The sequence below is a fragment of the Roseovarius atlanticus genome (assembly GCF_001441615.1).
GTDB classification, from domain to species: Bacteria; Pseudomonadota; Alphaproteobacteria; order Rhodobacterales; family Rhodobacteraceae; genus Roseovarius; species Roseovarius atlanticus.
Genome location: NZ_LAXJ01000007.1, coordinates 1 through 54,062, shown reverse-complemented (window position 1 = coordinate 54,062; position 54,062 = coordinate 1). Strand labels below are relative to the sequence as shown.

60 protein-coding genes and 1 pseudogene (1 of these 61 running past the window's edge) are annotated in these 54,062 nt (G+C 65.9%); 34 read left to right on the top strand and 27 right to left on the bottom strand.

Annotated elements, in window-relative coordinates; all coding sequences use genetic code 11:
• On the top strand, window positions 1-520 hold the 3' portion of the coding sequence (locus XM53_RS07685) for an alpha/beta fold hydrolase (RefSeq protein WP_057791964.1). Its footprint begins 287 nt before the window's first position; 520 of the gene's 807 nt are visible here — the last part of the coding sequence; its start codon lies beyond the left edge, outside the window; its stop codon occupies window positions 518-520.
• Between the two features lie 97 nt (window positions 521-617).
• A complete protein-coding gene (locus tag XM53_RS07680; protein WP_057791962.1) occupies window positions 618-1,019 on the top strand; it encodes a DUF2177 family protein in 402 nt (133 codons plus the stop codon).
• A gap of 9 nt (window positions 1,020-1,028) precedes the next feature.
• Here the strand turns inward: XM53_RS07680 and XM53_RS07675 are convergent, their stop codons facing one another.
• From XM53_RS07675 to XM53_RS07665, 3 genes are read right to left on the bottom strand one after another with little or no spacing between them, the layout of a single operon-like run.
• A complete protein-coding gene (locus XM53_RS07675; protein WP_057791961.1) occupies window positions 1,029-2,075 on the bottom strand; it encodes a threonine aldolase family protein in 1,047 nt (348 codons plus the stop codon).
• Window positions 2,066-2,554 carry a YcgN family cysteine cluster protein gene (locus XM53_RS07670; protein WP_057791958.1) on the bottom strand — a complete coding sequence of 163 codons (489 nt, stop codon included), beginning with the start codon at window positions 2,552-2,554 and terminating at the stop codon, window positions 2,066-2,068. Before XM53_RS07670 ends, XM53_RS07675 begins: the two co-directional genes overlap by 10 nt.
• The gene (locus XM53_RS07665) at window positions 2,551-3,477 is read right to left on the bottom strand and encodes a bifunctional riboflavin kinase/FAD synthetase (RefSeq protein ID WP_057791956.1); all 927 of its coding nucleotides are present in this window, start codon (window positions 3,475-3,477) and stop codon (window positions 2,551-2,553) included. The genes XM53_RS07670 and XM53_RS07665 overlap by 4 nt, the downstream gene beginning before the upstream one ends.
• Before the next feature lie 124 nt (window positions 3,478-3,601).
• Here XM53_RS07665 and XM53_RS07660 point away from each other — a divergent pair, with 124 nt between their 5' ends.
• Window positions 3,602-4,228 carry a glutathione S-transferase family protein gene (locus XM53_RS07660; RefSeq protein WP_057791954.1) on the top strand — a complete coding sequence of 209 codons (627 nt, stop codon included), beginning with the start codon at window positions 3,602-3,604 and terminating at the stop codon, window positions 4,226-4,228.
• A 33-nt stretch (window positions 4,229-4,261) separates the two neighbouring features.
• Here XM53_RS07660 and XM53_RS07655 read toward each other — a convergent pair whose 3' ends face one another.
• The 5 genes from XM53_RS07655 to XM53_RS07635 all read right to left on the bottom strand — a co-directional run bounded on the left by XM53_RS07655 (window position 4,262) and on the right by XM53_RS07635 (window position 6,746).
• Window positions 4,262-4,444 carry a hypothetical protein gene (locus XM53_RS07655; protein ID WP_057791951.1) on the bottom strand — a complete coding sequence of 61 codons (183 nt, stop codon included), beginning with the start codon at window positions 4,442-4,444 and terminating at the stop codon, window positions 4,262-4,264.
• Window positions 4,445-4,551: 107 nt separating this feature from the next.
• On the bottom strand, window positions 4,552-4,995 hold the full coding sequence (locus XM53_RS07650; protein ID WP_057791949.1) for a MaoC family dehydratase: 444 nt from the start codon (window positions 4,993-4,995) through the stop codon (window positions 4,552-4,554).
• Between the two features lie 114 nt (window positions 4,996-5,109).
• Window positions 5,110-5,985, bottom strand: coding sequence for a TIGR01459 family HAD-type hydrolase (locus tag XM53_RS07645; protein WP_057791947.1), 876 nt, complete (start codon window positions 5,983-5,985; stop codon window positions 5,110-5,112).
• Window positions 5,986-6,099: 114 nt separating this feature from the next.
• Entirely contained in the window at window positions 6,100-6,327 is a 228-nt protein-coding gene (locus XM53_RS07640; RefSeq protein ID WP_057791945.1) for a DUF1150 family protein, read from the bottom strand.
• Between the two features lie 5 nt (window positions 6,328-6,332).
• The gene (locus XM53_RS07635; protein WP_057791943.1) at window positions 6,333-6,746 is read right to left on the bottom strand and encodes an Hsp20 family protein; all 414 of its coding nucleotides are present in this window, start codon (window positions 6,744-6,746) and stop codon (window positions 6,333-6,335) included.
• A gap of 167 nt (window positions 6,747-6,913) precedes the next feature.
• Here XM53_RS07635 and XM53_RS07630 point away from each other — a divergent pair, with 167 nt between their 5' ends.
• The 3 genes from XM53_RS07630 to XM53_RS07620 are packed head-to-tail and all read left to right on the top strand — an operon-like array spanning window position 6,914 to window position 8,739.
• Window positions 6,914-7,138: a YdcH family protein gene (locus tag XM53_RS07630; RefSeq protein WP_057791941.1), complete on the top strand. Its 225-nt coding sequence runs from the start codon at window positions 6,914-6,916 to the stop codon at window positions 7,136-7,138.
• A gap of 46 nt (window positions 7,139-7,184) precedes the next feature.
• Window positions 7,185-7,673, top strand: coding sequence for a 5-(carboxyamino)imidazole ribonucleotide mutase (gene purE, locus XM53_RS07625; protein WP_057791939.1), 489 nt, complete (start codon window positions 7,185-7,187; stop codon window positions 7,671-7,673).
• Window positions 7,666-8,739, top strand: a complete 1,074-nt coding sequence (locus XM53_RS07620) for a 5-(carboxyamino)imidazole ribonucleotide synthase (RefSeq protein ID WP_057791938.1) — start codon at window positions 7,666-7,668, stop codon at window positions 8,737-8,739. Before purE ends, XM53_RS07620 begins: the two co-directional genes overlap by 8 nt.
• Here XM53_RS07620 and XM53_RS07615 read toward each other — a convergent pair.
• The 7 genes from XM53_RS07615 to XM53_RS07585 form a co-directional block, all read right to left on the bottom strand.
• Complete coding sequence (locus tag XM53_RS07615) at window positions 8,736-9,881, bottom strand: alpha-D-ribose 1-methylphosphonate 5-triphosphate diphosphatase (protein ID WP_057791936.1); 1,146 nt, start codon at window positions 9,879-9,881, stop codon at window positions 8,736-8,738. The two genes, XM53_RS07620 and XM53_RS07615, sit on opposite strands and share 4 nt — an antisense overlap.
• Window positions 9,878-10,600 carry an alpha/beta fold hydrolase gene (locus tag XM53_RS07610; RefSeq protein WP_057791935.1) on the bottom strand — a complete coding sequence of 241 codons (723 nt, stop codon included), beginning with the start codon at window positions 10,598-10,600 and terminating at the stop codon, window positions 9,878-9,880. Before XM53_RS07610 ends, XM53_RS07615 begins: the two co-directional genes overlap by 4 nt.
• A gap of 46 nt (window positions 10,601-10,646) precedes the next feature.
• A complete protein-coding gene (locus XM53_RS07605; protein WP_057791933.1) occupies window positions 10,647-11,498 on the bottom strand; it encodes a DMT family transporter in 852 nt (283 codons plus the stop codon).
• A gap of 109 nt (window positions 11,499-11,607) precedes the next feature.
• Entirely contained in the window at window positions 11,608-12,546 is a 939-nt protein-coding gene (locus XM53_RS07600; RefSeq protein ID WP_057791931.1) for a sterol desaturase family protein, read from the bottom strand.
• Window positions 12,543-12,935 carry a hypothetical protein gene (locus XM53_RS07595; RefSeq protein ID WP_057791929.1) on the bottom strand — a complete coding sequence of 131 codons (393 nt, stop codon included), beginning with the start codon at window positions 12,933-12,935 and terminating at the stop codon, window positions 12,543-12,545. The genes XM53_RS07600 and XM53_RS07595 overlap by 4 nt, the downstream gene beginning before the upstream one ends.
• A 58-nt stretch (window positions 12,936-12,993) precedes the next feature.
• Window positions 12,994-14,163: a trans-sulfuration enzyme family protein gene (locus XM53_RS07590; RefSeq protein WP_057791927.1), complete on the bottom strand. Its 1,170-nt coding sequence runs from the start codon at window positions 14,161-14,163 to the stop codon at window positions 12,994-12,996.
• Between the two features lie 62 nt (window positions 14,164-14,225).
• Window positions 14,226-15,131, bottom strand: coding sequence for a DMT family transporter (locus XM53_RS07585; protein WP_057791925.1), 906 nt, complete (start codon window positions 15,129-15,131; stop codon window positions 14,226-14,228).
• Between the two features lie 269 nt (window positions 15,132-15,400).
• Between XM53_RS07585 and XM53_RS07580 the strand changes: the two genes are divergently transcribed.
• The 3 genes from XM53_RS07580 to gndA all read left to right on the top strand — a co-directional run bounded on the left by XM53_RS07580 (window position 15,401) and on the right by gndA (window position 19,185).
• Window positions 15,401-16,588, top strand: a complete 1,188-nt coding sequence (locus XM53_RS07580) for an aspartate aminotransferase family protein (RefSeq protein ID WP_057791923.1) — start codon at window positions 15,401-15,403, stop codon at window positions 16,586-16,588.
• Between the two features lie 11 nt (window positions 16,589-16,599).
• Entirely contained in the window at window positions 16,600-17,526 is a 927-nt protein-coding gene (gene argF / locus XM53_RS07575; protein ID WP_057791921.1) for an ornithine carbamoyltransferase, read from the top strand.
• A gap of 252 nt (window positions 17,527-17,778) precedes the next feature.
• Window positions 17,779-19,185: an NADP-dependent phosphogluconate dehydrogenase gene (gene gndA / locus XM53_RS07570; protein WP_057791919.1), complete on the top strand. Its 1,407-nt coding sequence runs from the start codon at window positions 17,779-17,781 to the stop codon at window positions 19,183-19,185.
• Between the two features lie 84 nt (window positions 19,186-19,269).
• Here the strand turns inward: gndA and XM53_RS07565 are convergent, their stop codons facing one another.
• From XM53_RS07565 to XM53_RS07550, 4 genes are all read right to left on the bottom strand, one after another.
• Window positions 19,270-20,751, bottom strand: a complete 1,482-nt coding sequence (locus XM53_RS07565) for an inorganic phosphate transporter (protein WP_057791917.1) — start codon at window positions 20,749-20,751, stop codon at window positions 19,270-19,272.
• 80 nt (window positions 20,752-20,831) lie between these two features.
• Window positions 20,832-21,293, bottom strand: coding sequence for an NUDIX hydrolase (locus XM53_RS07560; RefSeq protein WP_057791915.1), 462 nt, complete (start codon window positions 21,291-21,293; stop codon window positions 20,832-20,834).
• Window positions 21,294-21,384: 91 nt separating this feature from the next.
• The gene (gene hrpB, locus XM53_RS07555; RefSeq protein WP_057791913.1) at window positions 21,385-23,829 is read right to left on the bottom strand and encodes an ATP-dependent helicase HrpB; all 2,445 of its coding nucleotides are present in this window, start codon (window positions 23,827-23,829) and stop codon (window positions 21,385-21,387) included.
• Window positions 23,830-23,836: 7 nt separating this feature from the next.
• On the bottom strand, window positions 23,837-24,562 hold the full coding sequence (locus XM53_RS07550) for a DUF3108 domain-containing protein (protein WP_057791911.1): 726 nt from the start codon (window positions 24,560-24,562) through the stop codon (window positions 23,837-23,839).
• Between the two features lie 259 nt (window positions 24,563-24,821).
• Here XM53_RS07550 and meaB point away from each other — a divergent pair, with 259 nt between their 5' ends.
• Window positions 24,822-25,808, top strand: coding sequence for a methylmalonyl Co-A mutase-associated GTPase MeaB (gene meaB / locus XM53_RS07545; RefSeq protein WP_057791908.1), 987 nt, complete (start codon window positions 24,822-24,824; stop codon window positions 25,806-25,808).
• Between the two features lie 241 nt (window positions 25,809-26,049).
• On the opposite strand, the gene XM53_RS07540 is transcribed toward meaB, so the two are convergent.
• The gene (locus XM53_RS07540; protein ID WP_160321374.1) at window positions 26,050-27,066 is read right to left on the bottom strand and encodes a TraB/GumN family protein; all 1,017 of its coding nucleotides are present in this window, start codon (window positions 27,064-27,066) and stop codon (window positions 26,050-26,052) included.
• A 220-nt stretch (window positions 27,067-27,286) separates the two neighbouring features.
• Between XM53_RS07540 and groES the strand changes: the two genes are divergently transcribed.
• Complete coding sequence (gene groES / locus XM53_RS07535) at window positions 27,287-27,598, top strand: co-chaperone GroES (RefSeq protein ID WP_057791903.1); 312 nt, start codon at window positions 27,287-27,289, stop codon at window positions 27,596-27,598.
• Between the two features lie 57 nt (window positions 27,599-27,655).
• Window positions 27,656-29,299 (top strand): chaperonin GroEL, encoded by a 1,644-nt coding sequence (groL, locus tag XM53_RS07530; protein WP_057791899.1) that lies wholly within the window; start codon window positions 27,656-27,658, stop codon window positions 29,297-29,299.
• A gap of 122 nt (window positions 29,300-29,421) precedes the next feature.
• Here groL and XM53_RS07525 read toward each other — a convergent pair whose 3' ends face one another.
• The 3 genes from XM53_RS07525 to XM53_RS07515 form a co-directional block, all read right to left on the bottom strand.
• A complete protein-coding gene (locus tag XM53_RS07525) occupies window positions 29,422-30,660 on the bottom strand; it encodes a hypothetical protein (RefSeq protein WP_144435484.1) in 1,239 nt (412 codons plus the stop codon).
• An 87-nt stretch (window positions 30,661-30,747) separates the two neighbouring features.
• On the bottom strand, window positions 30,748-31,365 hold the full coding sequence (locus XM53_RS07520) for a hypothetical protein (protein ID WP_057791894.1): 618 nt from the start codon (window positions 31,363-31,365) through the stop codon (window positions 30,748-30,750).
• A gap of 149 nt (window positions 31,366-31,514) precedes the next feature.
• Entirely contained in the window at window positions 31,515-32,006 is a 492-nt protein-coding gene (locus tag XM53_RS07515; RefSeq protein WP_057791893.1) for a flavin reductase family protein, read from the bottom strand.
• 131 nt (window positions 32,007-32,137) lie between these two features.
• Here XM53_RS07515 and XM53_RS07510 point away from each other — a divergent pair, with 131 nt between their 5' ends.
• Window positions 32,138-33,028, top strand: coding sequence for a glycosyltransferase family 10 domain-containing protein (locus tag XM53_RS07510; protein WP_057791891.1), 891 nt, complete (start codon window positions 32,138-32,140; stop codon window positions 33,026-33,028).
• Here XM53_RS07510 and XM53_RS07505 read toward each other — a convergent pair.
• Window positions 32,971-33,669 (bottom strand): hypothetical protein, encoded by a 699-nt coding sequence (locus XM53_RS07505; protein WP_057791889.1) that lies wholly within the window; start codon window positions 33,667-33,669, stop codon window positions 32,971-32,973. The two genes, XM53_RS07510 and XM53_RS07505, sit on opposite strands and share 58 nt — an antisense overlap.
• 32 nt (window positions 33,670-33,701) lie before the next feature.
• Window positions 33,702-34,766 (bottom strand): annotated as a pseudogene (locus XM53_RS07500) (YeeE/YedE family protein).
• 141 nt (window positions 34,767-34,907) lie between these two features.
• On the opposite strand from XM53_RS07500, the gene XM53_RS07495 reads away from it, so the two are divergent.
• From XM53_RS07495 to XM53_RS07485, 3 genes are all read left to right on the top strand, one after another.
• Complete coding sequence (locus XM53_RS07495) at window positions 34,908-36,140, top strand: MFS transporter (RefSeq protein WP_057791887.1); 1,233 nt, start codon at window positions 34,908-34,910, stop codon at window positions 36,138-36,140.
• Window positions 36,141-36,160: 20 nt separating this feature from the next.
• A complete protein-coding gene (locus XM53_RS07490; RefSeq protein WP_057791885.1) occupies window positions 36,161-37,036 on the top strand; it encodes a 50S ribosomal protein L11 methyltransferase in 876 nt (291 codons plus the stop codon).
• 115 nt (window positions 37,037-37,151) lie between these two features.
• Window positions 37,152-37,505, top strand: coding sequence for a hypothetical protein (locus tag XM53_RS07485; RefSeq protein ID WP_057791883.1), 354 nt, complete (start codon window positions 37,152-37,154; stop codon window positions 37,503-37,505).
• 133 nt (window positions 37,506-37,638) lie between these two features.
• Here the strand turns inward: XM53_RS07485 and XM53_RS07480 are convergent, their stop codons facing one another.
• On the bottom strand, window positions 37,639-37,830 hold the full coding sequence (locus XM53_RS07480; protein WP_057791881.1) for a DUF1127 domain-containing protein: 192 nt from the start codon (window positions 37,828-37,830) through the stop codon (window positions 37,639-37,641).
• A 306-nt stretch (window positions 37,831-38,136) separates the two neighbouring features.
• Between XM53_RS07480 and ruvC the strand changes: the two genes are divergently transcribed.
• The 16 genes from ruvC (at window position 38,137) to XM53_RS07400 (ending at window position 51,858) form a co-directional block, all read left to right on the top strand.
• Window positions 38,137-38,631, top strand: a complete 495-nt coding sequence (gene ruvC / locus XM53_RS07475) for a crossover junction endodeoxyribonuclease RuvC (protein WP_057792401.1) — start codon at window positions 38,137-38,139, stop codon at window positions 38,629-38,631.
• A complete protein-coding gene (ruvA, locus tag XM53_RS07470; protein WP_057791879.1) occupies window positions 38,628-39,296 on the top strand; it encodes a Holliday junction branch migration protein RuvA in 669 nt (222 codons plus the stop codon). Before ruvC ends, ruvA begins: the two co-directional genes overlap by 4 nt.
• A gap of 58 nt (window positions 39,297-39,354) precedes the next feature.
• Window positions 39,355-40,383 carry a Holliday junction branch migration DNA helicase RuvB gene (gene ruvB / locus XM53_RS07465; protein ID WP_057791877.1) on the top strand — a complete coding sequence of 343 codons (1,029 nt, stop codon included), beginning with the start codon at window positions 39,355-39,357 and terminating at the stop codon, window positions 40,381-40,383.
• Between the two features lie 95 nt (window positions 40,384-40,478).
• Window positions 40,479-41,114, top strand: coding sequence for a hypothetical protein (locus XM53_RS07460; protein WP_201455397.1), 636 nt, complete (start codon window positions 40,479-40,481; stop codon window positions 41,112-41,114).
• Between the two features lie 3 nt (window positions 41,115-41,117).
• Entirely contained in the window at window positions 41,118-41,654 is a 537-nt protein-coding gene (gene thpR / locus XM53_RS07455) for an RNA 2',3'-cyclic phosphodiesterase (RefSeq protein WP_057791874.1), read from the top strand.
• A 117-nt stretch (window positions 41,655-41,771) separates the two neighbouring features.
• Complete coding sequence (ybgC, locus tag XM53_RS07450) at window positions 41,772-42,161, top strand: tol-pal system-associated acyl-CoA thioesterase (protein WP_057791873.1); 390 nt, start codon at window positions 41,772-41,774, stop codon at window positions 42,159-42,161.
• Between the two features lie 115 nt (window positions 42,162-42,276).
• Window positions 42,277-42,972, top strand: a complete 696-nt coding sequence (gene tolQ, locus XM53_RS07445; protein WP_057791871.1) for a protein TolQ — start codon at window positions 42,277-42,279, stop codon at window positions 42,970-42,972.
• A gap of 1 nt (window position 42,973) precedes the next feature.
• Window positions 42,974-43,447 (top strand): protein TolR, encoded by a 474-nt coding sequence (tolR, locus tag XM53_RS07440; protein ID WP_057791869.1) that lies wholly within the window; start codon window positions 42,974-42,976, stop codon window positions 43,445-43,447.
• 1 nt (window position 43,448) lies between these two features.
• A complete protein-coding gene (locus tag XM53_RS07435; RefSeq protein WP_328586663.1) occupies window positions 43,449-44,618 on the top strand; it encodes an energy transducer TonB in 1,170 nt (389 codons plus the stop codon).
• Entirely contained in the window at window positions 44,615-44,977 is a 363-nt protein-coding gene (locus XM53_RS07430) for a cell envelope integrity protein TolA (RefSeq protein ID WP_057791867.1), read from the top strand. The genes XM53_RS07435 and XM53_RS07430 overlap by 4 nt, the downstream gene beginning before the upstream one ends.
• A gap of 1 nt (window position 44,978) precedes the next feature.
• Complete coding sequence (tolB, locus tag XM53_RS07425) at window positions 44,979-46,307, top strand: Tol-Pal system beta propeller repeat protein TolB (RefSeq protein WP_057791865.1); 1,329 nt, start codon at window positions 44,979-44,981, stop codon at window positions 46,305-46,307.
• Window positions 46,308-46,390: 83 nt separating this feature from the next.
• Window positions 46,391-46,906 carry a peptidoglycan-associated lipoprotein Pal gene (pal, locus tag XM53_RS07420; RefSeq protein ID WP_057791863.1) on the top strand — a complete coding sequence of 172 codons (516 nt, stop codon included), beginning with the start codon at window positions 46,391-46,393 and terminating at the stop codon, window positions 46,904-46,906.
• Between the two features lie 22 nt (window positions 46,907-46,928).
• Window positions 46,929-47,825: a tol-pal system protein YbgF gene (gene ybgF, locus XM53_RS07415; RefSeq protein ID WP_057791861.1), complete on the top strand. Its 897-nt coding sequence runs from the start codon at window positions 46,929-46,931 to the stop codon at window positions 47,823-47,825.
• Complete coding sequence (gene tilS / locus XM53_RS07410) at window positions 47,816-49,075, top strand: tRNA lysidine(34) synthetase TilS (protein WP_328586662.1); 1,260 nt, start codon at window positions 47,816-47,818, stop codon at window positions 49,073-49,075. Before ybgF ends, tilS begins: the two co-directional genes overlap by 10 nt.
• 78 nt (window positions 49,076-49,153) lie before the next feature.
• Complete coding sequence (gene ftsH / locus XM53_RS07405; protein WP_057791859.1) at window positions 49,154-51,073, top strand: ATP-dependent zinc metalloprotease FtsH; 1,920 nt, start codon at window positions 49,154-49,156, stop codon at window positions 51,071-51,073.
• Window positions 51,074-51,177: 104 nt separating this feature from the next.
• Window positions 51,178-51,858, top strand: coding sequence for a methyltransferase domain-containing protein (locus XM53_RS07400; protein ID WP_057792393.1), 681 nt, complete (start codon window positions 51,178-51,180; stop codon window positions 51,856-51,858).
• Between the two features lie 69 nt (window positions 51,859-51,927).
• On the opposite strand, the gene XM53_RS07395 is transcribed toward XM53_RS07400, so the two are convergent.
• Entirely contained in the window at window positions 51,928-52,848 is a 921-nt protein-coding gene (locus tag XM53_RS07395) for a hypothetical protein (RefSeq protein WP_057791858.1), read from the bottom strand.
• A gap of 161 nt (window positions 52,849-53,009) precedes the next feature.
• On the opposite strand from XM53_RS07395, the gene XM53_RS07390 reads away from it, so the two are divergent.
• Together XM53_RS07390 and XM53_RS07385 are read left to right on the top strand one after the other, a co-directional pair.
• Window positions 53,010-53,618 (top strand): MOSC domain-containing protein, encoded by a 609-nt coding sequence (locus XM53_RS07390; RefSeq protein WP_057791856.1) that lies wholly within the window; start codon window positions 53,010-53,012, stop codon window positions 53,616-53,618.
• Between the two features lie 146 nt (window positions 53,619-53,764).
• Window positions 53,765-54,062: formate--tetrahydrofolate ligase (locus XM53_RS07385; RefSeq protein ID WP_144435483.1), on the top strand; the 298-nt coding region annotated here is incomplete at its 3' end.

The window sequence follows — 54,062 nt, the reverse complement described above, 5'->3', positions numbered from 1 at the left end:
GGCGTTGCGGCTGGCGGTCATGCGGCCCGGGCTGGTGCGGTCGCTGGTGCTGATCGAGCCTGTGTTCTTTGCCGTGGCGCTGGTCGACCATCCGCAGATGCGCGACGGGTTCGCGAAGCAGATGGCCGGGTTCACCGACGGCATGGAAGCCGGTGACGGACATGCGGCGGCGCGGGCGTTCCTGTCAGTCTGGGGCAATGGCGCGGAATGGGAGAGCCTGAGCGCGGCGGAGCGCGACCGGCTGGCGACGCAGATGCCGCTGATCGAGGCGGGACATCCCGCGCTTTACGACGATGTGGGGGGCCTGTTGGCGCCGGGTGTGTTGCAGGCGGTGAGGCAGCCCGCGCTGCTGATCGAGGGCAGCACATCCCCGGACATCATAAGCGCGATCAACGAGGGGCTGGCGGCGCGGTTGCCGCGGGCGGAGCGGGCGGTGATCGCGGGGGCGGGCCATATGGTGCCACTGACCCATGCGCGCCAGGTGAGTGCGGAAATCTTGAGATTCCTGCGCAACGTGTGACGCAGAATCATTGTCCTGACGGTTTTCACGCTAGCTCTTGCCGGGCGGCAGGAACCGGCGCGGTCCGGGCTGCGTTCACCCGTGCAGGAGGCCAACCATGACCATCGCCATTCTCTACGCCGTGACCTTCGCGGTCTTCCTGGGGCTGGATTATCTTGGCCTGAGTTACCTGATCAAGCCGACCTTCGAGAAGGACATCAAGGGGCTGTTGCTGGACAACCCGCGAATGGGCCCGGCGGTCGTGTTCTACGCCTTCTATATCTTCTGCGTGCTGTGGTTCGTCAGCTGGCCCGCGATGCAGCAGGGGCACAGTTTACTTTGGGTGTTCGGCACCGCCGCGCTGATCGGGGCGATGGGGTATGGCACCTATGAGTTTACCAACCTTGCGACGCTGAAAGACTGGACGTGGCGGATGGTGGCCACGGATTTCACCTGGGGGACGCTGCTGACGGGCACGTCCGCGACCATCGGCGTTGCGGTGGCGCGGTGGTGGGCCTGAGGCGGCGCGTCAGCCGTTGGCAAGCGCCAGGAAATCGTCGATCTGGTCGTTGGTGAGGGACCAGTCGCAGACGCAGCGCATCAGGAGCGGCTCGTCCGGGTCCCCATCTTCCAAAGGGCCTTCGTAAAGGCCGTAAATGGCGCCGCCCGCGTGCAGGCGCTGGTGCGTGGCGCGGGGCAGTCGGGCGAAGATCATGTTGGCCTGCGGTTCGGCGAGGAAGGTGCAGCCGGGCAGGGCGCGCAGGCCCGCAACAAGGCGGGCAGCGTTGGCGTTGGCGCGGCGTGCCGAGGTGAGCCAGACGTCGTCTTCGAGATATCCCAGCATTTGCGCGGCCAGGAAGCGGCCCTTGGACACAAGGTGGCCGCCACGCTTGCGGCGGCGTTCCAGTTCCCATGCGTGGCCCGGGTCGAACATCACGACGGCCTCGACATTGAGGCAGCCGTTCTTGGACGCACCGAAGGAGACGGCGTCGATTCCGGCCTCATGGCTCATCTGGGCGGGCGTACAGCCGAGGGCGGCGCAGGCATTGGCGAAGCGAGCGCCGTCGAGATGCACCGGGAGGCCGTGGGCGTGGGCCACGTCGGTGATGCTGCGCAATTCATCCAGCGTGTAAAGCTGGCCCATTTCAGTGACCTGCGTGAGCGCGACGGTGCCCGGCTCGGACGCGTGGACGTCGCGCCGGGGCAGCGCGGCGATGGCGGCGGTAAGGTCGTCGGCCGTCATCTTGTCCTCGTGCCCCGTGAGGGTCAGGCGCGCGCCGCCGGTGTAGAATTCGGGCGCGTGGCATTCGTCGACCAGGATATGGGCGCGCGGCGTGCAGAAGATCGTCTGCCACGGCTGGGTGAGCGTGGCGAGCGCAAGGACGTTGGCCGCCGTGCCGGTGGCAACGAATTCGACCGCGGCGTCCGGGGCGGCGAAGACCTCGCGTACCTTGTCGCGAGCCGCGTCGGTGAGCGCATCGGTGCCGTAGGGCGCGGCGTGGCCGTCATTGGCGCGGGTCAGAGCGTCCATCACTTGGGGCAGGGCGGGGCCGGTGTTGTCGGAGCCTAGTCGCATCCCAACGGTTCCTCTATCAGGTGGTCTTCCCACTCGTCCTCCGAGATCTCGAATTCGGGCAAGGTGGCGTTTTGCACCGAGACGCCGGCGGCGTGCACGCTGTCGGGCGTGCCCGAGATGAGCGGGTGCCAGTCGAAAAGCGGCTTGCCGGTCCAGAGGAGCTTGTAGGCGCAGGTTTCGGGCAGCCAGTAGAGGCTGCCCTCGATATTCTTGGGCGATAGCGAGATGCATTCGGGCACGAACTGATGCCGGATGTCGTAATTGGCGCAGCGGCAGGTGCTGTCGTCGAAGAGGCGGCAGGCGATGCGGGTGAGGGCGACCTCGCCGGTGTCCTCGTCTTCCAGCTTGTTGAGGCAGCATTTGCCGCAGCCGTCGCAGAGCGCTTCCCATTCTTTCTGGGTCATGCGATCGAGCGGCACGGTTTCCCAGTAGCGCGGGCGCAGGCCGGAGCGGTCGATGGGGTCGGAGGTGTCGGTCATATTGCGGCCAGGATCGCGCGGGCGCGGTCGCAGTCGGCGTCCATCTGGGCGATGAAGGCCTCGAGGCTGTCGAAGGTCTCCTCGGGGCGGAGGTATTCGACGAGGGCGACCGAGAGGTCGGCGCCGTAGAGGTCGCCGGAGAAATCGAAGAGGAAGGTTTCGATATTGGGGACCTCGCCTTGGAACATGGGGCGCACGCCGAGGGAGGCGGCGCCGTGGTAGTGGCCCCGGTGCGGGCCGTCGAGCACGTCGACCAGAACGGCATAGACGCCGAAGCGGGGCGGGTGCAGACCCTCGATGGACATGTTGGCGGTGGGATAGCCCAAGTCGCGGCCGCGTTGTTCGCCGCCGATCACAGGGCCGTCGATACGGTGCCAGTGGCCCAGCATGGCGGCGGCGTCGCGGGGGCGGCCCTCGGTCAGGGCGGCGCGGATGGCGGTGGAGGAGACCTGGCCGTCGTCGCCTTCGAGCAGCGTGGCGATGGTGACGTCGAAGCCCATTTCGGCCCCAAAGCGTTGCAGGTCGGCGGCGGTGCCAGCACGACCCTTGCCGAAGCAGAAATCGGCGCCGACGACCACGTGTGTCAGGCCAAGCCCGTCGGCGATGACGTTGCGCGCGAATTCCTGCGGCGTCAGGCTGGCGAGAGCGGCGTTGAAATTCAGCTCATAGAGCCGCTCGACGCCCAGCTTGGCGAGGCGGTTGGCGCGTGCCTCGTGGCCCATCAGGCGGAAAGGCGGCGCGTCAGGGGCGAAATACTCGCGTGGGTGTGGCTCGAATGTCAGCACACCAAGGGGGCCGTCGCCCTTGCGGGCGAGGTCGATCACCGACTGGTGGCCCAGATGCACACCGTCGAAGTTGCCGATGGCGACGGAGGCGCCACGGTCCTGGGGGTCGATGAAGGTGTAATCGCGGATGATGCGCATGGCGCAGGGGTAGCCGGATGCGGTGGGGTGATCAAGAGGCGGTGCCGTGCATTGCACAGTGCCAAGCAACGGAATGCACCCTGATGCGTTGATGCAGCAGCAACTATATGAATGGAGAGAGTGAATGGCCGATAAACCGGTGCTGTATGGTTTCAACGGATCGACCTATGTGCGGACGGCGCGCATGGTCCTGATGGACAACGAGATTGATTACGACCAGGTGCATGTGAACGTGCTGGAAGGCGAACCCAAGCAGCCCGAACACCTGAAGCGGCATCCCTTTGGCAAGGTGCCGGTGATGGATATCGACGACATGCGCCTGCGGGAGTGCGACGCGATCTGCCGGTATATCGATGAAACGGGCAAAGGGCCGAGCCTTCAGCCCGACGACGCCAAAACGCGGGCCAAGATGAACGAGGCGATCAGCGTGTTCACCAGCTATGGATACGATACGCTGATGGGGGCGGCGGGGTATCACCTGTTTCCCGAGCTGATCGGCGGCAAGGATGACGACGCGCTGTCGAAGAACCTTGCGGATTCGCAGACGCTGAACGCGCTGCTGATGGACTGGGCCGATCCGTTCATCTGCGGCAAGCAGGCGACGCTGGCCGATTACATGCTGGCGCCGATGATCTTTTACGTGTCGCTGACGCCGGAGGCCGACCCGATCATCACGGGCAAGCTGGCGCGGTGGTGGGCCGCCGTGCAGGAGATAGAGAGCTTCAAGGCGACCGAGCCCGATCTGGGCTAGGCCGCCTCTCCCCCTTCCACCAGGGGCCGGGCCTCAGGTCTGGCTGGGGCCGCGCCGCTCGGTGACCGCCTGGCGGATAGCGGCCCAGTCGGCGGCTTCGGATTTGCGCCCGGCATCATGGGATTCGCGCATCTTGCGAGCGGCTTCGGCCTCGGCCTTGGGGCCGTGGGCGCTGAGCAAGGCGCGGGCATATTCTGCTGTCTGGATTGCATCCATCGGTTTCGTCCTCCCTATGGTTGTGCACTGACAAAACGCATCATACACGATTCGTGTTCCGGGCGTGTGACGCGTCGCGCTAATTCGCTGAGCGAATTAAGCGCGGATCAGTCGAACTTGCCGGTCGGGGCCAGCACGGTCGCCTCGCCCACCAAGACCTTCTTGCCGTCCACCAAGCAACGGGTTTCCAGCGTCACGCGGCGCTTGGCATAGTCGATGGCGATCACCTCGACCTCGGCCTCGACCATGTCGCCGGGGCGTACGGGGGCGAGGAATTTCAGGGTCTGGCCCATGTAGACGGTACCGTGCCCCGGAAGCTGTTCACCGATCACGGCAGAGATCAGGCCGGCGGTCAGCATCCCGTGGGCGATGCGGCCCTCGAAGATGGTGTCGCGGGCGTAATCGTCGTCCATGTGCACCGGGTTATGGTCGGTCGAAACCTCGGCGAACATGCGAATGTCCTCGTCGGTCACGACCTTGCGCAGCGATCGGGTCATTCCCATTTCGATCTCTTCGATCGTGATCGTTCCGCGCGGCATGTTGTCCAACATCAGACCCTCCATTTCCACCTGCGCCCATATCGGGTGCGCAATAAATAACACCTTACGGTAGGTAAGGTTGCAACTTTATTACTTTGCAGGCGCAGAAAATCAAGGATTATTTTGTCACCGGAGTTTGCCAATGGCGTAGGTGGGTGAGGACATTTCCTTTTGCAGGTAGGCGGTTAGCGCGTCCGGATCGGGCTGGTGCGACGTTTTGGTTTCCTCGGCCGCCAGCCCGCCGGTGATGAAGAGAGAATCGATATCCTCGCCGGTGGCGCCCTGGATATCGGTGGCGATGCCGTCGCCGATGGCGAGGATGCCGTCGCTGGAGATATCCTGGCCCAGGGCCGACAGGCGGCGGCGGGCGAGGTCGTAGATCGGCGGGTGCGGCTTGCCGAAATAGAGACTTTCGCCGCCCATCTCGGTGTAGAGCCGGGCCAGCGCGCCCGCGCACCACTCGCGCACATCGCCGCGATCGACGATGATGTCGGGGTTGGCGCAAAGGAGTTTCAGGCCCTTCTGCTTGGCGTAGAGGAAATCGGGGCGATTCGTGTCCGGGTCGGCCATCGGGTCATTCGGGCCGCAGCAGACGATGCCCTCGGCCTCCTTGAGGTCGACGCGCTCGATCTCGACGGGATCTTCGATCACCTCCAGGGGTTCGAAAAAGCCGGCGTCACGCTCCCACTCGCCCATGAACCAGACCTTGCGGCCTACCATACCGCGATACATGGCGGCGCGGGCGCTGTCGCCAGAGGTGGCGATGGCGTCGTAGCAGGCGGCGGGGACGCCGAAGCTGTCGAGCTGGGATTCGACGCCGGCGCGGGGCTTGGGGGAGTTGGTGACAAGCACCACGGTGCCGCCGTCGGCGCGGTAGGTCATCAGCGCCTCGACCGCGTCCGGGTAGGCGGTGACGCCGTTGTGCACGCACCCCCACAGGTCGACGAAAAGCGCGTCGTAATTTCCGGAAATGTCGGAGAGGGAATTGATGATCTGGGTCACTGGGATAAGGGCCTTTCGCGTCGGGTGAGCGTCGAAAATCCATATGCCAGCGAAGGTGCCGCTTGACCAGCGGGGTTTCGGCCCGGTGACGCGGGCCGAAACCGAAGTGGGGTTCTAGTGGACCGTGACCGGGTCGAGGTCGTTCTGGCGCGCCAGGACGAAGGCCATCTTGCGGTCGGCGACCAGCGCCAAGCGCTCGCCTTCCTCGTTGTGCACGGCGTAGAGCGTTTCCAGCTCGCCCACCTGCTCGCGCACATCGTCGGGCAGGTCATCGGCGTTGACCTGACGGACATAGACGATGGGACGTTCCATCTCTTGTTCGAAGTCGTACTGCGTGTCCATACTGATTACCCCTTGTTTATCTTGATGGTCTGAACCACCGTTTCTGGTGCGGCGCGCGTCAGGTCGACGTGCAGAAGCCCGTTTTCCATGATCGCCTCGCCCACTTCGACGCCGTCGGCCAGCACGAAGCTGCGCTGGAACTGGCGGGCGGCGATGCCGCGATGCAGGTAGACGCGGCCATCCGCGTCGTCGCGCTGGCGTCCGCGGATCACCAGTTGCCGGTCTTCCAGAGTGATCGACAGGTCTCCTTCGGCGAATCCGGCCACGGCCAGCGTGATGCGGTACGAATTCTCGGAGGTCTGTTCGATGTTGAAGGGCGGATAGCCTTCGTTCCCTGACTTGGCGCTGCGTTCCAGCAGGCGTTCCAATTGCTCGAAGCCGAGCATGTAGGGGTGCGATCCCATCGATAGCTTTGTCATGGGCGTGTCCTTATCCAGTCAAGCGACAGTCCGTATGTAAGGCCCCGTTCGCGGCGACCTCTTGAGATGAATATGGGGCCGTGGGGCGGGGCCTGCAAGGGCTATGCCGGCAAGAGGTTTGGCGCTATTGTCGGGAAACGCGGTGGTTTCGAGAGAGTCTTGCCCAAATGAACAAGTTCAACGAGCTGTCGATGAAGTCCGACGAGGTGCTGCGGGTGGAGCTGGAAGAGTTCCGCCGCCAGCACCGCGACCTTGACGAGGCGATCCTGGCGCTGGAGGAAAAGGGCACGAGTGATCCGTTGACCGTGAAACGCTTCAAGCAGCAGAAATTGCGTCTGAAGGATCGGATCTCGTGGATCGAGGATCGGCTGCTGCCGGATATCATTGCGTAGGCAGCGGCGATGGGTATAGTGCGCGCTCCGTAAAGGGGAGCGTGACATGGGCAATCCGCAGATCGGCATCATCATGGGCAGCCAGTCGGACTGGGCCACGATGAAGGAAGCCGCGGTGATTCTGGACGAGTTGGGCGTGGCCTATGAGACGCGCATCGTCTCGGCGCACCGCACGCCGGACCGGCTGTGGGAGTATGGCAAGACCGCTGTCGACCGCGGGCTGAAGGCGATCATTGCCGGGGCCGGGGGAGCGGCGCACCTGCCGGGGATGATGGCCAGCAAGACACGGGTGCCGGTCATTGGCGTGCCGGTTCAGACGAAGGCGCTGTCGGGGGTCGACAGTCTTTATTCCATCGTGCAGATGCCTAAGGGCTTTCCCGTGGCCACCATGGCGATCGGCGCGGCGGGCGCGGCCAATGCGGGCCTGATGGCGGCGGCGATCCTGGCCAATGAAGATGATGCGCTGGCCGACCGGCTGGACGAGTGGCGCGCGGCGCTGTCGGCCTCGATCCCCGAGGAGCCCAGCGATGACTGAACCTTTGCCGCAGGGGGCGGTGATCGGGATCCTGGGGGGCGGTCAACTGGGCCGGATGCTGTCCGTCGCGGCCAGCCGTCTGGGGTTCAAGACCTGCATTTTCGAGCCTGGGGGCGATTGCCCGGCGAGCCACGTGTCGAATTTTCACTTCCAGAAACCCTATGAGGACGAAGACGCGCTGCGGCAGTTCGCGGGGGCCGTGGATGTGGTGACCTATGAGTTCGAGAATATCCCGACCTCGGCCCTGGACGTGCTGGAAGAAGCCCGCCCGATCCGTCCGGGGCGCGAGGCGCTGCGGGTGAGCCAGGACAGGCTGACCGAGAAGGAATTCCTGACCGGATTGGGGCTGCGCACCGCGCCCTATGCCGACATCACCGACCTGCCGAGCCTTGAGGCCGCGCTGGAGGAGATGGGCACGCCCGCGATCCTGAAGACGCGGCGCTTTGGCTATGACGGCAAGGGGCAGGTGCGGATCAACGACGCGTCCGAGGCCGAGGCTGCGCTGGCCGAGATGCAGGGCGCGCCGGCGATCCTGGAAGGGTTTGTGGCGTTCAGCCACGAGGTGTCGGTGATCGGGGCGCGGGGCGTCGATGGGCAGGTGGCCTGTTTCGATCCGGGCGAGAACGTGCATCGCGACGGGATCCTGCACACCACCTCGGTGCCCGCCAAGCTGAGCACGGCGCAGCGGACGGATGCGGTGCTGCTGGCCGGACGGATATTGAACGCGCTTGACTATGTCGGCGTCATGGGCGTGGAGCTGTTCGTGACGCGTGAGGGGTTAATCGTGAACGAGATCGCGCCGCGGGTGCACAATTCGGGGCACTGGACGCAGCAGGGCTGCGCCGTGGACCAGTTCGAGCAGCATATCCGCGCGGTGGCGGGATGGCCGCTGGGCGATGGGTCGCGCTATGCGGACGTGGTGATGGAGAACCTGATCGGGGACGACATGGACCGGGTGCCTGACATTGCCGGGGAGGCCGGGGCGAGCTTGCACCTATACGGCAAGGCGGAGGCCAAGCCAGGGCGCAAGATGGGCCATGTGAACCGCGTCGGGCGCGCGGATTAACCGACGAAGCGGGCGGCGACGTCGCCTTTCATATAGGTGACCTGTCCGGCTGAAAGCGTGGCGCAGATGTCGCGTGTCTTGGCGTCGAGGATGACAAGATCGGCGCGCTGACCGGGACTAAGTGTGCCACGGTCGGTGAGACCGAGAAGCCGTGCCGGACCTGACGAGACCAGCCCCCATGCGGCGGCGAACTCCATCAAGCCGCCATCGGCCAGAAGGAAGGCGGCCCGGCGCATGGACGGGTAGTGATAGTCCGAGGCCAGCGCGTCGCACAGCCCCATAGCGATGAGGTCGAGCGCGCTGGCATTGCCCTTGTGCGAGCCGCCGCGCACCACGTTTGGCGCGCCCAGAACGACGGGCGCGCCGGTGGCACGCGCGGCCTCGGCTGCCTCGGCGGTTTCGGGAAACTCGGCGATGTGGACGCCGCGCGCGTCCCATGCGGCGCGCTGGGCGGCGGTGTTGTCGTCGTGACTGCCAAGGCGCACGGGCAGGTCCGAGAGCCGGGCGCAGAGGGCGTCGAGAGCGGCGGGAACGGCGTCCATCCCGGCGTGCAGCGCTTGGATGTCTTCGAGATGCCTGTCGGGGTTCTTTCCGATCCTGAGCGACTTGCCCACGTGGCCCGGGGGCGTCTTGCCCTTGGCCAGCAGGTCATGCGGCAGGTGGTCGTTGAACACCAGATAGGGGATGGCGTAGCGGGTGATCCAGTCCTCTATCGTGGCGTAATCTTCCAGCATGGAAATCTCGAAGCGCAGTTGCACGCGCAGGTCGGTGCCGACGCGGGGGCGGATATCGTCGAGGCTTTCCAGCACGCGCCGGGCGAAGTCCGGTCCGCGCATCCCGCCTTCCCAGCTGTAGAACTGCGCCAGCGTGGCGGTGGTGATGCCGTTGGCGGCCAGCTCGGCCTCGGCCACGATCAGGCCCTGGTCGAGATCCTTCATTGCGCCGCGCCGGGGCGCGAGGTGTTTCTCGAAGGCGTCGCCATGGGCGTCGACGAGGCCCGGCAGGATGAGGTGGCCCGAGAGGTCCACCTCGCGGACCGGTGTGGTGTCGGTGATCAGGCCGTCCGAGATTGCGAGCGGCGTATCTGCGAGGCCCGCGGGCGTCAGCACCTCGGCCCCGGTCAGGCGCAGGGCGAGGCTCATTCCGTGAGGCCCATGAACATGTCGGTGATGTTCATGTCGTGGTCGAACGCGCCGTCCTTCAGGAAGGCCAGCACCTGGGCGATGACGTAAGGGTTGTTCATCATGAAGGTGTGGCTGACGGGCAGTTCGATATGGTCGGCCATGCCGTCGACCTTGGTGGATTCGACCGAGACCTTGCCGTCATCGGCGCCTTCGATCAGGACAGAGAAATAGGGGTTGAGCGAGCGCGTGCCGGCGATGATTCCAAGCTCGAAATCCACCGGGGGCAGCGTGTTGGTGATGCTGTCGGTGCCGGTGTCGAGTTGCAGTCCGGCGGGGCCGTTCAACCACTCGAACAACTCCAGCCCGCCCAGCTGATCCACCAGTTCCGAGCCGTGGTTGGGCGGTCCCAGCATGACGACGCGGCCCATATCGGCGGGGCGATTGTCGCGCAGCCAGTGGCGCAGAAGGATGCCGCCCATGGAGTGGGTGACGAAATGTATCCTGTCTTCGCCACAGACGCGGGCGGCGTAGGGCAGGGTTTCCTCGGCCAGTTCGGCGATATCGAGTTCGGTCGAGGGATAATCGGTGCGGAAGGTGGTGTAGCCTTCGTTTTTCAGCACTTCCTCCATCACGATGAAGGAGGTCTCGGTCCGCGCCAGGCCATGCAGCAGGACCACGCAATCGGCCAGGGCCGGGGCGGGGAGCAGAAGGGCAAGGGCGGTGAGCGCGGCTTTCATGAAGACTGAGATAGGCGTTCCGGCGGCACAGATACAGCCCCGGCGCTCAGGTTTTGCGGCGGCGCGGCATGGAAAGCGCAACGCCGCCCAGAACGAGGGCGGAGGAGAGCACGATCTGCACGGTCAGGGACTCGTTCAGGATGAGGATACCGCCCAGGAGCGCGATGATCGGCACGGTGAGTTGGGCCACGGCGGCAACGGAGGCGGCGAGCGCGGGCAGGACGGTGTACCAGAGCGCGTACCCGAGGCCGGAGGTGACCGCGCCGGCGACAATGGCGAGGAGGATGCCGTAGGTGGTGAGAGGGGCGGCGTCAGCGGGGCTGGGCAGGGCGAGCCAGGCCAGCAGTCCGAAGGGTGCGGCGAGGGTGAAGTTGGCAGCGGTGGCCTGAAGCGCGTCCTTCGATTTGCGGCCCGCGAGGGAATAGACGCCCCAGCCGATGCCCGCCAACGCCATGAGCGCGCCATGCGCCGGGCTGACCGGCGTGCCGGCGCCGGGCCACATCAGCCAGGCGAGACCCGAAAGCGCCAGCGCCGCGCCGATCCAGCGGCGGGCGGGCAGGGATTCGCGCGTGAGGAGCGCGGCGGCGAACATGGTGATCTGGACCATGCCGAAGAGGATGAGCGCGCCCAAGCCGGCATCGAGCGCGGTATAGGCGAGCGAGAAGCCGTACATGTAGACCAAGAGAGAGACGACGCCCGCCACCCGCGCGGGCCCACCGAGGCGCAGCCCGCCGCGCAGGACGATGCAGAGACCGGCCAGCATCGCGGCCCCCGCCACCAGCCGGATCGCGCCGAACGGCACGGCGTCGATATGGCCGCCCGCCAACGCGAGGCGGTTGAGGATGGAGTTGGCGGCGAAGGCCACCATCGTCAGGGCGGTGAGCAGGAAGAGGCGCATGGGCCATGCGTAGCGCGTGGTGGGGCGGAAGGGAATTCACTTTGGCGGGGGCGGAATTTTGAAAAAATTCCGGGCAAATTTCTTTTGAAGAGATTTTCTGCGCCTGGCGTCAGGTTAGCTTCTCGAAGCCGGGCGTGTTCGCGTCTTCGGGGTGCTTGGCCAGGTGCTTGCGCTTGATCGTCTCGGAGGTGTCGCGGCTGCCGTCATGGCTCCACCCCGGGGGCTGGATGCAATAGTTCAGCCGGTCGCGCCAGGTGATGCCGGGCTGGATCACGTCGCGGAAGATGCCGACCCATTCGTGGAAGGCGACGCGGATCGGGTTGAAGGTGCCCAAGTTGCGGACGAGGCCGTAGTCGACTTTCTCACTGTCCTGCTCGGGGACGAAGGTGCCGAACATCTTGTCCCAGATGATGAAGACACCGGCGTAGTTGGCATCGAGATACCGCGCATTGCGGCCATGGTGGACGCGGTGATGCGAAGGCGTGTTCATCACCGCCTCGAACCAGCGGGGCAGGCGGGTGATCGCCTCGGTATGGATCCAGAACTGGTAGATCAGGTTCAGCCCGCCGCAAAACAGCACCATCGCGGGGTGAAAGCCCAAGAGGATCAGCGGTGCGCGGACCAGCATCATGAAGGTGAAGGTGCCGGTCCATGTCTGGCGCAGCGCGGTCGTGAGGTTGTAGTGTTGCGAGGAATGGTGGTTGACGTGGCTGGCCCAGACCCAGCGGATGCGGTGGCCGAACCGGTGCACCCAGTAATAGCGCAGGTCGTCGAGCACGAAACACAGGATCACCACCCAGACGGAGGTGCCCAAGTCGAGCGGCGTGATGGCCCAGAGCGCCATGAAGAAGCCGTAGGCCACGAAGCCCAGCAGGATGCCGGAGGCCACGTTGCCCGCGCCCATCACGAGCGAGGTCAGCGCGTCGTAGGTTTCGTACCGGCCGCCACGGCGCTTGAGAACGATCCATGTGAGTTCGATCAGGATGAGCGCGATGAAGACGGGCACGGCGAAGTTCACCACGTCGGGATAGGTCAGTTGATCGGTCATCGGGAAGCCTCCATCAGGCCGGGCCAGAGGCGGGCCTCGTCGGGGTCGAGTGTCAGGGTGATGCGCGGCGCGGTGTAGTCGGGCAGGGCGATGCGCAGGCCGTGGTCGGTCTGCGTGACCTTTGCACCGTCGAGATAGCGCGCGGTGGTGTCGGCGCCCATGGGCCAGACGACGCCGGGGCCTTGCGGTGTTTCGACAAGGGCGGCGTGGCAGTCGTGGCTGAGGATCACGCGGGTGGGCGCATCGTCGGGGAATTCGCGCAGCCAGGCGCGGCGGGCGGCGGCCTCGTCCTCGAACGTGGCGGGTTGCGACAGGCCGAGGAGGTGCAAGAGCACCGCAATGCCTGCGATGCCGAGCACGACCATCGGTAACAAGATGCTGAGCGGCATGTCCTCTTCCCTCGCGTCGTATCTAGCCCGGGAAGGGGGCGCACGATCAAGGGTGACGTTACGGCGTCGCCGCCCCCGCGCGGTCCAGCGCCTGCTCGAGGTCGGCGATGAGGTCGCCCGCATCCTCGATCCCGATGGACAGGCGCAGCAGGCGGGGATGGACGGGGAAGCCCTCGCCCGAGACGGTCTTGCGGTGTTCGATCAGGCTTTCGACGCCGCCCAGCGAGGTGGCGGGGTAGAACACCTCGCAATAGCGGCTGACGTCGATGGCGGTCTGCTCGGTCCCCTTGACGAGGATCGAGAGCATCCCACCATAGAGGCCGCCGGTCTGGCGCTTGGCGATCTCGTGATCGGGATGTGAAGGCAGGCCGGGATACATCACCTTCTCGATGCCCGGATGCCCTTCGAAATGTTGGGCCACGGCCAGGGCGTTCTCGGTCGCGCGTTCATAGCGCAGCATCAGCGTGCGCATCCCGCGAATGAGCAGGAAGGCATCGAAGGAATGGAGCACGGTGCCCTGAATCATGCGGACGTGAAAGATCTCGTCCCAGTAGGGGCCGGTTTCGCGGACCGAGAGCACGCCCGCGGTCACGTCGGAATGGCCGTTGAGGTACTTGGTGGCGGAATGGAACGAGATGTCCGCGCCAAGCTCCAGCGCGCGGGTGGCGCAGGGCGGCGTGCCGGTGCAGTCGGTGACCAGTTTCGCGCCGGCGGCATGGGCGATCTCGGCGGCGGCGGCGATGTCGGTCGTGTCCCAGTTGGGATTGTTGGGGGTCTCGACCCAGACAAGTGCTGTGTCGCTCTCGACCGTTGCTGCCTTCATCGCGTCGAGGTCGCCGGCGGGATAGGTGCTGACCCGCAGGCGGTTCTTGGCGGCGTAGGTTTTGAACTGCGCGAGGACGCCGTGATACATCACTTCCGGCACCACCACATGGGCGTCGGCGGGCAGGTGTTCGATGACCGCCGTGGCCGCGCCCATGCCCGAAGAAAAGAGCAGGCTTTCGGTCGCGCCTTCGAGGTCGGCGATGATTGCCTCGGCCTGTTCGGTGGTGACGTTGCTGTCGCGGCGGTACATGTAGCTTTGGCGCAGGGCATAGTTTTCATCCCGGGCATAGGTGGCGGCGGTCTGGATCTGCGGCACGATCGCGCCGGTGGCGGGATCGAGATAGCGCAGGGCCTGGGCCAGTTTGGTGGCGGGCGAGAGCGGGCGGTTGGGGCGGTGGGCCATGGGGCAATTCCTTTCAGCGTTGGCGCAAACCGTAGGCATTTGGTCCGCGATGGCAAGCCGGGTCAGAGCGGGCGCGCGGGTGGCACGGTTGGCGATTTGAGTCGCGCCTCGCGCCAGGCCAGAAGCGCGGCACCCGAGAGGACCGTGAGCGCGCCGAGGATGGATATCGCGTCGGGCAGGACCGAAAACACGGCGGCATCGTAGAGCGCGGCGAAGACCAGCGTGGCATAGAAGAATGGGGCCACGAAACTGGCATCGGCGCGGGCCATCGCATTGACGAAACAGGTTTGCGCGGTGGCCATCAAGAGGCCGATCCCCGCGAGCGCGGCCCATTGCGCCGGGGTGGGCGCGGTCCAGACGAAATAGGCCGCCGCACTGGCGATAAGGCAGCCGAAGAGGTTGTTGATCAGCAGGATTTGCAGCGGGCGTTCGCGGCCGGAGAGGAACTTGATCGCGATAAGCTCGCCCCCGAGGCAGGCGGCGGCGGCCAGGGCAAGGAGCGCGCCGGGCGCGATGGTGCCGCCGCCGGGGCGGGTGAGGATGAGCGCGCCCAGAAGGGCGATGGCGGCGGCGGTCCAGCGGACGGGGCCGACACGCTCGCCCAGGATCACGACCGCCAGCACCATGCCGAAAACCGGGTTCAGGAAGCTGATCGCGGTGGCGTCGGACAAGGGGATGAAGGCCGCGGCGGCGAACATCAGCGTGACGCCGCCCCAGCCCAGGCCAGAGCGCAGAAAGTGCAGCGGCAGCGCCGGGCGCACGAGGCGGAACCGCGTGCCGGCGGCGAAGGAGCCTATGGCGACGAGCGCGAAGACGAACCTGCCCTGGCTGATCTGCAACGGGTGCAGCGCGGGGCCGAGCGCGTCGGTGCCGAGCGCCTTGGCCAGAAGCGTGCAGCCGGCGATGAAGGCGGCGGCGGCAAGGGTCAAAAGCGCGGCGGCGCCGGGGTTCTGGGCGGGCGGTGTCATGGCCCGTCAAGTGGCAGGCGGGCGGGGGAAACTCAAGCGCCATGTCGCGGCGGGCAGAAAAGGCTTTGCGCGGGGCGTGGAACCGGCTATGAGACCGCGCATGATCGAACGCCGTACATATGCCATGAGCCGACGCCGCCGCACCTGCGCCTGACGTCCCGTTCGCCTGTTCGATCCCCCGGTGCCGGAGCGCACCAGACCCTTTCCACCATTGACGAACGCCCAGCCATACGGCACTCAAAGGGCTTCCATGTTTGAGGATACCCCAGATGATCCCCTCCGTTCTGCCGACCTATAACCGTGCACCGCTCAGCTTTGTCAAAGGCGAGGGCGCCTGGCTGATCGAGGCGGATGGTCGACGTTTCCTGGACCTTGGTGCGGGCATCGCGGTGAACGCGCTGGGCCACGCGCACCCGGCGCTGGTGGCGGCCCTGACCGAGCAGGCGGGGGCGCTTTGGCATACCTCGAACCTCTACCAGATCCCCAAGCAGCAGGAGCTGGCCGACAAGCTGGTGGCCGAGACCTTTGCGGACACGGCGTTCTTCTGCAATTCGGGCACCGAGGCCTGCGAGCTGGCGGTGAAGATGTGCCGCAAGTATTTCCATGACAAGGGCCAGCCGGAGCGGACCGATATCATCGCCTTCCAAGGGTCGTTTCACGGCCGGTCGAGCGCAGGAATTGCCGCCGCCGGGTCGGAGAAGATGACCAAGGGGTTCGGGCCGCTGTTGCCGGGATTCAAGCATGTGCCGTTCGGCGATCACGATGCGCTGCACGCCGCGATTGACGAGAACACCGCGGCGATCCTGCTGGAGCCGGTACTGGGCGAAGGCGGGATCAAGCCGGTTCCGGATCAATGCCTGAAAGGGCTGCGCGATCTTTGTGACGAGAAGGGCATTCTGCTGATTTTCGACGAGGTGCAGTGCGGGATGGGCCGGACCGGCAAGCTCTTTGCGCATGAGTGGTCGGGGGCCACGCCGGATATCATGATGGTCGCGAAGGGCATCGGCGGGGGCTTTCCGTTGGGCGCGGTGCTGGCCACTGAAGAGGCGGCGCGCGGTATGACGGCGGGCACGCATGGCTCGACCTATGGCGGCAACCCGCTGGGCTGTGCGGTGGGGTGCGCGGTGATGGATATCGTGGCCGACGCAGGTTTCCTGCACGAGGTGAACCGCAAGGCGGGGCTCTTTCGGCAGAAGCTAGAAGGGCTGGTGGCGGCGCATCCCGAGGTCTTCAAGGGCGTGCGCGGATCGGGCCTGATGCTTGGGCTGGAATGCGTGGCGACCAATACCGACGTGGTGGCCGCAGGCTATGACGCGGAAGTGACCGTGGTGCCGGCCGCCGAGAACGTGGTGCGCCTGTTGCCGCCGCTGATCATCTCGGACGACGAGATCGGCGAGGCCGTGGCGCGGCTGGACAAGGCCGCGACCGCGGTGAAGACGGCGCTGGCCGAGGCGTGAGGAGCGGGACGATGCAGCATTTTCTGGACATTCACACGACCGACGCGGGCGAATTGCGCGACATCATCGACGGGGCGCGGCACATGAAGACCGCGCGCGAGGGCCGTCCGCGCGGCGCGGCCGATGACGAACAGCCGCTGGCGGGCCGGATGGTCGCGCTGATCTTCGAGAAGCCGTCGACGCGGACGCGCACTAGCTTTGACGTGGGCGTGCGCCAGATGGGTGGCGAGACGATGGTGCTGTCGGGCGCGGACATGCAGCTGGGGCATGGCGAGACCATTGCCGATACCGCACGTGTGATGAGCCGCTACGTGGACCTGATCATGATCCGGACCTTCGATGAAAGCGTGCTGCAGGAGATGGCCGAATATGCCGACGTGCCGGTGATCAACGGGCTGACCGACCGCACGCATCCCTGCCAGATCATGGCCGACGTGATGACCTATGAAGAGCATCGCGGGCCGATCCGGGGCAAGAAGGTGGTCTGGGCCGGGGACGGCAATAACGTGTGTTCGTCGTTCCTGCACGCGGCGGGGCAGTTCGGGTTCGACATGACCTTTACCGGCCCGGCGCAGCTGGACCCAGAGGACGAGTTCGTGGGGCTGGCGCGCAAGGCGGGCAGCACGATCACCATCGAGCGCGACGCATTCAAGGCGGTGGAGGGCGCGGACCTTGTGGTGACCGACACCTGGGTCAGTATGCATGACAGCCAGTCGAGCAAGGAGCGGCGCCACAACATGCTGCGCCCCTACCAGGTGAATGCGGAATTGATGAAGCACGCCAAGGATGACGCGCTGTTCATGCATTGCCTGCCCGCACATCGCGAGGAAGAGGTGACGAGCCCGGTGATGGACGGGCCGCACTCGGTGGTTTTTGACGAGGCCGAGAACCGGCTGCACGCCCAAAAGGCGATCATGCGCTGGTGCCTGGGCGTCTGACGCCGGTCCGAGGGAGCGCGGTTCCCGCGCGCAGGTTTGTCTCGTCGTTGCCCTTGCGGGCGCCTCCTCGGGGCGGGCGGGTGGCAGGTGTGACGCCATCGTCCAGGCTTGCGGTTGCCTTGGGACAGGACGCGTCTGCGAAGAAAAGCGGCGGTGCGCGCGAAAGGCCGCAACGGTGGTGCGCGTTCCTTGGCATCGGGCGCGCAGCGGTCTAGGCTTAAATTACGGACGGCGCCCAGAGAGGAAGACCGCATGGCACGGGGCAAGGCACAGATCGGCGTTTACGGGTTGGGCACGATGGGCAGCGCCTTGGCGCTGAACATGGCCGAGAAAGGCTTTGCGGTGGCGGTGACGAACCGCGAAACCGACTGGATCGGGGATTTCGTGGACGAGGCGGGGCCGCTGGCCGCGCAGTTGCATCCGCATGAAAGCTTGCAGGATTTCGTGGCCGGGCTGAAGACGCCACGGGTGATGCTGTTCATGATCCCGTCAGGCGAACCGATGGACGCGATGATCGAGGAAGTGGCCCCCCTGTTGGACGAGGGCGACACGATCATCGACGGCGGGAATGCCGATTTCCACGACACCCGGCGGCGCGCGCAGGCGCTGGCCGAGAAGGGCCTGCATTTCGTCGGCATGGGTGTGTCGGGCGGCGAACAGGGTGCGCGGCACGGGCCGTCGATGATGGTGGGCGGCAGTGCGCACAGCTGGGAGCAGCTGCGCGACGTGCTGCGGGCGATTGCGGCGCGGTACGAGGATGACCCTTGCGTCGATCACCTTGGCCCCGACGGGGCGGGGCATTTCGTCAAGACCGTGCATAACGGTATCGAATATGCCGACATGCAGGTGATCGCCGAGATCTATGGCCTGCTGCATTACGGCTGCGTCTGGTCGCCGGCGCAGATCGGGGCGCTGTTTTCAAGCTGGAACGAAGGGCCGCTGAAATCCTACCTGGTGGAGATCACCGGCGAGCTTTTGGCCTATACCGACCCGGCGACGGGGCACCCGGTGGTGGACGTGATCCTGGACGCGGCGGGGCAGAAAGGCACCGGGCGCTGGACGGTGGTAGGGGCCGTGCGCATGGGCCAGGCCGCGACCATGATCGAGGCAGCGGTGGGCGCGCGCGCGTGGTCGTCGGAGAAGGACACGCGCATCAAGGCGCAGGACTTGCTGGGCGGAGAGCGCGGCCTGCTGTCGCTCGACGAGGACATCCTGAAGGAGGCTTTCATGGCGGCGCGGGTTCTGTGCTATGCGCAGGGGTTTCGCGTGCTGGAGGCGGCATCGCAGGAGTATGAGTGGCAGCTGGACCATGCGCGGATCGCCGAGGTCTGGCGCGCCGGATGCATTATTCGGTCGGTGTTGCTGGACGATATCGCGGCGGCGTTCCGCGAGGATCTGCCGCACGGGCAGTTGTTCCTGTCGCCGCGCTTCGCGGAGATCCTGAAACGCACGGTGCCGGCGCTGCGCAAGGTGGTGGCGGAGGCCGTGGTGGGTGGCCACGCGATACCGGCGCTGTCTGCGGCGCTGCAATGGTACGACAGTATGCGCCAGGGCTATGGCACCGCCAACATCATCCAGGCACAGCGGGATTTCTTCGGCTATCACGGCTTCGCCCGGTTGGGGCAGGAAGGCAAGTTTCACGGGCCGTGGTGGGACTGAGCCTTGCGCCCGAACGGCAAGCGTCTCGGGCGATGGCACGGTCGAGGCCCCTTGCAAGACCGGCGCGGGCGGCGTGGCTGAGGATTAGCCGGTCAGGCTGTCGAGCGCGAAGAAGATGAGTGCCGACATCAGCGCCGCGGCGGGCACCGTGATGACCCAGGCGGCGACGATGGTCATGAAATGGCTGCGCCGGACCAGCTTGCGGCGCCGGCGTTCCTCGGGGGCGAGGCGCTTGCCGGTGCCACCGGTGGTCAGGCCTTTCTGAAGGCGGCGTTCCATGTACCATTCGCGGAAGAAACCGACGCCGAAGACCCCGCCCACCGCGATATGCGTGGAACTGACGGGCAGGCCCAGCCAGCTGGCCACGATGACGGTGATCGCCGCCGACAGGGCGACGCAATAGGCGCGCATCGGGTCGAGCTTGGTGATCTGGCTGCCGACCATGCGGATGAGCTTGGGGCCAAAGAGGAACAGGCCGAAGGAGATGCCGAAGGCGCCGATGATCATGACCCAGATCGGGATCGCCACCTCGCCGGCGAAACCGCCCGCCTCGGACGCGTAGACGATGGCGGCCAAGGGTCCAACTGCATTGGCGACGTCATTCGCGCCGTGGGCGAAGGACAGGAGCGCCGCCGAGATGATGAGCGGCAGGCCGAACAGCGCCTTGAGCGAGCGGCGGCGGTTTTCCAGGCCCTGCGATTGGCGCCGGATCAGGGGAATGGTCAGGGCGTAGATCGCTACGCCGGTCGCCGCGCCGATCAGGAGCGCCGTACCGATGTCGATCTTGACGATACGTGTGAGGCCCTTCATCGCAAGGTAGGTGGCGAAGGTGCCGGCCATGAGGCCCACCAGGATCGGCACCCAGCGGCGGGCGGCGGCGATCTTGTCGTCGCGGTAGGCGATGCGGGTCTTGATCAGGGCGAGGAAGGCGGCAGCGATGACGCCGCCCAGTACCGGCGAAATCACCCAGCTGGCGGCGATGGCGCCCATGGTGGGCCAGTTCACCGTGGCAAGGCCCGCGGCGGCGATGCCCGCGCCCATGACGCCACCGACGACGGAATGGGTGGTCGAGACCGGCGCGCCGACCTTGGTGGCCAGGTTGACCCAAAGCGCGGCCGAGACCAGCGCGGCCATCATCGCCCAGATGAAGGTCTGTGCGTCCTGAATGCCGTCGGGGTCGATGATATCCTTGGAAATCGTCGACACCACGTCGCCCCCGGCCAGCAGGGCGCCCGCGCTTTCGCAGATGGCGGCGATGACGATGGCGCCGCCCATGGTGAGCGCGTTGGCCCCCACCGCCGGCCCCATGTTGTTGGCCACATCGTTGGCGCCGATATTGAGCGCCATGTAGGCGCCGAAGATGGCCGCGGCGATCACCACGACGGTATTGGGCGAAGAGCCGAAGACCAGCGCCGCGCCCAGGCCCGCGAGCACCATGAAGGCCAGCGCGATGCCGAGCGAGATCAGCGGCCGTGAGACATAGGCCGTCGCGTACTCGATCTGCGAGATGCGCCCGAGATCCTTGTCGAGCGTCTTCCACTGGTTGTTCTGCGGGTCCTCGGCCAACGGTCCCCTCCCGGTCCGGTTCGGGGCAGAGCGCTAGCCGGTCCAGCGCGGCGGTTCAATGCCGCGCTGTCATAAAACCGTTACATTTCCAGCAAAATGGCCTTGAGGCCCGGTTCCTGTACCATTTCCGCCGCATCGGCGGGGCTGACCCACCGGCGGGTGCGCTGATCATGTTCGGGGTAGATGTCGGCGAGCTGCTTGACGCGGACCTTGAACACCTCGACCTCGACCGGGGCGTCGTAGCCATCGTCGAGATGCTTGTCATAGGCATAGCTGCCGACATGGCCCTCGATCGTAGCGCAATCGGTCACGCCGGCCTCTTCCCAGGCTTCCTGCAGGGCGGCTTCAGCGGCTTTCTTGCCGTCCATCGGCCAGCCTTTGGGCACGATCCAGCGGCCCGTGCCCCGGCTGGTGATCAGCAGGACCTGCTTTTCCGCCGTAGGGGTGACGCGGTAACAAAGGGCGGCCACCTGCAATTCGGGTGGTCTGCGTAAAATCGGCTGGACGAACTCGGCCCAGGCCCGCTTCATCGTATTTGTCATTGTGCTGCTCGTCGTAAAAAAGTCTTTTCACTATTGTATATACGTTTCTTGCGCCAAAAATCAAATTTTTCGTTCAATTTAGCTGAATTGATCAGGACTTGCGCCGTTTGGCGCGCAAGGTCGGGTCGGCCTCGCGCGGGTTTTCGGGCCAGGGATGCTTGGGATACCGCCCGCGCATGTCCTTGCGCACGTCGGCATAGGAACTGTCCCAAAAGCCGGGAATGTCGAGCGTGGTCTGCACCGGGCGGCCCGCGGGCGACAGGAGCGTGACGCGCAGGGGCGTGCGGCCCACGGTGGGGTGGGTGGTCTGGCCGAACATTTCCTGCAGGCGCAGAGAGATTTCCGGGTGGTCGCCGGAATAGTCGATGGGAATGCGCCGCCCCAGCGGCGTGGTGAAATGCGCCGGGGCGGCGGCATCCAGGCGTTGCATCTGGTCATAGGTCAGGCGCGCGCGCAGGGCGTCCAGCATGTCGAAGCGTTTCCAGTCGGCGGCGGTCTTGAGGCCGGTGATATAGGGCAGGAGCCAGGTTTCGAGGTCTTCGAGGAGGGCGGCGTCGGTCATGTCGGGCAGGTCCTCGCCCGCTTCGCGCAAGAGCGCCACGCGGGCGGCGAAGCGGCGGGCGGGGTCGGACCAGTTGAGGCCGAGGTCGCGGATGCCGTCCAGCATGGCAAGGGCGATGGCGTCGTCGGGGGCGTCCTTCCACATGCGGTCGTCGAGGATGAGTGCGCCAAAGCGTTCCTGTTTGCGGGCGACGACGCGGCGCTCGCGGCGGTCCCAGTGGCAGACGTCGTGCCAGGCGATCTGGTCGGTAAAAAGCGCGCGGAGTTCGGAGTCTGACAGGGCGATTGCCTGCCGGATGCGGGCCTCGCGCGGGTTGCCGTCAAGGTCGGTGGCGACCAGCAGGCGTTGACCGGCCAAAGGGTCCTCGTCGGGTAAAAGCGCGCCCTTGCCGCCCGACAGAACGAAGCGTGGAGCGTCGCCCTTGCGGCGCAGGCCAATCCGGTCGGGGTAGGCGAGGGCGGCGCATTCGGCGTCGGACATTCCGCTGCCCGGTGTCGATTTTGCCTGTGAGGCCAAGCGCTTGGCCTCGGCCCGGATGCGCATGACCGTGCCGTGGTTGGCGGGGTGCGGGTGGCGGCCCTTGGGGTCGCGCAGGGCGGCCATGCGCAGGGTGAGGTCGACGGGTGCGCCACGCGGCAGGGGATCGCGATCGGCAAGCAGGGCTGCGAGCAGGGCCGCGTCCGGCCCGGCGGTGCCCAGCATGTGCGCGAGGCGCGGGTGCAGGGGGAGCTTGGCCAGCGTCTTGCCATGCTCGGTGATATGGTTCGAGCCATCGAGCGCGCCGAGCATCTGTAGCAGCGCCTGCGCCTCGGCGTAGCTGCCGGGGTTGGGCGGGGTCAGGAAGGGCAGGTCGTCCGGAGTGGCGCCCCAGAGCGCGAGTTCGAGGGCGAGGCCGGCAAGGTCGGTCGCCTCTATCTCTGCCGGGGGATAGGCGGGCAAGGCGCCTTCCTCGCCCTTGGTCCAGAGCCGGTAGCAGGTGCCTTCCGCAACGCGGCCCGCGCGGCCGGTGCGCTGTGTGGCCTCGGCGCGGGTGACGGGCTCGGTCACCAGCCGCGACATGCCGGAGCCGGGGTCGAACCGGGCGCGGCGGGACTTGCCGCCGTCGACCACCACGCGGATACCCTCTATGGTCAGCGAGGTTTCGGCGATGGAGGTGGCAAGGACCACCTTTCGGCCTTGGGTCACGGGCGCGATGGCGGCGCGCTGGGCGGCGAAGTCCATCGCGCCGAAGAGGGGGCGGATCTGGCAGTCGGGCGGCAGGCGGTCTTTCAGCAGGGCCTCGGTGCGGCGGATCTCGCCTTCGCCGGGCAGGAAGACGAGCACGCCGCCGGTGGTCTCGGAAACGGCCTTGGCGACGAGGTCGGCAAGGGCCGCGTCCCACCTTGTTTTCTTGGGCGTTGGCGTGTCGAGGTGGCGGGTCTCGACCGGGAAGCTGCGGCCTTGGGACGTGACGATGGGGGCCTGCATCAGCTCGGCCACCGGGGCGGCGTCGAGCGTGGCGGACATGGCCAGCAGCATGAGGTCGTCGCGCAGGGCGCCGGCCACTTCGAGGCAGAGGGCGAGGCCCAGATCGGCGTTGAGGGAGCGTTCGTGGAATTCGTCGAAGATCACCGCGCCGATGCCGGTGAGTTCCGGGTCGGACTGGATGCGGCGGGTGAGGATGCCTTCGGTGACGACCTCGATCCGGGTCGCCTCGGAGACCTTGGCGTCGCCGCGCACGCGGTAGCCTACTGTTTCGCCTGGCTTTTCGCCGAGCGTGGACGCCATGCGCTCGGCCGCGGCACGGGCGGCGAGGCGGCGCGGCTCCAGCATGACGATGCGGCCCTGGGTGAGCCCGACGGCCAGCATTTCAAGGGGCACGACGGTGGTCTTGCCGGCACCGGGCGGCGCTTGCAGCACGGCGCGGCCGGTGTCGCGCAGCGCGGTGAGCAGCGCCGGGATGGCGTCGTCGATGGGGAGCCTGTCGCGGGTCATGCCCGCCTTATCGGCGATGCATCGACACTTGACCATACCGGGTGCGCACGACCACGCTGTCGGCGCGCATGGTGTTTCCCTGCGGGACGTAGACGATCGACACGGGCGCAGTGCTGTGGCGCAGTTCGCGCTGGGAATAGCCGGCGATGCGGCGGTACTGGCCCGAGCATTGCACCCGCCCGCCGTCCAGCGCCTTGCGGCTGGTGAGGCTGAGGCGGGCGTGGCGGTGGCCGTCGTAAACGTCTGCATTCAAAGAACAAAGTTCGCCCGGGTCTTGGTCGCGCAGGGCGGCGTAAAGGGCCGTCAACGGGTCGTAGGCGCCGGGCAGGGTGCGGGGGTTCACCGCCGGCGCGCTGCTGCCGGTGTCGCCGGTGACGCGGGTGGCGACGCCGCCGGAAAAGCCGATCTTGAGGTTGGTCGAGCGGCGGCCCCCCTCGGACGTGACCTCGGAATAGCTGGAGGGGACGAAGCGGTTGCCGGACTTGCGGCCCTGGACGGAGAGGTCGAAGCTGGCCTGTTTCAGCGCCGACATCGCACCCGTTGTGGCGAAGCGGGCGCGCGTGCTGTAGGCGCTGGCGGTCTCGGTGCTGGCCATGGCCATTTCGCCCACCTTGGCGCCGATCAGGCGGACGTCGTAGCGCGCCTGGGTGCTGTCGGCCAGCGCGGTGGTCGCGGCGAGGGCCGTGAACAGCGCCGCGAGGGCGGAATAGGTTAACCGGGTCTTAACTGTCACGTGCGGGCCTCTTGCATTGCATCCGTGAAAGGACATGGCGCAAGACACAAGGTAACACGTTCGGCCCGGATTTCATCCCGGCATCTGGAGCGGGACCGTGCGGGAGTGTGGCGTGCACGTGGTTACGATTTGGTAAACCGGCCCGGCGGTGCCGGGGATGCCCGTGGTTGCTGGACATTTCCGGCCCGGCTGGGGCACAAGGCGGAAGGCCCTGACAGGGGCGCCGCGGCGCGCCCCGGACCGGAGGAGACGACGCGCGATGACCGACACCGAAAAGCTTGCCGATCAGTTGTTGGCACAGGAACGCCGGGCGCTGGCGCGGGCGATCACGCTGGTGGAAAGCGGGCGGGCCGATCACCGCGAGGCGGCGCAGGCCCTGCTGGACCGGGTCGCGGGGCATGGCAAGCAGGCGATCCGCATCGGTCTGTCGGGCACGCCGGGGGTGGGAAAAAGCACGTTTATCGAGGCGTTTGGCATGATGCTGACCGGCATGGGGCTGCGCGTGGCGGTGCTGGCCGTCGATCCCAGTTCGGCGCGGTCGGGCGGGTCGATCCTGGGCGACAAGACGCGGATGGAGCGGCTGAGCCGCGAGCCGGGCGCGTTCATCCGCCCCTCGCCCAGCCAGACGCATCTGGGCGGCGTGGCGCGACGCACGCGCGAGGCGGTGACGCTGTGCGAGGCGGCCGGGTTCAACGTGGTTCTGATCGAGACGGTGGGCGTGGGACAGTCCGAAACGGTGGTGTCGGAGATGTGCGATCTGTTCCTGTTGCTGCTGGCCCCGGCGGGCGGCGACGAGTTGCAGGGGGTGAAGCGCGGGATCATGGAGATTGCCGATCTGATCCTTGTGAACAAGGCCGATGGCGAGTTGAAATCGGCGGCGACGCGGACCTGCAGCGACTATTCCGGGGCGTTGCGGTTGCTGCGCAAACGGCCACAGGATCCGGAGGGTTTTCCCAAGGCGATGATGGTGTCGGCCTTGCAGGACGAAGGGTTGAAAGCGGCCTGGGACGAGATGAACGCGCTGATCGACTGGCGCCGTGAGAACGGGCATTTCGATGCGCGGCGCGAGGCGCAGGCGCGGTACTGGTTCGGCGAGGAAGTGAAGCGGGGCCTGATGGCGCAGCTGGAAACGCCGGAGGCGCGGGCGTTGATGGAAGAGGGCGCCGAGGATGTGGCGGCGGGGCGCACGGTGCCCAGCGTGGCGGCGCAGAGCGTGTTGGATCGGCTTTCCGTGTCGAAGGATTAACTTGCCCGGAGCGGCGAAATCGACGTCGGTATCGCGTCGGTATTCGGGGGGTATGGCGGCGGTGCGGTTGGCGCGGGGTCGCAGTTAACGGGGCGTGCGCGGTTAATGGATGGTTAACGGGGGTACGCGTGGGTTTTCACCCACCCTACGCGGTTGGGTGGGGGCGGGATGGCGGGGTGGAACCCCGCCCTACGAGGTCCCGGATCACGTCCGGGACGGGCGCGCGGGCGGGGTGGTGGCGTCAGAGGTCCACGCGGGTGACGGTGTAGCCCTTGTCTTCGAGAAGCTTGAGGATGCCGACCTCGCCGGGCAGGTGGCCGGCGCCGACGGCGATGAGCACGTGGTCGCCGGGTGCGACCTGCGCTTCCAGCCGGTCGATCCAGCCCAGGTTGCGTTTTTCAAGCAGCAGGTCCTCGACCATGGCGAAGCCCTCGGCGCCGGCCTCGCCGCCGTATTCCTCGGAGACGTAGCGAGAGAAGACCAGGGTCAGCGCGATCTCTTCCGCAAGATAGCGTTCGCGGATCGTGTAGGAGAGGTCGTTCATGTCGCCGGGCCAGGCGAGCGACATGCGGATCATCTCGATCTGGTCGTCCATCGGGAAGCTGTCGAGAAGGGTCAGCAGGGCGTCGAACTCCTCGAGCGAGCGGCTGGGATTGCCGGTTTCGGCGGCGCGGTTGCCCACCAGCATGTCGATGCCTTCGGCCTCGAACGCGCCGGCCTGCGCCTCGCACGGGCCTATGCCCAGCATCATCCCGGCCCAGAGCGGCTTGAACTTGGCGGCCATGAAGCCGGGGATCATGCGGGCCTGCATTTCGGCGCGGTAGTGCTGCCAGTCTTCCTCGCCCAGAAGGTCGGGCAGGGTGGGGCCCTCGGTGATGAACATGAGCGACGGGTTTTCGGCCATCGCGCGCTGCATCGCCATCTGGTCGTCGTTGGAGATTTCCAGGTAGATCTTGTCGGCCTCTTCGATCATCGGGGTCAGACGGTCGAGATGGGCGTCGGTCAGGCGGTGCTTGAAATGGTAGGTGCCGAAGATGTCGATCACGGTGTCGCCGCGCGTGGCCTGCCACAGGAGGCCCTCGGGGTGGGGCATTGCGGCGGCCTCGGACTGCATGCTGTCAAGGGTTTCGGCGGGCAGCGCGTCGATCAGGTCGGCCCCGCCGCAGGTGTCGCCTGGTGCCTCTTGCGCGGCGGCGGGCAGGGCGAGGCCGAGCGTGACAAGGAGCGGGGCCAGCAGCAAGGTGCGGAAAGTTTTCATCATCTGACCCCTTGTTTTACGTACTTCGAACAAGATGTAGAGGGGCAGGGCGATGCGCGCAACAACGCCCCCCGCCTGATGGCGCAAAATTTTCCAAGACTCGTGTTGACAGCCTCGTGATCGCTCCTTAGCTATGCGCCGTTAGCACTCGACTACGGTGAGTGCTAACGGCCTCCGCAGGGAGGCGTGAGGGAAACTTGATAGCCAAGGAGCAAGAGCTATGGCATTCAAACCGCTGCATGACCGCGTGCTTGTACGCCGCGTTGAGAGCGAAGAAAAAACCGCTGGTGGGCTGATTATCCCCGACAGTGCCAAGGAAAAACCCAGCGAAGGTGAAGTCGTTGCTGTTGGCGATGGCGCGCGCAAGGATAACGGCGAGCTGATCGAGATGGCCGTGTCCGTGGGCGATCGCATCCTGTTCGGCAAATGGTCGGGCACGGAGATCACGATCGACGGCGAAGAGCTGCTGATCATGAAGGAAAGCGACATCCTGGGTGTGATCACGGACAAGAAGGCCGCGAAAGCCGCCTGAACGCCCCGGATCGTATCCTCAGCTGAACATCAACCAAAGACATCAGGAGCGACTTAAATGTCTGCAAAAGACGTGAAATTCGATACCGATGCCCGCAACAAGATGCTGCGCGGCGTCAACGTCCTGGCCGATGCGGTCAAAGTGACCCTTGGCCCCAAAGGCCGTAACGTGGTTCTGGACAAATCCTTTGGCGCGCCGCGCATCACCAAGGACGGTGTGTCGGTTGCCAAGGAAATCGAGCTGGAAGACAAGTTCGAGAACATGGGCGCGCAAATGGTGAAAGAAGTCGCCAGCCGCACCAATGACGAAGCCGGCGACGGCACCACCACCGCGACCGTCTTGGCCCAAGCCATCGTGAAAGAAGGCATGAAGGCCGTGGCCGCGGGCATGAACCCGATGGACCTGAAGCGCGGCATCGACCTGGCCACCACCAAGGTCGTGGAAGCCATCAAGAACGCGGCCCGCGAAGTCAACGACTCGAGCGAAGTCGCACAGGTCGGCACCGTGTCGGCCAACGGCGAAGCCGAGATCGGCCAGATGATCGCGGACGCGATGCAGAAAGTCGGCAACGAAGGCGTCATCACCGTCGAAGAGAACAAAGGCCTCGTGACCGAGACCGACGTCGTCGAGGGTATGCAGTTCGACCGTGGCTACCTGAGCCCCTACTTCGTGACCAACGCCGACAAGATGACCACCGAGCTGGAAGACTGCATGATCCTGCTGCACGAGAAGAAACTCTCGTCGCTGCAGCCGATGGTGCCGCTGCTGGAATCGGTGATCCAGTCGCAGAAACCGCTGCTGATCATCGCGGAAGACGTCGAAGGCGAAGCGCTGGCGACCCTCGTGGTCAACAAGCTGCGCGGTGGCCTGAAGATCGCCGCCGTCAAGGCGCCGGGCTTTGGTGACCGTCGCAAGGCCATGCTGCAGGACATCGCGATCCTGACCGGCGGCCAGGTCATCTCCGAAGATCTGGGCATGAAGCTGGAAAGCGTCACGATGGACATGCTGGGCTCTGCCAAGAAAGTGCAGATCACCAAGGATGAGACCACCATCGTCGACGGTGCGGGCGAGAAATCCGAGATCGAGGCACGGGTCAGCCAGATCCGTCAGCAGATCGAGGACACCACCAGCGACTACGACCGCGAGAAGCTGCAAGAGCGCGTGGCCAAGCTGGCCGGCGGCGTTGCCGTCATCCGCGTGGGCGGCATGACCGAAGTCGAAGTGAAAGAGCGCAAGGACCGTGTCGATGACGCGCTGAACGCGACCCGCGCGGCCGTTCAGGAAGGTATCGTCGTGGGCGGCGGTGTTGCGCTGGTTCAGGGTGCGAAAGCACTGGACGGCCTGGAAGGCGCCAACAGCGACCAGAACAACGGCATCGCCATCGTGCGTCGTGCGCTGGAAGCGCCGCTGCGTCAGATCGCAGAGAACGCCGGTGTGGACGGCTCGGTTGTCGCGGGCAAGATCCGCGAGTCCGAAGACCCGAAATTCGGCTTCAACGCGCAGACCGAAGAATATGGCGACATGTTCAAGTACGGTGTGATCGACCCCGCGAAGGTCGTGCGCACGGCTCTGGAAGATGCGGCCTCGATCGCGGGTCTGCTGATCACGACGGAGGCGATGGTAGCCGATAAACCGCAAAAGGAAGGCGCGGGCGCCGGCGGCGGCATGCCTGACATGGGCGGAATGGGCGGCATGATGTAAGCCAAGTCGTTCGCCTTCGGGCGAATGGCGCACCCGGCGGGCATTCGACGCCGTCAAATGCCGAGAGGGTGACGAAGAGAAAAGAGGGGCCGTCCCGATGGGGCGGCCCTTTTCGCATTGTGTCAGATATTCATTTCCTGCCAGAGCGCCTCTGCACGCTGGCGTAGCTCTGCTCCGTCCGGGGCGCGAAAACAGCTTGAGAAATGTTCCTCGAAGCGTTCGTGCAGGTCCGGCTGGCTTTCATAATATCCGGTGTCGGCATTCTTGAGGCTGGAATAAAGCTCGGCGTCGTCCAGCAGCCGGGCGGCGTGTTCCTGACACAGACAAATTTGTGCCATGGCACGTTCCGACACGTCGTACCCCCGGCTTTCCATTGCTTGCAACTGAAGTGGATAGCATTGCGCGATAAAGGCATCCGGGCTGTCCGGGATGCCGCCGGTCTGCGGCGCAGGTGCGACATCGGGTAGTGTGACGTTCATGACCTTTGCCAGTCCGGCCTCGAGTTGCCGGAACCCATCGCCGTCACAGCCCTGTTGGGAAATCAATTCGAGGACGGCACTGCGGACTGATGAGATCGAGCGGGTCTGGTAGGTGCGAATGTTGGCGCGCGCCCAGCCCGCGAATTCGCGGCGCACGCGCAACGCATCATCGAATTCGTCCGTTTCGCTGTACTTGTAGTTGCCAAAGCCGTCACGGGTCGTGGTGGTTCTGGTGATCCTGACCGGGATCGTGACGGCGTCCGGCCCATAGCACGCCTTGACATGTTTCGAGATCGCCTGAAGCGCGAGCATGGCGTCGGTGGTGATTTCGGCGGGGTTTGCCATTATCGGGTCACCTCTGAGAATGGCCATCAGCCCGGGATGAGAGGTTGCGTGATCCCGCAAGGAGGGTGGGATGGTGACGACGTCTGCGTTCGCGGCGGCAGCGGTCAGCCGGTATTCCCGCTGCCAGCCGTCGTTGCCATCGAAGACATAGAGCAGGATCGACGGGTTGGCGTGCTGAGTCGTCGCGGAAAAGGCGGACAGAACGCCGGTCAGGCTAGAGTCCCCGCCCCTGATATCTGTCCCGCGCAGCACGTCCCCGACACGTGCGCCCTGCGACGCGGCCGCGCCGCGCGGCTTGAGCGCCGCGACGAAAGCGCGGTTCTCGTGCTCTTGAAAGTATATTCCGAAGCGGTCCCACGCGACGGTTTGACCGTCTTGCGCCAGTGCGTGGTTCAGTCGACGGGAGAGGTCTGGGGTGATCCCGTACAAACCGGCCTCGCGCGCGGTCTGGATCGGATTGTCCTGCGCCAATGCGGCTTTGGTCATGAACAGCGCAAGCGTCATCGTGACCGTGAAGAGCGTCAGAAATCGTTTCATCATTTAAATCCCGGATCGGCCAATAGTGACAGAATGCACCATCGACCGAGTCGGAACAATCCGGCGGTTTTGCCGTGATCTAGTCCTTCAGGCGGCGAAAAACCCAGAGTTTCGCGGCGCGTCAGCGATCCGCAGGGAGGGTTTTCGCGGCGCGGCTGTCGCACCCTTGAGCACGGCGCAAAGTTCGGCATGGACCTCTTCGATCTCGTGGGTGTCGCCTGACAGAGCAATGGCCGGGGCCTGTTTGCCGGCGACGCGCACCAGAAGCGTGGCCAATCCGCCGGGCTGGGCCGGGCGGTGCAGGAAGACGCTTTCGATCGAGCCCAGATCGATCTCGCGGCTGATGCGGGCCTGATCGTGCATGTTGATCTTGGTCAGGGTCAGCTTGCCGGCCTGCATGTCCAGTGTCATGCGCCGGCGGAATCCGCGGGTGCCGTAGACAAAGACGCCGAGGCCGGCCAGCGCCATCAGTGACGCAATCATTCCGTAGGCGGCCAGGCGCCCGGTTTCGGGATCGACCGGCAGGAAGAACCACATGGTGACCGAGCCCATGACCATGACGATGCCCGCGATGCGCAGGGCCATTTCGGTCAGCGCCTCGATCTTGAAACGCTCGAACCGCTCGCCGGCCACGAGGCCCTGTGCCGTGGCTGTCATGTCGACGGTGTGCAGACCCGCCTTGGTGTTGGAGTCCAGATAGGCCATGTAGGGGTTCCTTTTCGCTGTCGTTGGACAAGCGTTAAGGATGAATCCGGGCCGGATTGCGGCGTCTGCAAAGCGATATGGTGCCGAAAGGGGGGAATTCGCGTGATGGTTGTGGCGTGGAGCGGGGCGACAGCGCCCGGCACGAAAGGTCAGACCGGAGATTTGGGACGGACGATGTGGTAGCTGCCGCTCATGTATGTCAGCGGTTTTTCACCTGCGTCCGAAATGCCGGTGACGTCACCGATGCAGATGGCGTGGCTGCCGTGAACGTGGCGGTCCGTGAGGGCGCAGGAAAATGCCGTGGCGCGGGGCAGGAGCGGGCCGTATTCGGTGTCCGAGATCTCGACCCCTTCGAAGCGGTCTGGCATGTCGGCGTCGAACATGCCGGCGAAGCGCTGCGCGAGGTGATCGGCGTCCTCGGGCAGGATGTTGACGCAGAACACGCCGTTCGAGGCGACCGCGCGCGCGATGGTGCTGTCGGCCTTGAGGCACACCAGCACCAGAGGCGGATCGGCCGAGAGCGAGGTGAACGCGCTGACCGTCGCGCCCGCGCGGCCGGCGGGGCCGTCGGTGGTGACGACGGTGACCGTGGCGGCCACCTGTCGCATGGCCCCGATGAATGCGTCGCGCGCGTTAGTCATTCAGATGCCCTTGTGGCCGAACCCGTTCCCCCCGAGTGGCCCTTATGCTGGCATCCCGGGCGGGGATGTCAATGGCGGAGGGCGGGTGCGGGCAATTGCACCCCCCTTGGTTTGGCCCTATCAGAGCGGCTATGACCGCTGTTTCCGACGCCATTGCAATCATGCCTTACGACGTCCGGCCGGGCCTTCGGCCGGGGCGGGTGCCGCTGGACCGGCTGGTCTGGCCCCGGGGGCGGCCCGATCGGCTGGCGGGGGCGGACAGGACGCTGCGCGACCTGGGGCCGGACGATCACCTGGTGGTCTATACGTCGAGCCTGCTGTACCGGCGGCCCTGGCTCGGCACGCGGGCGAAGGTGTCGGTGATGGTGCTGGAACCAGAGGCCATTCACGGTGACCACATGCAGAAGCTGCGCCGCCAGTACGCGCGATTTCACAAGGTGCTATGTTCCAATGCCGACCTGCTGGCCGCGATCCCGAACGGGGTGCTGTTTCCGCTGGGCTGTACCTGGGTCGGGGACTGGACGAAGCTGGACCTGACGAAGACGAAGGCGTGCAGCCTGATCGCCTCGGCCAAGCGGTCGCAGGAGGGGCATACGCTGCGCCATAGCATGGCGGATTTCGCCCGCGCCGAAGGGCTGGACGTGGACGTGATGGGCGGCGGGTATCAGCCGTTCGAGCACAAGGCCGACGGGCTGGCGCCCTATCGCTTTTCGCTGGTGATCGAGAACGTGCGGGAGGTGAATTATTTCACCGAAAAGCTGATCGACGCGGTGTTGTGCAAATGCGTGCCGATCTACTGGGGGTGTCCGAATATCGCGGAGTTCATCGACCCTGCCGGTATGATCGTCTGCGAGAGCGAGGCGGAGATGAAAGCGGCGGTGCAGGACCTGTCCGAGGCGCGCTATGCCGCGCTGTTGCCCAAGCTGGAGGCGGCGATCCCGCAGGCGGCGGTCTATGCCGAGTTCTACGAGCGGGCGGCGCGGGCGGTTCTGGGCGACGGGCACTCGGGCCAGATGCCGTAAAGCGCGTGCAGCCGTGCCGCAGCGGCGCGGTTGGCGGTGTCGCGGGCGGTGGTGTCTTGCAGGGCATGGGCGTCGTCATAGGCCGGGTGCATGTGCTGGCGGGCCGATGGGCGGGTGCGCAGGGGGATGCCTTGGCGCGCGAGTTGACCAGAGAGCCAGATGTCATCGACGGCGACCGCCTCGGGCGGTGGGTCCATGTCCATCGCGGCGAGCCAGGCGGGGCGGATGCAGACGCCCGCGAACCCCTGGGCGATGTCGGTGCCGGTGCCCGTGCGGCCAAGGCGGGCGATGTCCCAGGCCTGGCCGGTTGTAGCCGCGTCGCCTTTCGTCAGAAGCTGCGCGGCCCAGCCGGGCGCATAAAGCCAGTCGTCATCGCAGTAGATCAGGCGCAGGTCCGTGCCGGCGAGGGCGCGCGCGGCGGGCAGGGCCTTGGTTGCGGGACCGATATCGGTGTCGCTGCGCAGCAGGGTGACTCCGTCCGGCAGGGGCGGTGGGGCGACCGGGCCGGGAAAGCGGCTGTACTGCGCGGGCAAGGTGAGAAAGACATGCGTCGGGGCGGGGCGCTGGGCGAGCAGGGCGGCAAGGACGGGGCCAAGCCGGGAGAACCGTGGCGGGATGGAGGTGAGCGAGATGGCGTACATGGGCAGGCTGTGAGGCAACCGGAGGCTGGGGATCAGGCCGTTTGTGCGCCAAGGCGGCGCTGGTCCACAAGCAGATCGGTGATCATCGCGCCGAGCCACATGGAAAAGAGCGCCACCCACGCGGTGCCGGCAAAGATCGACGCCCCGGTGACGCCGTTGCCGATGGAGCAGCCCCCGGCCAGCATCGCGCCGAAGCCCATCATCACCGCGCCGGTCATCATGCGGCGCATGTTGGCGGCGTCCTCGAAGCCCTGAAACCGGAACTCGCGGGCGAAGGACGACGCGAGGAACGATCCGAGGAACACGCCCGGCACCAGGCCGATGTCGAAGGTCAGCATCGGGTCGGAGACGAGGAAGAACATCAATGCGTTGGCCGAGGGGCCGCTGAACGTCGCACTTTCGACCGAGACGGGATCGAAGCTGACCGTGGAGAGCGCGAAGGTCGACACCCACCCCACGGCGACGGCGAAGCCCACGCCGGAGGCGAAGATCAGGCGGGCGGCGCCGATGCGGTTGCGGCGCGCCACAACGAGGGCGAGCACGGCGAAGCCAAGGCCGATCAACAGGCCACTGTAGGAGGGCAGGCCGAGCGTGCTGAGCAGGGCCATGTTGTGCCCCCCTTGGGTGGTCCAGAGCGCGGCAAGGTCGGTGCGGGTGCCAGAGAGCATACCCGAAAGGCTCATCTAGGCGGCGACGGCAAAGACCAGGCCGGCGGTGATGGCGCGCAGGTTGCCGGTGGCCGCGAGCACCAGAAGGCGACCGGGACAGCCGCGCGCCAGGATCATACCGATGCCGAAGACCAGCCCGCCGATCACCGCGCCCGACCAGCTGCCGGGGATGGCCATCATGCGGGCATCAGACGCGGGGAAGAGCCTGAGCAGTTGCGCGCCCTGCACCCAGACGACCGCCGTGGAAAAGGTCAGGAACCACACCGCGATGCGGTCGCCCATGCGGCCCCGGGCGAATTCCACCGCCGCCGCGCGCAGGCAGAAGCGCGAGCGTTGCGCCGCGACGCCGAAGATCACGCCGGTCAGCAGGCCCAGCAAAGCCGCCGCCGGGGCTTCGCCGATCCATTCCACCAGGGCGAGAACGTCCATGACCCGTGCCTTTCCTTTGGCGGGTGTCCTGCCATGGGCAACGCCGAACAGCCTTGATCCAGATCAGGTTGCGTATTTGCGCACAGCCGCTTTGCGACGGAAGGAATGGTCAAAGCCGGAAGATGGGCGTAAAGCCTGCATATGGCGAGAACGTATCCCCTTGAACTGGCGCGTGAGCTGCCGCTGTGGAAGCGGCCGGTGGCGCTCTTGTTCCTGATGGCGGCGGCGATGCCGCTGGCCTTTGCGACGTGGTCGGCGCTGCTCAATAACTTCGTCATCGAGGCGGCAGGGTTCGATGGCTCGGATATCGGCTGGCTGCACACGGTGCGGGAAATTCCCGGCTTCCTGGCCATCGGGGTGATCGCCATCATCATCTTCATGCGCGAGCAGACGCTGGCGCTGGTGTCGCTGATCCTGCTGGGTGTGGCGACGGCGATTACGGCATGGTTTCCCAGCCTTGGCGGGATCCTGACGATCACGATGCTGAGCTCCATCGGGTTTCACTATTTCGAGACGGTGAACCAGTCGTTGCAGCTGCAATGGCTGAAGAAGGAGCGCGCGCCGCAGATGCTGGGCTGGCTGCTGGCCGCCGGGTCTGGCACGACGTTGGTGGCTTATGTGCTGATCGTGATGACGTGGGAGACGCTGGATCTGAGCTATAACACCGTCTACATGATCGCGGGCGGAGCGACGGTGCTGATCGCGCTGTACTGTATCGTCGCGTTCCCGCAGTTCGAGGCGCCCAATCCGCAGATCAAGCGGATGGTGCTGCGGCGGCGGTACTGGCTCTATTACGCGTTGCAGTTCATGTCGGGGGCGCGGCGGCAGATCTTCATCGTCTTCGCGGGCTTCATGATGGTCGAGAAATTCGGCTTTGAAGTGCACGAGGTCACGGCGCTGTATCTGATCAACCTGGTGGCCAACATGGTGTTCGCGCCCTTGATGGGCCGCGCGGTGCATGTGTTCGGAGAGCGGGCGACGCTGCTTTTCGAGTATGCGGGGCTGGCGATTGTTTTCCTGCTCTATGGCGGTTTGTATTTCTTCGGTTGGGGTGTGGTGCTGGCGGCGACGCTGTATGTGGTGGACCACCTGCTGTTCGCGCTGGCGCTGGCGTTGAAGACCTATTTCCAGAAGATCGCTGATCCGGGCGATATCGCGCCCACGGCCGCCGTGGCGTTCACGATCAACCATATCGCCGCCGTCTTCCTGCCCGCCGCGCTGGGATACCTTTGGCTGGTGTCGCCGGTGGCGGTGTTCGTGATGGCCGCCGGCATGGCGGGCGTGTCATTTCTTCTGGCGATGCTTATTCCCCGTCACCCCGAACCGGGGTATGAGACGATCCTGACCGCCAGGGCGCCCGCCCCGGCGGAGTGATTAACGCCAAGGGAGGCCCGATGCCCACATTCACCGCTTTGACGACCCTATCCGGCAAATCCGAGGCCGAAGCCCTGGGAGAGGCGCTGGAACGGCTGACACCCGAGCCTACGGGCGTGGGCGTGTTCGAGCTGGAGGACGGCTCGGGCCTGTGGGAAGTGGGCGGCTATTTCGAGGCGGAGCCGGATGCGGCGGGGCTGGCATTGCTGGCGTCGCTGCACGGGGCCAAGGATTTCATCGTGTCGGAACTGCCCGAGACGGACTGGGTGGCCAAGGTGAAGCGGGAGCTGACGCCGGTGGTGGCGGGGCGGTTCTTTGTCTATGGCAGCCATGATGCCGACAAGGTGCCCGACGATGCGCTGCCGCTGTTGATCGAGGCGTCGATGGCGTTTGGCACGGGGCATCACGGCACGACGCTGGGCTGTCTGAAGGCGCTGGACCGGTTGAACGCGGACGCGGGCGCGCAGGACAGCGTGCTGGACCTGGGATGCGGCACGGCGGTGCTGGCCATGGCGGCGGCGCGGGTCTGGCCCGAAGCGGACATCCTGGCCAGTGATATCGACGCGGTCGCGGTCGAGGTGGCGGAGGTAAATGTCGCGGCCAATGACTTGGTGGGTCGGGTGACCTGCCTGGAAGCCGAAGGGCTGGACCATCCGGGAATCGCGGGGGCCGCGCCCTTTGACCTGGTGTTCGCGAATATCCTGAAAGCGCCCCTGATCGCGCTGGCGCCGGGAATCACCCAGGCATTGAAGCCGGGGGGGTACGTGATTCTATCCGGCATTTTAAATGAACAGGCCGACGAGGTTGCGGCGGTTTATACCGAGGCTGGAAACAGTGTTGTCTCGCGAGACCAGATTGGTGAGTGGACGACGATAATGACCCGTAAAAGTGTTTGAAAAGGCTTATAAAAAAAGTTTTTTAAAGGCAGGCGCCCCACTTTTGCCACATTTCAAACCTACTTTCATCATCAAGGGATCGGGGATGAATTGAACAGAGTTTAGGACCGCTGCCATGACCCACGCGACCAACACTCATCAGGGCTTCGACGCCCGCCTGAAAAAGATCGACCGCAACCGGGCCCGCCTGACCAACGGTTATTCCGCCAAGGTGACGCGCGACGGCCTGATCGTGTTTCGCCCCAAGCGCCGCGCGCAGGGCTTTTCGGTGCGGGGTCTGGCGTTCCTGGTTCTGGGCGTGTTCCTGTTCAAGGCGATGATCCTGGCGCATCTCGGCGGCACCATCTATGACCAGCGGGTCGATGCGCTGAAATCCGGCACGTTGGTCGAACAGGCCGGTGCCTTTGTCATGCAAAAGGACCAGGTGTCCACCTTCATCGCGCAGTACCTGCGCCCCTTCGTGAAGTAACGGTTCCTTACGTCTGGCCTCTCAGCCCTCCAAAGACGCCTCTCTGAATACGAAAAGCCCTGCACGTTGGTCGCGTGCAGGGCTTTTTGCTGTCCGGCGCAGGGAGAGGACGCCGGGCGGGCGAAATCCGCGGTTAGCGGATTGCGCGTTCGATGTCGCCGCGCGACAGGCCGATATCGTCCAGCTCGCGGTCCGACAGGCGGCTGAGCGCGTTGCGGGTGATGCGGGCGTCGTTCCAGGCGGAGACGGCGGCGAAGATGCGTGCGAAGATGGAGCCGAAATGGGCACCGTGATGCACGCTGCGGGTTGTGTCGATCGAAGCCATTGTGATGGTCCTTAGCTGTAAGTCGGTACGTTTCTTGTTCTGAGGCTGGAGTTAGGGGGTTCGGTGGAGTCGGACAACACGCATTTTCCGCATAGTCACTATGCAGGCATTGCATGGGTCGATTTACTTTAACGTCATGTTAATGCTGTATTTTTGATGGTCACATATTGTGCGTGCGATCCCGAGAAGGCTGTGACATGCATACCGCGCAGGACTGGCCCGATCGCCCGGGGGCGTGGAAGGGCTTGGCGTATGTTCCCCTTTCGTGCTAGTGGCTTGGAAAACAAGCAAGGGCGGGCAGTGCAGATGCGGGTCATCGGGATCGATCCGGGCCTACGCAACCTCGGGTGGGGCGTGATCGACATGGAGGGCAGCCGCCTGAGCCATGTGGCGAACGGGATCTGCCACGGGGCGGGGGGCACGCTGGCCGAGCGGCTATTGGCGCTTCATGGCCAACTTACGGATATCGTTGAGAAATACGCGCCCGGTGCCGCGGCGGTGGAGCAGACCTTCGTCAACAAGGACGGGGCCGGCACGCTGAAGCTGGGCCAGGCGCGGGGCATCGCGCTCTTGGTACCGGCGCAGTTCGGGCTGGATGTGGGCGAATATGCACCCAACACGGTCAAGAAGACGGTGGTGGGCGTGGGCCATGCCGGCAAGGAGCAGGTGGCGCATATGGTGCGCGTGCAACTGCCGGGGGTCGAACTGGCCGGGGCGGATGCCGCCGATGCGTTGGCCATCGCCATCTGCCACGCGCATCACGGGGCCGCGCGGGCGCTGAAAGAAAAGGTGCGCGCATGATCGGGCGGATCGCGGGACGCATCGATTATCGCGCCGCCGATCACGTGCTGATCGACGTGAAGGGTGTGGGTTACCTTGTCTATTGCTCGGATCGGACGCTGGCGGCGCTGCCGGCGGCGGGGGAGCATGTGGCGCTTTATACCGACCTGCTGGTGCGCGAGGACCTGTTGCAGCTTTATGGCTTCACCTCGCTGGTGGAAAAGGAATGGCATCGCTTGCTGATGAGCGTGCAGGGGATCGGGGCGAAGGCGTCGCTGGCGATCCTGGGCACGCTGGGGCCGGAGGGCGTGGGGCGCGCGATTGCGCTGGGCGACGTGAACGCGGTGAAGGCGGCCAAAGGGATCGGCCCAAAGACGGCGCAGCGCGTGGTGATCGAGCTGAAGGACAAGGCGCCGGAGGTGATGGCGATGGGCGCGAGCGCGTCGGTGCTTGCGCCGGAAGTGCCTGCGGACGACGAGGTGATCGAGGCACCGGCGGCCAAGGCGGCCCCGGTGAAAGCCCCGAGTGGCGCGGCACAAGCCGAGGCGCTGTCGGCGCTGACGAACCTTGGCTACGGCCCCGGCGAGGCGGCGGGCGCGGTGGCGCAGGCGGCGGGCGAGATGCCGGAGGCGGCGACGGCGGATCTCATTCGTGCGGCGCTGAAGCTGCTGGCGCCGAAGGGATGAGAGGCGTCGCGTTCATCGGGCCTTGCGGCCTGCCGCGCGGACGTGGGACGATTGGCGCATGACCGAGCCTGACCCGACCTTGCGCCCCGAGGCGCTGCCCGAGGATGTGGACCGTGCGCTCAGGCCGCAGGCGCTGGCGGATTTCATCGGGCAGGCGGAGGCGCGGGCGAACCTCAAGGTGTTCATCCAGTCGGCCCGGCAGCGGGGCGAGGCGATGGACCATACGCTCTTTCACGGGCCTCCCGGCCTGGGCAAGACGACGCTGGCGCAGATCATGGCGCGCGAGCTGGGCGTGGGGTTTCGCATGACCTCCGGCCCGGTGCTGGCCAAGGCGGGCGACCTGGCGGCGATCCTGACCAACCTCGAGGCCAATGACGTTCTTTTCATCGACGAGATCCACCGGCTGAACCCGGCGGTGGAAGAGGTGCTGTACCCCGCGATGGAGGATTTCGAGCTGGACCTGGTGATCGGCGAGGGGCCGGCGGCGCGGACGGTGCGGATCGAGTTGCAGCCCTTCACGCTGGTGGGGGCGACGACGCGGCTGGGGCTGCTGACGACACCCTTGCGCGACCGGTTCGGGATACCCACGCGGTTGCAGTTCTACACCGAGGACGAGTTGCACGAGATCGTGACACGCAATGCGCAGAAGCTGGGCGTTCCGGCGGAAGCGCAGGGCGCGCGGGAGATCGCGCGGCGGGCGAGGGGGACGCCGCGTGTGGCGGGGCGGCTGTTGCGGCGCGTGGTGGATTTCGCCGTGGTCGAGGGCGACGGACGGATCACGCAAGGCCTGGCGGACAGTGCGCTGACCCGGCTGGGCGTGGATGGGTTGGGCCTCGATGGGGCCGACCGGCGGTATCTGCGGCTTATCGCCGAGGCCTATCAGGGCGGGCCGGTGGGGATCGAAACGCTCAGCGCGGCGCTGAGCGAGAGCCGAGACGCGCTGGAGGAGGTGATTGAGCCGTTCCTGTTGCAGCAGGGGCTGATCCAACGCACGCCGCGGGGCAGGATGCTGGCGGCGCGGGCCTGGGCGCATCTGGGGATTGCGGCGCCAAAGGCGGCGGGGCAGAGCGATTTGTTCGGCAAGTAGCGCCAGAAGAGTTTTATGCCTTCGGCGAGGATATTTGTCGCCAGAGGAAGGGGGCTTTGACTTGCATGGGGCGGCGGCTTTGGTAGGGAGACGCCATGTCTGATCTGATCTCTTCCGAAGGTGTCGAGGCGCTGTTTACCCGCGCCGATGGCTCTTACCTTTTTGCCCGCTGGGGGCGGCCCATCGTGCCGGTGGTCTTCGGGACGGATGACAAGACACTGGAGATCGTCAAGGGCGCGGTCGAGGCCGTGGTGATGATGGCGGGCCACCAGATGGCCGAGACCGACCCGGAATTGGGCGTGAACCTGATGTTCTTCTTCTTCCGCGAGTGGGACGAGTTGCTGGAGGTGCCGGACATGGACCGGATGATCCCGGACCTTGGCCCGCTGGTGGCGCGGCTGAAGGCGGCGGAGGCCAACCAGTACCGGATTTTCCGCTTTGACGAGGCCGGCGCGATCAAGGCCAGCTTCGTGTTCCTGCGGATGGACGATCAATTGTCGAAGGTGCCCGCCGACACGCTGGCGCTGGCGCAGGTGGCGCAGACGATCCTGCTGTGGTCCGACACGGCTTTTACCGATCGCTCGGTGCTGGCGCAGGCGGGCGAGGGGCAGGTGATCCTGCGGCCCGATATCGGCGCGGTTATCCGGGCGGGGTACGACCCGGTCATGCCCGCCGTGGCGCAGGATGCGAGCCACGCGCTGCGCCTGAGTGCGCGGCTGGGGCAGATGTAGCCGTTGCGCGTTTTTGTCGGTGTCCCGCTGGAAGAGGCGGCCATCGAGGCGCTTTTGCCGGTACAGGAGGCGCTGCGGCAGGGGCGTCTGGTGGACGAGGAGAACCTGCACCTGACGCTGGCCTTTCTCGACGATCAGCCGGAGGACGTGCTGGCGGAACTGGATGCGGCGCTTCAAGACATCCGCGTGTCGCCATGGGAGATGGAGTTCACGGGAGTGGAGGCCAAGGGCGGCCGGCGGCCGGCGCTGGTCTGGGCCGATGTGGCGAAGGCGGAGCCGCTGCGGCAGTTGCATGACAAGGTGCGGAGCGCGGCCCGGCTGGCGGGGATCGACCTGCCGCGCGAGCGGTTTCGCCCGCATGTCACGCTGGCGCGGTTCCCGAGGTCAAGATCGGTGGACACGGGCCGGCTGGCCGCCTTCCTTGGTGCCTGGGGCGGGTTTCGCGCGGGGCCGTTCGCGGTGGAGCGGTTCTGCCTTTATGGCTCGACCCTGACGCCCGAGGGGCCGATCTATGACGTGCTGGCCGACTATCCGCTTTAGCCGCCCAATCTTCCTCTGGCCAAAAATGTCCCGGGGAACGGTGAACCGCAGGTTCGCCGTGGGGCAGAGCCCCTCTTTGGGATTGCCGCCGCCGCCCGCGCGCCGTAGAAGGCTGGCATGGCCCATACGTTTCCGATCCGCGTCTATTACGAAGATACCGACATGGCCGGGATCGTCTATTATGCCAATTACCTCAGATACATAGAGCGCGCGCGCAGTGATTGGGTGCGGGAGCTGGGGATCGACCAGAACGCGATGCGGCGCGACGATGGCGTGGTCTTTGCGGTGCGCCGGGTCGAGGCGGACTATCACCATCCCGCCAGGTTCGACGACGAGCTGGAGGTCCGCACGAGCGTCGTGACCGTCACGGGCGCAAGGTTGGTCATGGATCAGAGAGTCTTGCGCGGTGAGGAGCTGATCTTTTCGGCGCAGGTGACCATCGTGTGCATCAATGAGACCGGCCATCCGGCGCGGCTACCGGCGAATATCCGCCTGATGCTGCACTGATCACCGGGTTTTGAGCGGCAATGCGCGCTTGTGCTTGGCTTTCGCACTGGAAATCGGCTAGTTTGCGGCGCAATACGGCCACGAAACAAGGCCCGGACAAGTAAAGAGCAGGCAGATGGAAGCAGAAACCCTGGCAATGGCACAGGAGATGGATTTCTCGCTGTGGGCGCTATTCGCACGCGCAACGCTGATCGTGAAACTGGTGATGCTGATGCTGATCGTGGCGTCCTTCTGGGCGTGGTCGATCATCATCCAGAAGACGATCACCTATCGCAAGGCCCGCGCCGAGGCCGAGGCGTTCGACCGCCGGTTCTGGTCGGGCGAGCCCTTGGACGAGCTTTTCGACGAGATCGGACCCGATCCGGCGGGGCAGTCCGAGCGTGTCTTCGCGGCGGGGATGAGCGAGTGGCGACGGTCGCACCGCACCGACGGCGCGCTGATCGCAGGCGCCACGGCGCGGATCGACCGCAGCATGGACGTGGCGATCGTGAAGGAAAGCGAGAAGCTGCAGAGCGGGCTGACCATTCTGGCCTCGATCGGGTCGGTGTCGCCTTTCGTGGGCCTGTTCGGCACGGTCTGGGGCATCATGAACGCCTTCATCGAGATCGCCGAGCAGCAGAACACCAACCTGGCCGTCGTGGCGCCGGGGATCGCCGAGGCGCTTCTGGCCACGGGCCTGGGCCTGCTGGCGGCCATCCCGGCGGTGGTGTTCTACAACAAGCTGAGTGCGGATGCGGACCGGATCGTGGCGAGCTATGAGGCCTTTGCGGACGAGTTTGCGACGATCCTGAGCCGGCAGCTGGATTCCTGACATGGGAGCCGGCGTTGTCCAAAAATCAGGTGACACGGGCCGCAGGCGCCGAGGCCGCGGGCGGAGCCGCCCGATGGCGGAAATCAACGTCACGCCCTTCGTGGACGTGATGCTGGTGCTGCTGATCATCTTCATGGTGGCCGCGCCGCTGATGACCGTGGGTGTGCCGGTGCAACTGCCCGAGACCGCGGCCAATGCGCTGCCCGGCGAGGAGGAGGAGCCGCTGACCGTGACGCTGACCGCTGAGGGCGTGGTCATGATCCAGACCACCGAGGTGCAGCGCGGCGAGTTGGTGAACCGGCTGCGCGCCATCGCCACGGAGCGCGACAGCACGCGGGTCTTCCTGCGGGCGGACGGGGCGGTGCCCTACTCGGACGTGATGCAGGTGATGGGCGCGCTCAATCGCGGCGGGTTCGCCAATATCGGGCTGGTGACGGATACCGGCGGCCCGACGCTTGACGAGCAGGGCGGCTGAGATGCGGCTGGACACCGGACAGATTATTTCCGGTGTGGCCCATACGGGCCTGATCATCTTTGCCATCTTCGGCGGGGCGTTCAAATCCGAGCCGTTGCCGTTCGAGATCACCGAGGTGACGGCCATTTCCGAAGAGGAATACGCGGCGATGATCGCCGAGCCGTCGCCCGACGCGGTGGCCAATGTCGACACGCCCGAGCCGCCCGAGGAAGGCCAGGCGCCGGAGCTGTCAAGCGAGGCCGACGCCGCGCCCGAGCAGGACCAGCCCGAGGTGACGGAAACCGCCGAGCCGGACCCGGTCCCCGAGGCGGTGGAGCCAGAGCCGATCCCGGTGCCCGAGGCCGAGATCGCAGACGCGCCGCAAGAGCCCACGCCGCCGCAGGAGGATACGGCAGTGCTGGCGCCCGAGACGTCCGAGCGCCCGCAACCCCGGCCCGCGCCGCGTGTGGCCCCCGAGGCGGTGGAGCAGCCGGAGCCGGATGTCGAGATCGCCGATGTGGACCAGCAGGCGCCCGAGCCCGCCGAGCAGGCCGAGGAGCCGGTGCCAGAGCAGGAGGAAACCGCGCGGCAGGAGGCCACGACCGAGATCGTGACCGAGGCCGAGGAGGTGGCATCCGCCGCGCCGACACGCTCGGTCCGTCCGCGTACCCGGCCCGAACAGGTGACCCCGGCGGCCCAGCCCGACCCGGACCCCGAGCCGCGCGACGAGCCCGCGCAGCAGGCCGAGCCGGAACCGGCGGCGGAGCCAGAGACGCAAGAGGCCACCAGCCCCGACAGCTCGGCGGTGAACGACGCGCTGGCCGAGGCGCTGGGTAGTGACCCCGAGCCGCAAGGCACGCCGCAGGGGCCGCCCCTGACCGCCGGAGAGAAGGACGGGCTGCGCGTGGCGGTGCAGGAATGCTGGAACGTCGGCTCGCTGAGTTCCGACGCGCTGGCCACCACGGTGACGGTGGCGGTGTCGATGTCCGAGGATGGCCGCCCGATCACCAACTCGATCCGCATGATCGGCAGCGAAGGCGGCAGCAACGCCTCGGCGCAGCAGGCGTTCGAGGCGGCACGGCGGGCGATCATCCGGTGCGGGGCGAGCGGTTTCAACCTGCCGGTCGAGAAATACGCCACGTGGCGTGAGATTGAGATGACATTCAACCCCGAGAACATGCGGATCAGATGAGACGGTCCGCTGTCCTTTCCGCGCCGGTGCTCGCGGCGCTCATGGTCCCGGTTGCGGCGCTCGGGGTAGGGACGTCGGACTGGATCGACGGTTTTCGCACCGACGTGGAGCGGTGCTGGAACCCGCCCGAGGGCAGCGCGGTTGTCATCGTAACGTTCGGGATGAACCGGGACGGCACGGTGATCGGGGACAGCCTGCGCTCAATTCCGCGTGAGATGGCCGAGACGGATTCGTTTACGGCGGCGCGGCGTGCCATCCTGAGATGCGGGCGCGATGGATATGACCTGCCACCGGACCAGTACGAGGCGTGGCGCGAAATAGAGATGACATTCGACCCGTTGGTCGGAGGGGAGCAGTGAGATGAGAGTAGTTCTGGCCTTCGTGGCGATCCTTGCAGGTCTTGCGGCGCCCGTAACGGCGCAGGAAGAGCGCAGCGGGCCGCTGAGGATCGAGATTACCGAGGGTGTGATTGAGCCCTTGCCCTTCGCCGTGCCTACCTTCGTGGCCGAGACGGCGCAGGCGCAGGAGATGGCGGTCAATATCACCCGGGTCATCGCCTCGGACTTGACCGGCACGGGTCTGTTCCGAGAGATTCCGCAGGACGCGCATATCGCGCGGGTCACCGCGTTTTCCAGCCCGGTGCAGTTTCCCGACTGGAAGGCGATTAACGCGCAGGCGCTGATCGTGGGCGGGGTCAGCGTGGATGACAGCGGCAAGGTGGTCGTGCGGTTCCGCCTTTACGACGTGTTCGCGGGGCAGGAGATGGGCCAGGGCCTGCAATTCGTGGGCACCGTGGATGGCTGGCGGCGCATCGCGCACAAGGTGTCGGACCAGGTCTATTCCCGGCTGACGGGCGAGGACCCCTATTTCGACAGCCGGGTCGTTTTTGTCTCCGAGACCGGGCCCAAGGATGCGCGGCAGAAGCGGCTGGCAATCATGGATTATGATGGTGCCAACGTGACCTACCTGACCGACAGCGCCTCGATCGTGCTGGCGCCGCGGTTTTCGCCGGGGGGCGACCGGGTGCTCTACACCAGCTATGAAAGCGGGTTTCCAAAGATCTATGTGCTGGACGTGGCGACGGCGGGGCGCAACGTGCTGAACGCCGCCGATGGCGAGATGAGTTTCGCCCCGCGCTTTGCGCCCAACGGTCAGACCATCGTCTATAGCCTGACCACGGGCGGGAATACCGACCTTTATCAGCTGAATATCGCGTCCGGGCAAACCTCGCGCCTGACCACGACGCCGTCGATCGAAACCGCGCCGAGTTTCAGCCCCGATGGCAGCCGGATCGTGTTCGAATCCGACCGCTCGGGCACGCCTCAACTGTATGTGATGCCCGCCAGTGGCGGCGAGGCGACGCGGATCAGCTTCGGGCAGGGGCGCTATGGCACGCCGGTGTGGTCGCCGCGGGGCGATCTGATCGCCTTTACCAAGCAATCAAAAGGCCGGTTTCATATCGGCGTGATGCGCACCGACGGCAGCGAGGAACGCTTGTTGACCGCGTCTTTCCTGGACGAGGGGCCAACCTGGGCGCCCAATGGCCGGGTGATCATGTTCACCCGCGAAACCCAGGGCGCGCAGGGTGCGTCGAGCCTGTGGTCGGTGGACATCACCGGGCGCAATTTGAAACAGGTGCGCACCGAGACCGGGGCATCGGACCCGTCCTGGGGACCGTTGCAGAACTGAGGCCGCAAAAGGGACATGCATCGGTTGCGGGCCTATGATATTAACCAATTCAAGAGCAACAAGACATCGAGTGGGGCACTGAAATGAAACATCTGAGCAAGGCACTGATCGTGGTGGCGGGGCTGGCGGTAAGCGCGTGCAGCAACCCTGACCGGTTCGGCGACCAATACGCGAACGGCGCGGGCACCAGCGGCACGGCAGGCGGCCTCGCGGGCACCGCGCAGGACCCGCAATCGCCGCTGTATTTCCAGCAGACGATCGGCGACCGCGTGTTGTTCGCGGTGGACCAGTCGACCCTGTCGCCCACGGCGACCGCGACGCTGGACGGGCAGGCGCAATGGCTGGCCACCAACGTGGAATACAACGCCATCATCGAAGGCCATGCCGACGAGCAGGGCACGCGGCAATACAACATTGCGCTGGGCGCACGCCGCGCCAACGCGGTGCAGGAATACCTGATCTCAAAAGGGGTCAGCCCAGCGCGTCTGAAGGTCATCAGCTATGGCAAGGAACGCCCGCTGGAGATTTGCAGCGAGGAAGCGTGCTATGCCAAGAACCGCCGGGCGGTGACGGTGATCTCGGCCGTGCCGACAAGCTGACAGGACGAAGGGTGGGGTGAATATGCGTCGCGTGATACTGGGCCTCGTGGTGGCCGCGTTCGGGATGGGGCCGGTATCGGCCTTTGCCCAGGCGGGCACCGAAACGCTGGCGGATATCCGGCAGGAGCTGTCGGTGCTGTATGTCGAGTTGCAGAAGCTGAAGCGTGAGCTGAACACCACTGGCGCCGCTGGGGCCGCGACGGTGGGCGGCAGCGTGCTGGACCGGGTGAACACGATCGAGTCCGAGTTGCAGCGTCTGACCTCGAAAACCGAAGAGCTGGAATTTCGTATCGACAGCGTGGTGACCGACGGCACCAACCGCGTGGGCGACCTTGAGTTCCGGATCTGCGAGCTGGAGCCGTCCTGCGATATCGGCAGCATCGAGCCCGGCGACACGCTGGGCGGGGTGGCGCCGTCGACCGGCGGCACCACGGGCAGCACCGGCACGGCCCCTGCCACCGACACCGGCACGGCGACCACGGGCGGCACTGCCACCACGGGCAGCACCACCGGCACCGAGGGCGGCGTGCAGATGGCCGCCGCCGAGCAGGCCGATTTCGACGCGGCCATGGCGGCCTTCGAGGCGGGCGAGTACGCCGCCGCTGCCGAGCAGTTCGAGCGGTTCACCGTCAATTACCCCGGTAGCCCGATGGAGGCGCAGGCCGGGTTGAAACGCGGCGAGGCGCTGGAACAGGCCAATGACATGACGGGGGCCGCGCGCGCCTATCTGGACACGTTCAGCACCGCGCCCGATGGCCCGCAGGCGCCTCAGGCGCTGTTCCTGCTGGGGCGGTCGCTGGGCGCGCTGGGCCAGACCAACGAGGCGTGCCTGACCCTGGGGGAGGTGGCGCAACGCTTTCCGCAATCGCCCGCTGTGGGGCAGGCGGCCTCGGCGATGCAGAATCTTGGGTGTTCGTGAACGGCCCCACGGCGCATATTCTTGATCAGTTCGTGGCGACATTCGGGAATGCCCGGCCCAAGCGGCTGGGCATTGCCGTTTCAGGGGGCAGCGATTCGCTGGGACTGCTTGTGCTGGCCCGGCAATGGGCCGCGCAGGGCGGGCCGGAGCCCCATGCGGTGACGGTGGACCATGGCCTGCGCGCGGGCTCGGGCGACGAGGCGGCGGGTGTGGCGGCGCTATGTGCCCGACTGGGCGTTGCGCACACGACGCTGGAATGGCGCGGTTGGGACGGTGCGGGCAACCTGCCCGATCAGGCGCGGCGGGCGCGCTATGGCCTGATCGCGGATTGGGCCGAGGCGGGACAGATCAGCGACGTGGCGCTGGGACATACGCTGAACGACGTGGCCGAGACCTTTGTCATGCGGCTGATGCGCGAGGCGGGGGTGGACGGGCTGGCGGCGATGGCGCCGGGCTGGCGGCAGGGCGCGGTCGAGTTCCGCCGCCCGCTGTTGCAGGTGTCGCGCGTTGAGCTGCGCGCGCTGTTGGACCGCGAGGGGCTGGCCTGGGTCGACGACCCGACCAACGAGGATGAGACGTTCGAGCGGGTGCGGGTCCGCAAGGCGCTGGCGGCGCTGGAGGATCTGGGCGTGACCGCGCGGGGGCTGGGCCGCGTCGCCCGTCACCTGGGCGAGGTGCGCCGCACGCTTTACTGGTACGTGTTCGTGGAGGCACGCAAGTATGTCACGTTCGACCGCGGCGACGTTTTGATCGAGCGCAAGGGGTTCCGGACCCTGCCGCGCGACATCTGCCGCCGCATGGTGCAGGAGGTCCTGCGCTGGATCAGCGGCGCGGAGTATGGTCCGCGCGGCAAGGCGGTGGACCTTGTGCTGGAGGCGATCCGCGGCGGCAACGGCATGACGCTGCACGGCGTGATGATGAGCGTCGGGTCGGATCATCTGCGGTTCACGCGCGAGCCCAAGGCTGTGGCGGAGCTGCGCGCGGCGCCGGGCAAAGCATGGGACGGACGCTGGCAACTGGACGGGCCTTGGCCCGAGGGCGCGGAGGTGGCCGCACTGGGTGAAGCGGGGCTGGCGCAGTGCGAAGACCGGGTGCGGCCCGGGTTGCCACGGGCGTCGCTGCTGGCCAGCCCGGCGGTGTGGCGGGGCGGGCATTTGGTCGCGGCGCCGCTGGCGGGGTTTGCAGACGGCTGGTCCGCCACACTTTTGCGGGATGAAGAGCTGTTCTTTGCAAGCATTCTTGCGCATTGAACAACATGTAACGATCTCTATTTATACTACGTGGGTCCTGTGGTAGATCAGACCCCTAAAGACGTGAGGAGAAAGCCCTTGGGCAACGCGAGAAACTTCGCCTTCTGGTTGGTTCTGTTCCTGTTGATCATGGCGCTGTTCAGCCTGTTCAACGGATCGGGCAACACCCTGCAAAGCAAGGCCATCCCCTATTCCGAGTTCGTCGAGGCGGTCGAGGACGGCGAAGTGTCCGAGGTGACGCTGGACGGCGAGAACGTGCGGTTCCGGGGCGAGGACGGCAACAATTACTCGACCATCAAGCCCGAGGACGCCGAGATCACCGCCCTGCTGCTGGAGCAGGATATCCCGATCAAGGCGGAATCGCAGGAACAATCCGGGTTTCAGACTTTCCTGATCTCGCTTTTGCCCTTCGTGCTGCTGATCGGTGTGTGGATTTATTTCATGAACCGGATGCAGGGCGGCGGCAAGGGCGGCGCCATGGGCTTTGGCAAGTCGAAGGCCAAGATGCTGACCGAAAAGCATGGCCGCGTGACGTTCGACGACGTGGCGGGCATCGACGAGGCCAAGGAAGAGCTGGAAGAGATCGTCGAGTTCCTGCGCAATCCGCAGAAATTCTCGCGGCTGGGCGGCAAGATCCCGAAAGGCGCGCTGCTGGTGGGCCCTCCGGGCACCGGTAAGACGCTGCTGGCGCGCGCGATTGCGGGTGAGGCGGGTGTGCCGTTCTTCACCATTTCGGGTTCGGACTTCGTGGAAATGTTCGTCGGTGTCGGTGCATCCCGCGTGCGCGACATGTTCGAACAGGCCAAGAAGAACGCGCCCTGCATCGTCTTCATCGACGAGATCGACGCCGTGGGCCGGCATCGTGGTGCCGGCTATGGCGGCGGCAATGACGAGCGCGAACAGACCCTCAACCAGCTTCTGGTCGAGATGGACGGGTTCGAGGCCAACGAGGGCGTGATCATCGTCGCGGCGACCAACCGCAAGGACGTGCTGGACCCCGCGCTTTTGCGTCCGGGCCGGTTCGACCGGCAGGTGACCGTGCCCAACCCCGACATCAAGGGCCGCGAGAAGATCCTGGGCGTGCATGCCCGCAAGACCCCGCTGGGCCCCGACGTGGACTTGCGCATCATCGCGCGCGGGACGCCCGGATTTTCGGGTGCGGACCTGGCCAACCTGGTGAACGAAGCGGCGCTGATGGCCGCGCGCGTGGGCCGGCGGTTCGTGTCGATGGTGGATTTCGAGCAGGCCAAGGACAAGGTGATGATGGGCGCCGAGCGGCGATCCATGGTCCTGACGCCCGAGCAGAAGGAAAAGACCGCCTATCACGAGGCGGGGCACGCCATCGTCGGGCTGGCCCTTCCGCAATGCGACCCGGTCTACAAGGCCACGATCATTCCGCGCGGCGGTGCCCTGGGCATGGTGGTCAGCCTGCCCGAGATCGACCGGCTGAACTGGCACAAGTCCGAGTGCGAGGAAAAGCTGGCAATGACCATGGCGGGCAAGGCCGCGGAGATCATCAAGTACGGCCCCGACGCCGTGTCGAACGGCCCCGCGGGTGACATCCAGCAGGCGTCGTCGCTGGCGCGCGCGATGGTGCTGCGCTGGGGCATGTCCGACAAGGTGGGCAACGTCGATTACGAGCAGGCGCACGAAGGCTACATGGGCAACAGCGCAGGCGGTTTCTCGATCTCGGCTCATACGAAAGAGCTGATCGAGGACGAGGTGAAGCGCCTGATCGACGAAGCCTATCAGCGGGCCTATGACATCCTGATCGAAAAGCAGGATGAGTGGGAACGGCTGGCGCAGGGCCTGCTGGAATACGAGACCCTGACCGGCGAGGAGATCGAGCGCGTGATCAACGGCAATCCGCCCGAGGCGGATGACGACCAGGGCGGCACGCCGCAGAAGGACGACAAGCCGTCGCTGACCGCGATCCCCAAAACCAAGCCCAAGTCGACACCGCCCGAGGGCGGCATGGAGCCGGAACCGACAGCGTGACGACGACGACCAACGCGAAGACCGACTGGAACCCGGGCGCCTATGCCCGGTTCCACGACCTTCGGCAACGCCCGGGCCTGGACCTTGTGAACACCATCAGCAGTATGGGCGCGGGCGACGTCTATGACCTGGGCTGCGGCAACGGCGCCCTGGGCGAGGCGTTGCGCGCCCGCGCGGGCGGTCGCAAGGTCATCGGTGTGGATGCCAGCCCGGCGATGCTGGAAAAGGCCCGCAATGCCAAGGGATACGACAGTTTCAGCCAGGCCGATTTTGCCGAGTGGACGCCCGCACGCGCGCCGGGGCTGATCTTTTCCAACGCCGCCCTGCACTGGGTGGGCCACCACGAAAAGCTGTTGCCGAAACTGGCGCGGATGCTGAGCAAGGGCGGCACGCTGGCGGTGCAGATGCCGCACCAGAACAAGGCGCCGTCGCACCGTGTCTGGCTGAGCCTTGTCGAGGAAATGTTTCCCGGCCGGGTCGAGAAAATGGGCACGCCCGGTGTGATGGCGCCGGTGAAATACGACGAGCTATTGTCCGGGATGGGCCAGTTCCGCCTGTGGGAAACCGAGTATTACCAGCGCCTTATGGCCGAGCCGGGCAGCCATCCGGTGCGCCGATTTACGGAAAGCACCTATGCGCGCCCGGTGCTGGAAGCGCTGGACGAGGACGAGAAGGCGGCGCTGATCAAGCGCTACGAGGAAGCGATGCACGCGGCCTATCCGGTGCGCAAGGACGGCTCGGTTCTGTTCCCGTTCCGGCGGATGTTCTTTACGCTGTCGGTCTGAGCGGGGGCGTTTTCTTATAAAGAAAACGGGCCGGAATTTTTCAAAAATTCCGGCGCGCTTGGTGCATCGTCACGCGCCGTGGCGGGCGGCGTAAAAGACCATGGCCTCATCCAGCAGGCGAAACCCGGTGTCGAACGCGGTGAGCGTCATGTCGTGTACGGACCCGGGCAGTCCGGTGGGCAGGTCCGCCGTGACGCTGTCGGTCAGGGCCAGCTGCGTGGCGCCATTGTGGAACATCTTGATGCGCTCCATAACCACATCGCCGTTGGGCGGCTCGTCCAGCACCTCGTCCATCAGGTCCAGCACATCGTCGGAGATGCAGAGCGTCCGGTATACCAGGCCGACCGCGTCACGCTCGGGCGTGTTCAGGTCGCGAAAGCCGGGCGCGTTGCGCCAGACGCACGGGATTTGCGCGCCGAGTGCCCGCACTCTTTGCACGGCGTAAGGCAGCAGGAACAGCTGCGTGTCGTTGTCGGTGAACCGGCCCGAGATCAGGGCCTCGCGCCCAGTTGTGTAAGCCTCTTCCAGCGTCAGGCCGCGGTTGAACCGCGCCAGCATCGCGGCAGGGGATTCTCCGGGCAGGGCACGGGGGGGCGGCATCGACCGGGCCCACGCCCAGCCGTCGCGCAGGCCGCGCATATGGGCGGCCATGCCCAGCTTGTCGGCTTTGAGCGCGCTGTCGAATTCTTCCTGCGTCCCGTTGGCGGCAAGCGTGGCCATCAGCAGGATATGCCGATGCTCGGGGCCGAGCGCGTCAAGATCCTGCGCGCCGGCCTTCTCGCGCACGTCCTCGAAGAGTTCAAAGACCTGCACCGCCATCCAGTCGGTTTCGCTGATACCGGGGGTGTGCTTGCGGTTCGTGGCGGTGGTCAGGACCTTGCCATGCTTGACCAGCGCGATGCCTTGGTTCTCGGCGTGGAATGCCTTGACCGTCTGCCAGGCCTCGGGCGAGAGCGGCCTGGGGTGTTTGCGAAAGAAAGCGAAGGCCATGAACGTCCCTTTTCATGCGTGTTCGGGGAGAAGATAACCGGGGACCTTGACCTGTTTTGGGCGATAGGGTGACATGCCCGGACGATGATAAGATTTTTCCCCGGGAAAGACCCGAGGTCACCGTGTAGCGCGGTGATCGACACGTGCGAAGGAACGCGCCGATGCCTGCCTTGATCCCCACTGAGCATTACGCCGAAATCACCTGGATCGGGCGCGTCGCGGACCAAGAGAGCGATATCCGCTCGGCCGCGCTGGACCAGGTGGAGCTGACATGGGACGGCGTGCCGGGCGAGTTTCATGGCGGGCGCACCCGGCCCGCCTGCGTGCGGGTGAAGGACCAGCACGCGAAAGGCACCGAGATCGCGAATGTGCGGCAATTGTCCATCGTGTCGGCCGAGGAAATGGCGGCGATTGCCGAGGAAATCGGGATCGACGCGCTGCGCCCCGAGTGGCTGGGCGCGTCGCTGGTGCTGAAAGGCATCGACGATTTCAGCCGTCTGCCGCCCGCGTCGCGCTTGCAGGCGGAGAGCGGCACGGCGCTGATCGTGGACATGGAGAACCGGCCCTGCATCTGGCCCGCGAAGGAGCTGGAGAAGGATCATCCCGGCCTTGGCAAGCGGTTCAAGCCTGCCGCGGCGCACCGGCGCGGGGTCACGGCGTGGGTGGAGCGGCCCGGACCGCTGCGGCTGGGCGACCGGATGCGCCTGCACGTGCCGGACCAGCGGCCCTGGTTGCATTTGGAGGCGTGCCTGAGCGGCAAATCCTTCTGAGCGCCGGCTGTTTCCGATGTGAAACGCGGGCGCGACAGGCTGCCGCATCAGCCCCCGGAAATGTCGGATTCCTGACCGGGTGAGGCCCCCCGAATTTGTATGGCTGTCCCCGAAGCATCATCGCTTATGTCCAAAGGGAAGACACAATGAGCCACAAATCAGACATCGAGATTGCGCGTGCGGCGTCGAAGAAGCCGATCCAGGAGATTGGCGACACGCTTGGGATACCGTCCGAGCACCTGCTGCCCTACGGGCATGACAAGGCGAAGGTGAGCCAGGACTACATCAACTCGGTCCAGGGCAACGAGGACGGCAAGCTTATTCTCGTGACCGCGATCAACCCGACGCCGGCGGGCGAGGGCAAGACCACGACGACCGTGGGTCTGGGCGATGGCCTCAATCACATCGGGAAAAAGGCGATGATCTGCATCCGCGAGGCCTCGC

Excerpts from the sequence above, each read along its gene's own strand:
- XM53_RS07635 (WP_057791943.1), bottom strand. The coding sequence starts at position 6,746 with ATGACAAAGCTATCGATGGGATCGCACCCCTACATGCTCGGCTTCGAG.
- XM53_RS07680 (WP_057791962.1), top strand. The coding sequence starts at position 618 with ATGACCATCGCCATTCTCTACGCCGTGACCTTCGCGGTCTTCCTGGGG.
- groES (WP_057791903.1), top strand. The coding sequence starts at position 27,287 with ATGGCATTCAAACCGCTGCATGACCGCGTGCTTGTACGCCGCGTTGAG.
- XM53_RS07490 (WP_057791885.1), top strand. The coding sequence starts at position 36,161 with ATGCCCACATTCACCGCTTTGACGACCCTATCCGGCAAATCCGAGGCC.
- XM53_RS07515 (WP_057791893.1), bottom strand. The coding sequence starts at position 32,006 with ATGACTAACGCGCGCGACGCATTCATCGGGGCCATGCGACAGGTGGCC.
- groL (WP_057791899.1), top strand. The coding sequence starts at position 27,656 with ATGTCTGCAAAAGACGTGAAATTCGATACCGATGCCCGCAACAAGATG.
- ybgF (WP_057791861.1), top strand. The coding sequence starts at position 46,929 with ATGCGTCGCGTGATACTGGGCCTCGTGGTGGCCGCGTTCGGGATGGGG.
- XM53_RS07640 (WP_057791945.1), bottom strand. The coding sequence starts at position 6,327 with ATGGACACGCAGTACGACTTCGAACAAGAGATGGAACGTCCCATCGTC.
- XM53_RS07400 (WP_057792393.1), top strand. The coding sequence starts at position 51,178 with ATGGGCGCGGGCGACGTCTATGACCTGGGCTGCGGCAACGGCGCCCTG.
- hrpB (WP_057791913.1), bottom strand. The coding sequence starts at position 23,829 with ATGACCCGCGACAGGCTCCCCATCGACGACGCCATCCCGGCGCTGCTC.
- XM53_RS07430 (WP_057791867.1), top strand. The coding sequence starts at position 44,615 with ATGAGACGGTCCGCTGTCCTTTCCGCGCCGGTGCTCGCGGCGCTCATG.
- XM53_RS07665 (WP_057791956.1), bottom strand. The coding sequence starts at position 3,477 with ATGCGCATCATCCGCGATTACACCTTCATCGACCCCCAGGACCGTGGC.
- tolQ (WP_057791871.1), top strand. The coding sequence starts at position 42,277 with ATGGAAGCAGAAACCCTGGCAATGGCACAGGAGATGGATTTCTCGCTG.
- XM53_RS07435 (WP_328586663.1), top strand. The coding sequence starts at position 43,449 with ATGCGGCTGGACACCGGACAGATTATTTCCGGTGTGGCCCATACGGGC.
- XM53_RS07390 (WP_057791856.1), top strand. The coding sequence starts at position 53,010 with ATGCCTGCCTTGATCCCCACTGAGCATTACGCCGAAATCACCTGGATC.
- tolR (WP_057791869.1), top strand. The coding sequence starts at position 42,974 with ATGGGAGCCGGCGTTGTCCAAAAATCAGGTGACACGGGCCGCAGGCGC.
- XM53_RS07650 (WP_057791949.1), bottom strand. The coding sequence starts at position 4,995 with ATGTTGGACAACATGCCGCGCGGAACGATCACGATCGAAGAGATCGAA.
- XM53_RS07525 (WP_144435484.1), bottom strand. The coding sequence starts at position 30,660 with ATGAAACGATTTCTGACGCTCTTCACGGTCACGATGACGCTTGCGCTG.
- ybgC (WP_057791873.1), top strand. The coding sequence starts at position 41,772 with ATGGCCCATACGTTTCCGATCCGCGTCTATTACGAAGATACCGACATG.
- XM53_RS07585 (WP_057791925.1), bottom strand. The coding sequence starts at position 15,131 with ATGACACCGCCCGCCCAGAACCCCGGCGCCGCCGCGCTTTTGACCCTT.
- XM53_RS07590 (WP_057791927.1), bottom strand. The coding sequence starts at position 14,163 with ATGGCCCACCGCCCCAACCGCCCGCTCTCGCCCGCCACCAAACTGGCC.
- XM53_RS07540 (WP_160321374.1), bottom strand. The coding sequence starts at position 27,066 with ATGAAAACTTTCCGCACCTTGCTGCTGGCCCCGCTCCTTGTCACGCTC.
- XM53_RS07520 (WP_057791894.1), bottom strand. The coding sequence starts at position 31,365 with ATGGCCTATCTGGACTCCAACACCAAGGCGGGTCTGCACACCGTCGAC.
- pal (WP_057791863.1), top strand. The coding sequence starts at position 46,391 with ATGAAACATCTGAGCAAGGCACTGATCGTGGTGGCGGGGCTGGCGGTA.
- XM53_RS07580 (WP_057791923.1), top strand. The coding sequence starts at position 15,401 with ATGATCCCCTCCGTTCTGCCGACCTATAACCGTGCACCGCTCAGCTTT.
- gndA (WP_057791919.1), top strand. The coding sequence starts at position 17,779 with ATGGCACGGGGCAAGGCACAGATCGGCGTTTACGGGTTGGGCACGATG.
- meaB (WP_057791908.1), top strand. The coding sequence starts at position 24,822 with ATGACCGACACCGAAAAGCTTGCCGATCAGTTGTTGGCACAGGAACGC.
- XM53_RS07670 (WP_057791958.1), bottom strand. The coding sequence starts at position 2,554 with ATGACCGACACCTCCGACCCCATCGACCGCTCCGGCCTGCGCCCGCGC.
- XM53_RS07600 (WP_057791931.1), bottom strand. The coding sequence starts at position 12,546 with ATGACCGATCAACTGACCTATCCCGACGTGGTGAACTTCGCCGTGCCC.
- ruvA (WP_057791879.1), top strand. The coding sequence starts at position 38,628 with ATGATCGGGCGGATCGCGGGACGCATCGATTATCGCGCCGCCGATCAC.
- XM53_RS07460 (WP_201455397.1), top strand. The coding sequence starts at position 40,479 with ATGTCTGATCTGATCTCTTCCGAAGGTGTCGAGGCGCTGTTTACCCGC.
- XM53_RS07480 (WP_057791881.1), bottom strand. The coding sequence starts at position 37,830 with ATGGCTTCGATCGACACAACCCGCAGCGTGCATCACGGTGCCCATTTC.
- ruvC (WP_057792401.1), top strand. The coding sequence starts at position 38,137 with ATGCGGGTCATCGGGATCGATCCGGGCCTACGCAACCTCGGGTGGGGC.
- XM53_RS07395 (WP_057791858.1), bottom strand. The coding sequence starts at position 52,848 with ATGGCCTTCGCTTTCTTTCGCAAACACCCCAGGCCGCTCTCGCCCGAG.
- XM53_RS07485 (WP_057791883.1), top strand. The coding sequence starts at position 37,152 with ATGACCCACGCGACCAACACTCATCAGGGCTTCGACGCCCGCCTGAAA.
- XM53_RS07560 (WP_057791915.1), bottom strand. The coding sequence starts at position 21,293 with ATGACAAATACGATGAAGCGGGCCTGGGCCGAGTTCGTCCAGCCGATT.
- XM53_RS07595 (WP_057791929.1), bottom strand. The coding sequence starts at position 12,935 with ATGCCGCTCAGCATCTTGTTACCGATGGTCGTGCTCGGCATCGCAGGC.
- purE (WP_057791939.1), top strand. The coding sequence starts at position 7,185 with ATGGGCAATCCGCAGATCGGCATCATCATGGGCAGCCAGTCGGACTGG.
- XM53_RS07655 (WP_057791951.1), bottom strand. The coding sequence starts at position 4,444 with ATGGATGCAATCCAGACAGCAGAATATGCCCGCGCCTTGCTCAGCGCC.
- XM53_RS07605 (WP_057791933.1), bottom strand. The coding sequence starts at position 11,498 with ATGCGCCTCTTCCTGCTCACCGCCCTGACGATGGTGGCCTTCGCCGCC.
- XM53_RS07505 (WP_057791889.1), bottom strand. The coding sequence starts at position 33,669 with ATGTACGCCATCTCGCTCACCTCCATCCCGCCACGGTTCTCCCGGCTT.
- XM53_RS07615 (WP_057791936.1), bottom strand. The coding sequence starts at position 9,881 with ATGAGCCTCGCCCTGCGCCTGACCGGGGCCGAGGTGCTGACGCCCGCG.
- XM53_RS07510 (WP_057791891.1), top strand. The coding sequence starts at position 32,138 with ATGACCGCTGTTTCCGACGCCATTGCAATCATGCCTTACGACGTCCGG.
- XM53_RS07495 (WP_057791887.1), top strand. The coding sequence starts at position 34,908 with ATGGCGAGAACGTATCCCCTTGAACTGGCGCGTGAGCTGCCGCTGTGG.
- XM53_RS07620 (WP_057791938.1), top strand. The coding sequence starts at position 7,666 with ATGACTGAACCTTTGCCGCAGGGGGCGGTGATCGGGATCCTGGGGGGC.
- XM53_RS07610 (WP_057791935.1), bottom strand. The coding sequence starts at position 10,600 with ATGAAAGCCGCGCTCACCGCCCTTGCCCTTCTGCTCCCCGCCCCGGCC.
- XM53_RS07660 (WP_057791954.1), top strand. The coding sequence starts at position 3,602 with ATGGCCGATAAACCGGTGCTGTATGGTTTCAACGGATCGACCTATGTG.
- ruvB (WP_057791877.1), top strand. The coding sequence starts at position 39,355 with ATGACCGAGCCTGACCCGACCTTGCGCCCCGAGGCGCTGCCCGAGGAT.
- tolB (WP_057791865.1), top strand. The coding sequence starts at position 44,979 with ATGAGAGTAGTTCTGGCCTTCGTGGCGATCCTTGCAGGTCTTGCGGCG.
- argF (WP_057791921.1), top strand. The coding sequence starts at position 16,600 with ATGCAGCATTTTCTGGACATTCACACGACCGACGCGGGCGAATTGCGC.
- XM53_RS07675 (WP_057791961.1), bottom strand. The coding sequence starts at position 2,075 with ATGCGACTAGGCTCCGACAACACCGGCCCCGCCCTGCCCCAAGTGATG.
- XM53_RS07630 (WP_057791941.1), top strand. The coding sequence starts at position 6,914 with ATGAACAAGTTCAACGAGCTGTCGATGAAGTCCGACGAGGTGCTGCGG.